Genomic DNA, 55,997 nt, shown 5'->3' on the forward strand with positions numbered 1-55,997 from the left:
CCCCGATGCGGTACATAGAGGGTTCTGAGTAGAAAAATGCTAGTTGAAAATGTGTAAACCTATTTCAGGACTAGACAAACACAACAGGCCACCACCCAGGCTGAATGGCCTGAATGCCACAAAATCTGCCCCGTCCAAAAACCAAGAGGCGAAGGATCACCCTTCGCCTCTGACGTAACAGCTGGCTACTCGCTCTGGGGCAGGAACTGCAGCTCCGGCACCGAGGAGGTCAGCACATCGGCGCAATAATCCCAGGTCGAGATGCGATAGTGCTGCAGATCTTCATCCAGATGCAGGCCGTCCGACTCCTGATGGAACCAGCTGGCAAAACGGGATGGAGTGATGAGCTGGATCTGCTCTTCGATGGCGTGGCTATCCTTCCCCTCGGCCAGATCGCAATCCTCGATGACCCGCAGGGCATAAATATGGCGAAAATAGACCCGGCAGAGGATTTGCGGGGGTAGATCGATGCTGCGCGCCCGCCCCAGCATGATGGTCAGGGAGTCGCTCCAGAGATCCTGATGCAACTCGGCCACAACCAGACCGGGCGGTAGCTGGCGGGACGGAGCCCAAGGGACGGCAACCTGCCGAATGGCATTTTTCTGTTCCATATTCACCTCACGACAACTCGCTCCCTGTCTTGAGTCTATCTGAACCACATAGTCCCGGCGAAGGCAATCGATGGACAATAAAAACGGCAATAAAAAAGCCGACGTATCAAACGTCGGCGAATAAAAAGTGCTTACAACAGAGGATTCACATATTCAGACCCTCGGGTCGAAAGATTGGTTCCCTCTTTTTGTAATTAATTTTCGGCGCGTTTAAACATCAGGGTATTGGCGTCCGACTCTTCCGGCACGAAGTAGTAGCCCTCGGCGTTGAAGCCGGTCAGCTGCTCCACCTCGGTCAGACGGTGCTTGATGATGTGGCGGGCCATCATGCCGCGAGCCTTCTTGGCGTAGAAGCTGATGATCTTGAACTGACCGTTCTTCTCATCCTTGAACACCGGCGTGACGATCCGCCCTTTCAGGCTCTTGGGTCGTACCGACTTGAAATACTCGTCGGAGGCCAGATTGATCAGCACCTCATCCCTCTGGGCTGCCAGCGCGTCGTTGAGGTGATGAGTGATCACCTCCCCCCAGAACTGGTAGAGATCCTTGCCGCGACTATTGTCGAGCCTGGTCCTCATCTCCAGTCGATAGGGCATCATCAGGTCGAGGGGACGCAACACGCCATAGAGGCCGGAGAGCATCCGCAGGTGTGCCTGAGCGAAGTCAAAATCGGCCTCGCTGAAATCCTCTACCGCCAAACCGGTGTAGACATCCCCCTTGAAGGCCAGCAGCGCCTGACGGGCATTGGCGGGGGTGAAATCTGGCTGCCACTCGGCAAACCGGGCGGCATTGAGACCGGCCAGCTTGTCGCTGATCTTCATCAGAGTGGCGATCTGGTCAGGGCTCAGTTGGCGGGCTCGGCTAATCAGTTCGGCGGAGTGATCCAGCAGCTCGGGTTGGGTGAAACGGGGGGTCACCAGCGGTGACTCGTAATCCAGCGTCTTGGCCGGGGAGACCACAATCAGCATAACGTTCCTTTCTGGCTAGGGGCCGAACAGCGGATCGGCCCCATGTTTCATTCATCCAGCGTCACATTTTCCAGTGTGCCGGACCCCAGCTGCTCGCGACCGGAGAGCTTGATCAGCAGCCGCAGGTCGTTGGCCGAGTCGGCATGGGCGAGGGCCTCACTGTAGCCAATCTGGCCGGCGCAGAACAGGCTGAAAAGCGCCTGATCGAAGGTCTGCATGCCCAGTTCGGCAGATTTGGTCATCACCTCCTTGAGACGGTGCATCTCTCCCTTGCGGATTATGTCGGTGATGAGCGGGGTATTGAGCAGGATCTCGAATGCCGCACTGCGCCGCAAACCATCGACACTCGGCACCAGTTGCTGGGCGACAATAGCTCTGAGGTTGAAGGAGAGATCGAACAGAAACTGGCGATGTTTCTCCTGCGGCACCAGATGGAGGATGCGATCCAGCGCCTGGTTGGCGTTGTTGGCATGCAAAGTGGCGAGACAGAGATGGCCGGTCTCGGCGAACTGCAGGGCAAACTCCATGGTCTCCTGACTTCGGATCTCGCCGATCAGGATCACGTCCGGTGCCTGACGCAGCGAGCTTTTCAGTGCTACATCGAACGACTCGGTGTCGATCCCCACCTCCCGCTGGGTCACCAGGCTACGGCCATGCTGATGGACGAACTCCACCGGGTCTTCCACCGTCAGGATATGACCATCGGCATGCTGGTTGCGATAGCCGATCATCGCCGCCTGAGTGGTCGATTTACCCGCCCCGGTGGCACCGACAAACAGCACCAGCCCGCGCTTGGCCATCGCCACCTCCTGCAGGATCCTGGGGAGCTGCAGATCTTCAAAGGTGGGAATGCGGGTCTCGATACGACGAATCACCATACCGGGCAGCTCCTGCTGCCAGAAGGCGCTGACCCGAAAACGACCCAGCGCCTCGCGGTAAATCGCGTAGTTGGCCTCCTTGGTGCGGACATAGCGCTCGAAGTGATCGCTGCTGAGGGTATCCCTGACCAGCGTCAGCGCCCCTTTCTTGTCGAGCGCGTCTCCCCCCAGCGACACCAGATGGCCATTTACCTTGAGAATGGGCGGCGATCCCACCGTCACAAACAGATCCGATCCCTTTCGCTCGACCAGCTGGCTCAGCAGATCATCCAGATTCATCATCTATCCCTCCCTGGGTACAAGTCGCTTAAATGCTGTTGGGATCAACGGCCTTGGCCTTGGCATCGAGGGATGCCACCACGCCGCGACTCACCAGCTGCTTGAGGCTCTGATCCATGGTCTGCATGCCGTGGGTCATCCCGGTCTGGATCACCGAGTAGAGCTGGGCAATTTTGTCCTCCCGAATGAGGTTACGCACCGCCGGAATGCCCATCATGATCTCGTGAGCTGCCACCCGACCGCCACCAATGCGCTTGAGCAGGGTCTGGGAGATAACCGCCCGCAGGGATTCGGAGAGCATGGAGCGCACCATGTCCTTCTCCGCGCCGGGGAAGACGTCGATGATACGGTCGATGGTTTTGGCCGCCGACGAGGTGTGCAGGGTGCCAAACACCAGGTGGCCGGTTTCGGCGGCAGTCATGGCCAGACGAATGGTCTCAAGGTCGCGCATCTCGCCAACCAGAATGATGTCCGGGTCTTCCCGCAGGGCCGAGCGCAGGGCGTTGCTGAAGCTCTTGGTATCACGGTGTACTTCCCGCTGGTTCACCAGGCAGCGCTTGTTCTCGTGGACGAATTCGATGGGGTCCTCGATGGTGAGGATGTGGTGATGGAAGTTCTCGTTGATGTAGTTGACCATGGCCGCCAGGGTGGTCGATTTACCCGAACCGGTCGGGCCGGTCACCAGTACCAGACCCCGCGGGAACTCGGCAATCTTGCGGAAGATCTCCGGCGCATCGAGATCCTCGAGGCTCAGCACAGTGCTGGGGATAGTACGAAATACCGCACCCGAGCCGCGCGCCTGCTGGAAGGCGTTAACCCGGAAACGGGCCAAATTGGGTACCTCGAACGAGAAGTCGACCTCGAAGTTCTCCTCCAGCTCCTTGCGCTGATGGTCGTTCATGATGTCGTAAATGAGGGCATGCACTTCCCGGTGTTCCAGGGCGGGCAAATTGATCTTGCGAACCTCACCATCAACCCTGATCATCGGGGGAACCCCGGCCGAGAGGTGTAGATCCGAGGCTTTATGCTTTACACTGAAAGCCAATAACTCTGTGATATCCATAGACTTGTCATTCTCCCATCACAAGATCACTAACGAAATATGAACCAGATTGCCCAGCACCTGTTTCAGGTAAAGGAACGTATTGCCCAGGCCGCCGAACGGGCGAGCCGCAACCTGCAGCAGATCCGCCTGCTGGCCGTGAGCAAGACCAAACCTGTCGAGGCCATCATGGCCGCCCATGCCGCAGGTCAGCGCTGCTTTGGCGAATCCTACGCTCAGGAAGCAGCGGCCAAGATCGATACCTTGCGCCAGCAGCCGGAATATAGCGACATAGAGTGGCACTTTATCGGCCCTTTGCAATCGAACAAATCCAAACTGGTCGCCGAACGGTTTGACTGGGTGCAGAGCGTGGATCGGGACAAGCTGATCGACCGCCTCAACAACCAGCGCCCAACTACAATGGCACCGCTAAATGTTTGTCTGCAAATCAATATTAGCGGAGAGAGCAGCAAATCCGGAACGTCGGAACAAGAGATTTTCCGCCTTGCCGAGCTGGTCTCTCAAAGTGAGCGACTGGTGCTGCGGGGACTGATGGCCATTCCAGAGCACACCAGCGACGAGAGCATACTGGCCGCCCAAATGACCCGTATGCAGACTCTGTTCACCGAGCTTGCGCGACAATACCCCACGGTGGATACCCTCTCGATGGGCATGACCGAGGATCTTGAACTGGCGATCGCCCACGGCAGCACCATGGTGCGGGTCGGCACCGCCATCTTCGGCGCCCGTGACTACTCATAGGCAAGGCCAGCGGATAACCCATACGTCCGCCTCTTGCCGCGACTTCATCAACAGGAGCGTTTGATGGAACACCGAATTCTGGCGTCAGGTGGTGCAGGCAGCGCCAACCCCGCCGCGACCCCATGTGCAACAGGAGCATCTGATGCAGCATAGAACGCTGGCCTTTATCGGCGCGGGCAACATGAGCCGCAGCATCATCGCCGGACTGGTCAAGGCGGGTTATCCCGCCGGGCAGATCACGGCCGCCAACCCCAGTCTGCCCAAGCTGGAGACGCTGGCGAGCGAACATGGCATTCGCATCACCCAGAGTAATGCCGAGGCGGCCCGAGGCGCCGAAGTGATCGTGCTGGCAGTCAAGCCGCAGCTGATGGCAGGCATGCTGGCCGCTCTGGTTGCCGAGCTGGGCTCCCTTGAGGGCAAGCTGCTCATCTCCATCGCGGCTGGCATCAAGGTGGCGCGCCTTGGCGAGATGGCCGGTGGCCATGACCGCATCATCCGCACCATGCCCAATACCCCTGCCCTGCTGGGTCTGGGCATGACCGGTCTCTATGCACCCGAACATATTGCCGCCGTGGATCGTGACTTTGCCGAGCAGATGATGCAGGCGGTCGGCAAGACCCTCTGGGTGGAGCAGGAGTCTGGCATCAACGGCGTCATCGCCGCGGCGGGCAGTGCTCCGGCCTACTTCTTCCTCTTTATGCAGGCGATCGCCGAAGAGGCGGAGGCGATGGGTTTCTCGCCCGAGCAGGCACGCCAACTGGTTCAACAAACCGCCCTCGGTGCAGCAGCCATGGTGGAGCAAAATCCCGAGCTGGCGCTGCAAACCCTGCGTGAGCAGGTCACCAGCAAGGGCGGCACCACAGCCGAAGCCATCAAAACATTCCAGCAGCAGGGGCTGATGCCGCTGACTGCGCAAGCCATGCAGGCGGCCGTTGCTCGCGCCACCGAAATGGAAACCCTCTTCTAACAGGAGCCCAGATGAACACTGCTTACTTTCTGATTAACACCGTTTTCGATCTCTACCTGATGGTGATCCTGCTGCGCGTCTGGCTGCAGTGGGCCCGTGCCGACTTCTACAACCCGATGAGCCAGATGGTGGTCAAGCTGACCAATCCGCTGGTGATCCCGCTGCGCCGCGTTATCCCTGGCTTTGGCGGCATCGATCTCGCTTCCGTGGTGCTGTCGCTGGCCATCGCCTTCGCCAAGCTGGCCCTGCTCAAGAGCATGAACGTGCTGCTGGCGGACTGGCTCAGCATCAGCCTGTTTGCCGCGCTGACCGTGCTGAAGAAAGCGGGCTCGATGATCTTCTGGGTACTGCTGATCCGCGCCATCCTGAGCTGGGTCAGCCAGGGCCGCAACCCCATCGAATACGTGATGCATCAGCTGACCGAGCCGTTCCTCGCCCCTATCCGCCGCGTACTGCCGGCACTGGGCGGACTGGATCTCTCGGTGCTGGTCGCCTTTATCGGCCTGCAAGCCATCAACTATCTGCTGGGTGACCTGTTCGGCCAGCTGTGGTGGATGATTTGATGCCAGCCGTCCTGCAACAAGGGGATGAACTGGTACTGCATCTGGTGATCCAGCCCAAGGCGAGTCGGGATCAGATCATCGGATTGCATGGCGAAGAGTTGAAAGTGGCCATCACGGCGCCGCCGGTTGATGGCCAGGCCAACAGCCATCTGATCAAGTTTCTGGCCAAGCAGTTCAAGGTGGCCAAGGGACAGATCACCATAGTGCGGGGCGAGCTGGGGCGACACAAAACCGTCGCCATCGACAGCCCCAAACAGTTGCCGCAAGAAGTGAGTGCACTGCTGAATGACACGCAAGGCTGAATGAATCGGCCTGCGCCAACCGTAGATATGAGAGGGATGACAGATGAAAACAGCCTGGATGAGTGGCCTGCTGGCACTGCTGATGACACTGCCGCTCAAGGCAGAACAGATGAAGGAGCTGGGGCCCTGGTTGGTGCACTATAATGCCTTCAACTCCAGCTTCCTTACACCAGAGGTCGCCAAGGTGTATGGACTGGAGCGCAGTCGCTACAACGCCATCATCAATATCGCGGTACAGGACAAGCAGAAAGTGGCGCAGGCAGTGGGGATCACCGGTGAGGCCAAGAACCTGACCGGCACCATCCGCACCCTGAACTTTCAGGAGGTAAAAGAGGGCGATGCCATCTACTATCTGGCGACCCTCCCCTACCGCAACGAAGATACCTATCAGTTCACCCTGAAGATCATGGGCGGTGGGCAGCAACAGAACCTCAGCTTCCAGCAGACCTTCTACGTCGACTGAGCAGCAACAAGAAGCCCCGACCAAGGTAGGGGCTTCATTTTATCCATATGACAAGGGCGCCATCAGGGCGCCCTTGTTACATCTATTCCGTACCGCAGCGGTTACAGGGCGAGGAACAGACCGGCCAGACAGGCGCTCATCAGGTTGGCCAGCACGCCGGAGAGAATGGCGCGCATGCCGTAACGGGCGATGAAGGATTTGCGCTCCGGCACCATGGAACCGAGACCGCCGATCAGGATCGCCATGGAGGAGATGTTGGCAAAGCCACACAGGGCGAAGGTCACGATGGCCTTGCTCGACTCACTCAGGGTCTGATCCTGCACCAGACCGATAAAGGCGACGAACTCGTTGACCACGATCTTGGTACCGATCAGAGCGCCAGCAGCTTGCGCCTGATCCCAGGGCACACCGATCAGCCAGGAGACGGGGGCAAACAGCCAGCCCAGAATGATCTGGAAGCTCAGATCCAGCCCCACCAGACCACCAGCCCAGCCGAGCAGGCCATTGAGCATGGCGATCACGCCAACGAAGGCCAACAGGGTTGCACCGACCGCCACCGCAATATTGAGGCCGGACATGGCGCCATCGGCCGCCGCCTCAATCACGTTGGTAGCGCGGGGGATCTCTACATCCTGATGGTGATCGACCTCTTCAGCTCCCGGCGGCACCAGGATCTTGGCCATCGCCAGACCGGCAGGGGCTGACATGAAGGCCGCTGCGATCAGGTATTTCAGCTCAACCCCTAGGCTGGCATAACCCACCAGGGTGCCACCGGCGACGGAGGCGAGACCACAACTCATCACAGCGAAGAACTGGGAATCGGACATCTTGGAGAGGTAGGGTTTGACCACCAGCGGAGCTTCCACCATGCCGACGAAGATGTTGGCGGTCGCGGATAGGCTCTCGGCACGGCCGGTGCCCAGCAGCTTCTGCAAGCCACCACCCAGCAGGGCGATCACCCGCGGCATGATGCCGATGTGGTAGAGGATGGCGATCACCGCGGAGAAGAAGATGATGACCGGCAACACGTTGAAGGCAAAGATGAAACCCAGCTTGAACTTGGCCAGATCGCCGAACAGGAAGGCGATCCCCTCCTGACCATAACCGATCACGCTGCTTACGCTCTCGCTGACCCCGTTCAGCACATGCTGACCGGCAGGCAACCAGAGCACCAGACCGGCAAACATGATTTGCAAGCAGAGGGCAAGGCCAACTGTTCGCAACGGGATACGACGACGATTATCAGAGCAGATGACGGCAAGCGCCAAGATACTCAGGATGCCGAGCAGGGCAATCATAGGGACTCCATCAGGTGGGGCAAAAGATGGGCGCGGATTCTGCGCCTCTCACCCCGTCACTGCAAGTCCGCTTGGTTACAAGCCTGTTAGAAAAAACGTTTGCACGATATCGGTTGCGCCAACTGGCTGATTTGGTTCAATTTTAGTATCAGGAGAAATCGAGAGTTCTTATATGGAAACAATTATTCCTCGCCACCGGACAATTTACCCCCGAGCCAGGGGGCCAGTCGCTGCTCCCAATAGGGTTCGGGGCCAAAGCGGGCCTTGAGGAAATCGATGAAGAGACGGATCTTGGGATCCAGATGTTCGCGCCTGGCATAAACGGCGTGTACCGCCATCTGCTGGTTCGGTCGCCATCCTGGCAACACCGGGATTAGCTTGCCGCTCTGTAACTCCTTGTCCAGCAAGTAGTTGGCGATATAGGCGATGCCGAGCCCGGCCAGTGCCGCATCCCGCACCGCCTCCGCCATATCCACCCGATAGTTGCCCGCCACCTGCACCGTCTGGCGCTCCTTGCCCTGGCGAAACGACCACTGGTGATAGCGCCGCTCCCGACTCTGGTAAGTGATGCAGTTGTGCTGGGCCAGATCCTTGGGATGGAGCGGCGTACCGTGGCTCAGCAGGTAATCCGGCGAAGCCGCCACCACGAAGCCAATGTCGGCCAGCCGCTGTCCCACCAGCCCTTCCGGCTTGTCCTCATAGGTGGTGAGCCAGAGATCCAGCCCCTCATCCACCAGATTGGTTCTGTGGTCGAACAGCGAGACCTCCAGCTCCAGCTCGGGATAGCGATCCTGAAACGCCTTGAGATGGGGAATGACGTGCAGACGACCAAAAGATTGGCCCACCCCGAGATGGAGCACGCCACTCACCTTGCCACGCCGCTCGGCGATCATGGAGTCAGCCTCCTGCGCCACCGCCACCAGCGCATGGCAGTGACGGGCATACTCCTGACCCAGCTCGGTCAGGACGAAGCGGCGGGTGGTGCGCTGCACCAGCTGGGCGCCAAGGGTGGTCTCCAGCAGCGCCAGCTGCTTGCTGATATGGGATTTGGAGACCCCGAGACGACGGGCGGCGGCAGAGATCCCCTGCTCGCGCACCAGCGCATCGAAGATCACCATTTGAGGAAGACGTTGCAGCACAGGATAACCGGATTGAGTGGCGGTAGCCCATTATTCCAGAGCCGCCCGCCAAGGGGTAGGGTCAGAGCCCCAGCGCCCGGGTGATCTGCAGTTTGAGGGGGTCGTCAGCCGGATTCTGGTTGGCGCCGTAGCTGGCGATCAGCTTGCCATCGCGCCCCACCAGATACTTGTGGAAGTTCCAGTTCGGCTCATCCCCATCAGCGGCCGCCGCCAACCCCTTGAACAGTGGCACAGCATCGGAGCCCCGCACCGCTACCCGATTGAACATCGGGAAGGTGACGCCATAGTCGCGGCGACACACCTCGGCGGTCTTGGTCTCGTTGCCCGCCTCCTGCCAGAAATCGTTGGAGGGGAAACCGAGAATAATCAGCCCTTTATCCTTGTAGCTCTGGTAGAGCTTCTCCAGATCGCGGAACTGGCCGCTGTAGCCGCAGTAGGAGGCGGTATTGACTACCAGTACCACCTTGCCCTCGGTCAGCTGACAGAGGTTATGGCGCTGAGAGTTGTTTAGCTCCCGCATCTCCACATTGAAATAATCGGGGCACGCCGCAGAGGCCGCGCCAGCCCCCAATAACAGCAACAGAGTGAACCATTTCATCGCCAAGACTCCTTTTGTTTTGTCCATCATACGCGGTTACCAGAGCCGCAGTTCACTCTCAATGCAATGGAATGCCGGTCAGCCAGCCGTGGCCCCAGAACACCAGCAGCGCGGTGGCAGCCAGGCCCGCCCCTACGCTGATGCCTGTGCCAGTCCAGTTGGCCGCCGGACGGGGATATCGCTGCCAGTCCCGCACCGAAATCCAGACCATGCTCACCAGCGCCCAGAGCCCGATGCCGCCAAACAACACCAGAGAGCGCGCCTCGCTGTTGACCAGCAGATGGGCCACCGCCCAGAGCAGGGTACCGAGCAGTTGGGGATGCACCAGCCAGCGCCGCAGATGGTTGGGCCCCTGGCCGGAGAAGAAAAGGATCAGCGCAAAGGGCATCATCACCGTCATGGTCATCGGCCCCCAATCCGGCAGGAAGTAGAGCGGCAGCGAGCTGGCCGAGCGCCAACCGGCGATGATGCAGGCAATGGCGACAAACACCAGCAGGGAGAAGAGCCCCTTGTAGCGATTCTCCCCCAGCCGCTCGCGCAGCCGCGCCCGATGGGCCACCGCAAAACAGGGGTAGAGATGGATCAGGGTAAACAGCGCAACCCCCAGGGTCAGCAGGAACATGAGTCTCTCCTTGTACTTGGTACGACCACTATGCCGTAAAGGGAGATGTGCGCCTATCAAAACCGCGCTGACCCATGGAGTCAAAAGTGTGGCAAGACAAAGGAGCAGAAAGAAAAGAGCCGATCACGATGGATCGGCAAATAAGTGCCAGGGCAGTCAGACATCTCGCGAGATGGGAGATGCCCCAAACGGGGATATTGAGTGGCCGATGGGGCGCATCGGCCGAACCGGATCAGCCCTTGAGCTGATAGAGCGCTGCTACGTTGCGCGCAGTGAGTTGAATGTTGGTGCTGGCGCTCTCCAGCGCCTCCGGCAGAGACATGGCGCGGTTGACTACGGCGAATACCGCGTCCAGCCCGTGATCGTGTACCACACCGCAATCGTCGGTCAGGCAACCGGAGATGCCGATCACCGGCTTGCCGAACTGCTTGGCGCAACGTGCGACACCGATTGGCGTCTTGCCGTGGATGGTCTGGCTGTCGATGCGCCCTTCGCCGGTGATGACCAGATCCGCATCGGCCACTTCCTCGGCCAGTTTCAGTGCTTCGATGACGATCTGGATGCCGGGCTTGAGCTCGGCACCAAGCAGACCGACCAGTGCGGCCCCCATGCCACCGGCAGCGCCCGCCCCCAGAATATCCTTCACCTGCTTGCCAAGGGCCTGCTCAATGCAGTCGGCATAACGGGAGAGGTTGGCATCAAGTTCGACAACCATTTCAGGCGTTGCCCCCTTCTGCGGGCCAAACACCGCAGAGGCGCCTTTCGGGCCGCAGAGCGGGTTGTTCACATCACACGCCACCTCGATAACCAGCTCGCTCAGACGCGGATCCAGACCGCTCAGGTCGATGGTCTCGAGCTCACCGAGACCCGCGCCACCCAGCTCGATGGCAGAGCCATCGGCTTTGAGCAACTTGCCGCCGAGCGCCTGGATCATACCGGCTCCGCCGTCATTGGTGGCGCTGCCGCCGATACCGAGGATCAGATGCTTCACCCCCATCTCCAGCGCGGCCAGGATCAGCTCGCCGGTACCGAAGCTGGAGGTGAGCAGTGGATTGCGCTGCTCGGGCGCCACCAGATGGATGCCGGAGGCGGCGGCCATCTCGATGACGGCGCGCTCGCCATCGCCCAGCAGGCCGACGAAGCCCTGCACCTTGTTGCCAAGAGGCGCGGTCACTTCGACCGGCAGGATGCGGCCACCGGTGGCATCGACCAGCGATTGCACCGTGCCCTCACCGCCATCGGCCATCGGCAATTTGACGTAGGTGGCATTCGGCAGTACCTGCTTGAAACCGGCCTCGATGGCATCAGCCACCGCCATGGCGCTCAGACTCTCCTTGAATGAATCGGGGGCAATAACAATTTTCATATCAATTCCTTAGGCGAGGCCAAACACGCCAAACATCAGGGTGGAGACAGTGGCAATGGTCAGACCGACTGCAGTTTCGTAAGGGATAAGTTTCAGGCGCTCACCCACGCCCATGTGGACGCTGCCACCGGTGGCATGGAAAAAAGAGCCGTGGGGCATGTGGTCAAACACAGTGGCACCGGCATGGATCATCGCCGCCCCGGCCAGACTGCTGATCCCCAGTTCAATCAGGGTGGAGCTGAATACGTTGGAGGCCACCACGGTACCGGCGGTGGTCGAGGCGGTCGCCAGCGACATCAGGGCACCGGAGATAGGCGCCAGCAGGTAAGAAGGCAGACCGGAGGCGGTCAGGCCGCTGATCAACACATCCTTCAGACCGGAGTTGGCGATGATTCCTGCCAGGGTACCGGTACCCAGCAGCATGATGGCGACTGGCGCCATACGGGCGAGGCCGGAGACCGCAAACTGGTTCACCTTGCGGAATTTACCCATCATCAGGGCACCGACCAGACCACCAAGCGGCAGCGCAATCAGCGGATCCACCACGATACCGGCGACCGGGCGTAGGGCCAGCAGCAGGATGGCGACCAGCGGTGCACTGATGGCGGCGGCAAAGCCCGGCAACTTGGCACCGGCAAAGCTCACCACCTCATCGGCGGCCACCTTGCTGCCCTTGTTGTTCAGCCGCTTGGCCAGCCAGTAGGCCATCACCAGACCGAACAGACCCGGAATGATGCCCGCCGCCATCACAGAGGTGAGTGGCAGATGGAAGGCATCAGCCGCGGCAATAGCGTTGGGGTTGGGGGACATGACGTTACCCGCCTTGCCACCGCCGATCATCGCCAGCAGGATGGCCGCCTTGGAGAGGTCAGCACGGCGGGCGATGGCCAGCGCGATGGGCGCCACCGTGATGACGGCCACATCCACGAACACGCCGACCGCAGTCAGGATCAGGGTTGCCAGCGCCAGCGCCAGCAGGGCGCGGGTTTCACCAAGTTTCTTGACGATGGTCTCGGCGATAGTGGTGGCGGCGCCCGATTCGATCAGCACGCCCGCCAGTACACCGGCCGCCAGGATCCGCATCACAGCTGTGGTGATCCCCTGGGCACCGCCGATCATCAGGGCGACGGTCTGGGTCAGATCGGCACCGCCAATCAGGCCACCGGCCAAAGCCCCCACGATCATGCCGTAAGCGGGCGGCACCTTCTTCAAAATGAGGATGATGGCGATGGAGAGCGCCGCGATGGCGCCAAGGGCTGTAACCGGGATCATGACGGACACCTTCAATGGGAGTGAATGGCCGCCATTATGGAGATCTGCAATCAGAATACTTTGGCTTAAAAACCAAAAATTGCGTCATTTAAAAGTGGTTTTTTGTCCAACTTCACAATCATAAGTCGAGATTAAGGCCGAGATAGAGCAAAAATTTGTCGTCTAACTTGTTGAAATTCAACCCGGTTATCTGCTCTATTCGCCCCAGCCGATAGCGCAGGGTATTGGGGTGAATGAACAGGGCTTCGGCACAGCGATGCAGATCACAATCCTGCAAGAAATAGTGGCGCAGGGTCTTCTGCAGCGCCCCCTTGCCATCTTCCCGGGCCAGTTTCTGTAGCGGTGTGCGCAGCTGATCCGCCTGCCAGGAGTCCGCCAGACTGCCCAGCAGCACCGGCAAACGGTAGTCCTCAAAGAAGTAGACCTGTTTGCGCGGCGCCTGCCGCATGCCACGGCGCAGGGTATCTCGCGCCGTCTGGTAAGAGCGCGCCAGCCCGTCTATCCCGGCGAAGTAATCGCCCACCGCGATATGCACCTTGAAGTGGGGAATGCGGGCCAGCAACTGCTTGATCCGGCTGCGCTCCTGCGCCGATTGCCAGACGCCCTCACTCAATTGTGCCGGTTTGAGCACCACTATCTCGTCGAGCCCGTTGATGGCGACCAGATTGTCCCGCTCCGGATTCTCCAGCTGATGGACCAGCTCGCGCAGACGAGCCGGATCGGCCTCCTCCAGCGCAAGCACGGCCACCACCCTGGGCTGGGCCAACTCCAGCCCGAGAAAACGGGCCGCCTGCTGCAGCTGATCGTCCCGCCCTTCACCACGGATGAGCTGCAGCACCAGCTCCTCCTTGTGGCGCTTGTCCCACTGCAGCTGCTCGGTGAGCGCCGCCTGCTCCAGGATCAGCTCGGCGGTCATTCGCACCAGCTCAGCGTAAGCACGCACTTCCTCCGGATCGCCGGAGATGCCGATCACCCCGATCAGCTCCCCCTGATAGGAGATGGGCAAATTGATGCCTGGTCGCACCCCTTTGAGCTGCAGGGCTGTCGCTTCGCTAATCTCCACCACCCGGTTTTCAGTGAGCGCCAGCACGGCCCCTTCGTGACGCTGATGGATCCGCTCCGGATTGCCGGACGCAATGATGAGGCCGTGTTCGTCCATCACGTTGACCGAAAAGGAGAGGATCTTCATCGCCCGCGCGACGATCTGGCGGGCAAGGTTATCGTTTAGCTGCATAACATCTCCGGACAAGGGGCTGATCTGGCTACGTCACCACGAGGCGATTCAGGGCACATGGGCGCAAAGATGCCACATCATCAAGACAAGCGAGAGGGGGATCGCTAGAATAGGCCACTTTACCCGATGTGTGCCCCGCCATGGAGCAGGAATTGCGTGCTTGCACCCGCCTGCCCGTGCTGGCCCATCCCTCCGATCTGGACTGTGCTATGGATTATGAATTTCGCCGCGACCCGTTTGGTGGCTATCGCGCCCGGTTCTCCATGGGCCATGAAGCCATCGGTCAGTGGCTGATCGACGAGGTTGGCAAGGATGAGGAGAAGCTCGACGAGCTCTTCTCCATCATTGATCAGCTCTCCAACCGCACCCGAGTCGAATACCGGCTCAACGGCGGTGACTACTCCCTGCTGCTGACCCATGAAGAGGCGGAGGTGAAAGCCAACGCCCTCAATATCGAGCTGGGTGAGGATCTTGACGATCTCGCCTACTACGATGATGAACAGCTGGCCATGTGCGGGCTGGAAGATTTTGCCCAGGTGCTTACCTCCTGGCGCGCCTTTATCCGTAACGAGGATATGGGCTGATTGACCCAATGTCGGGCAAATGTGCCCTTTTGCCTAACTCAACAGGATTGACTATGTCTATTTACGATTTTGATGACGAACTGCCGGAAGACGAAGAACAGGAATCCACCAAGAAAGCGGCTGCACCTGCCAAGAAGAAAGGCAAGCAGGTGATGAACACCCAGGTCAACCTGAGCCCGCGCGATGCCAGCCGTCTGAACGGCATGCACGTTGAAGCGATCGCCACGCTGGACGACGTCAGCCTGCCGAAGAACGTCATCTTCAAGGCTGGCCTGATCGCCCTGGGCGAACTGGAAGCCGGCAAGCGCGCCGATATCATCGCCCGCGTGATCGCAGAATCAGGCCGCTAATCGCCCCAGAAGGCATAAAGAAAGCCGGAGCCACTGCTCCGGCTTTTTAATTGGTGCCAATCTGCTCTGACTCAGGGTTGCTCACAGCGCAGCAGACGTGGCTGTCCCCAGGGAACCAGTTGGTCGTAATGGCCACTGGCACGTGCCGCAGCCAAGGCTTCGTTGAAGCGTTCTATCAGTTCGCGTCCATTTTGCATCTTGCGCGACACCAGCAAATAGAAGGTATCCCGCTGGCGAAAATAGGGGAGCGGTTGCAGATAGTTCGGGTCGCCGAACACCTGCATGCTGGCGTCCGCCGTCACCGCATCATTCATCGGCATCAGATCAACCCGGTTCCGCTCAAGCAGTTGCAGACATTGCACCAAACTCTTGGGGCGAGTGAGCCGCAATGAAAAACGGGCAATCACCTCATCTGCGTGACTGGTGCTCCAGCTGGCAGGAATACAGACTCTCAACCCCTGCCACTTGCCATCGAGTACCGCATCACTGCCACGATAGGTGAACCAGGAGAGGTGATCGATATGAATGGGGGCGCTGTAATAGAACAGCTTGGCTCGCTCACGCGTCCAGGCATAAGGGAAGGTGGCGGATGCCAGGCCGTTGCGAACCAGCTCGTAGCCCCGGTTCCATGGCAGGTAATCCACCTTCAGCTCGTCATAGCCAGCCTCGCGCAGCAGGGTCGTCACCAGCCGGGTGCTCTGCCCACCATCAGGCAGCCCGGCCCCGGAATAGGGCGAAAAATCTCCGGTTACCAGCGACAGGGGGGCGCATGACAACCATCCACACCAACAACAGAACAACCAGCCATAGTGCTTCATCGCCATCCCTCTCTTTACTCTCCAGTTCAGTATAGGAGGCTGACCCAAATAACCCGGTCTGGTTGCCTTTGCGCCAACGCCCCTGCTAAGGTGCAGCGCTTTTATTACAGAGGAGTTCCGATGTTACCCCTACCTGACATACTGATCTGGGCAGCACAGGCACTGGCCACCCTGCTCTGTATGGCACGCCAACGCCTGCCAGGTTTCCTGCTGCTTGCTGTGGCTCTGCTGCTGGCGCTCTGGCTGGATCGCATCACCACGACCGCACTGCTGGTGACGCTGGCAGCCCTGCTGCTGGCCTGGCGTCTGCCCACCTTCTCCGGCCATAGCCGCCCCCTCGCATGGTCAGCCCTGCTGGCATGGGCGGTGGCACTGACCCTGCACCTGATCCCCGGTTTCAGCAATCTCAAGGTGCTGGATCAGGTACTGGCAGGCCCCGCCAGTGTGCCATTCAACATGTATCTGAACCTCGACAAGCCACTGCTCTTCTTTGGGCTGCTGCTGGCCTGTCCGACGCTGCTTGGTAAGGGAGGCGCTATCCGCTGGCGTCCGCTGGCTCTGTTACTGCTGCCGCTGGGTGCCCTGCTGGTCATCGCCTGGCAGTTGGGGGCACTGAAACCGGAAGTGGGTCTGCCCCACTGGTGGTGGCTGTTTGCACTCAACAACCTGCTGTTCACCTGCGTGGCGGAAGAGGCGCTGTTTCGAGGCGCTATTCAGCAGGGGCTGACCGAGCGTTACCGCCCCTGGATTGGCATCATCGTGGCCGCGCTACTGTTCGGAGCCATCCACCTGCCCGGTGGCCCACTGCTGGCGCTGTTTGCGACCCTGGCAGGCTGCTGCTACGGCTTGGTATTCCAGCTCAGCGGGCGACTCTCCGTGGCCATCCTGATCCACTTCGCCTTCAACTTCGCCCATCTGGTGCTCTTCACCTACCCGCTGGCCAGAGCCTGACGGTCAACTGCGCGGCGTCTTGCCCTTGAACTGCTTGACGCTGCGTTTGGCCTGAGTACGGCGATTGGCCTGCTTGTCACGAGGGGGGCGTTTGCCCTCCCCGCTGGCAGGCTGGTCGGTGACCGGGAATCCCGCCAGATCTCCCAGCGGCAGCTCGCGGCCGGTCAGGGTGCGGATGGCTTGCAGCATGTCACTCTCGCCATGACAAACCAGCGAGATGGCCAACCCCTCGCGGCCAGCCCTGGCGGTACGCCCGATGCGGTGAACGTAGACAGGGGCACTGGCGGGCAAGTCCAGATTGATCACCAGCGGCAGCGCCTCCACATGGATGCCGCGCGCCATCAGGTCGGTGGCCACCAGCACCCGCACCCGACCCTCCTTGAAATCATTGAGCGCCTGCTCGCGCACCGCCTGCTCCTTCTCGCCATGGAGAGCAGCCACCGCAATGCCCGCCTTGGCCAGCTTTCTGGCGACCCCGTCGGCATCATCCCGCGCACTGATAAAGACCAGCACCTGCGGCCACGCCTGCTCCTTGAGCAGGCTGATGAGCGCCGGCACCTTGCTGCTCTTGTTGACCAGATAGAGTCGCTCTTCGATCTCGTTCACCACGCTGTTGAGGGGTGTGGCCTCGATACGGGTTGGCTCACGCAGCAGGCCGTTGGCCAGCGCCTCCAGCTCGGCAGGCAAGGTGGCGGAGAAGAACAGGGTCTGGCGATCCGCCGGAATAAAGCCGAGCAGCGCCTTGATGTCGGGAGCAAAGCCCATCTCCAGCAGGCGATCCGCCTCATCCAGCACCAGCAGCTGCAGACCACCCAGCCCCAGCAACTGTTGGGTCAGCAGATCCCGCAACCGCCCGGGTGTAGCCACCAGCAGCTGTGGCCCCTGCGCCAGTTCGGCCTGTTGCCGCTCCTGCGCAACGCCCCCACACAACGTCACGATGCACAATCCCAGCGCCTCGGCCCCCTCTTTAAGCGCGGCAGATACCTGAATCGCCAGCTCGCGGGTTGGCACCAGCACCAGACCCTGCACCTGGCTGGAGGCAGGATCCAGCCGTTGCAGCAGCGGCAAACCAAACGCCAGCGTCTTGCCGCTGCCGGTCTGGGCCAGTGCCAGCAGATCCTGCCCCGCCAACGCCGCCGGAATCGCCAGCTGCTGGATGCGGGTCGGCGTCTGCAAGGTGGTGGGCAAAGAGGCCAGCAGAGCGGGATGGAGGGCAAGTTCGCGAAAGGTCATGGCGCTACGTCAACAAAGAAGTGGGAGGCGAAGTCTAGTGAGCGGGGGCCAAGAAGTAAAACCCTATCAATGATGGCCAGGCCAAGGGGGGGATTGCAACGGGCTGACTACACTTGAGCTGACCCATCACAGAGAAAACTGTCATGACCAGACACATCCCCATCCTGCTGCTGACCAGTGCGCTGCTTGGCAGCATCTCGCTCGGCCTGTCCGGCAGCACGGCGAGCGACAGTGCGGCCGAACAGGCCAAACCGGTGCATACTCTTAACGCGCATCTCGGTGAGCTGCCGGGACTGATCAATGCCGACAAGACAGGACCTTTCGTTGATTTAGTGCGCGCCATCGACGATCTTCATCCCGATGTGACCATCAGGATCACCATCTATCCCATCGCCCGGGCCATGGCCGGAGTGATCGCTGGCAAGGCAGATCTCGGTCTGCCCGCCATCCGCAATCTCAGGGAGGTCGATATGCTCCCCTACCGTTTCAGTACCCGCAGCTTTGGCAAGGTGGCCCATGTGATTTACAGCAATACGGCCCATCCGGTCACCACAGATATGGCCTATGGCATAGTGCCCACCAAACGGGATCTGCTGATTGAAGCCGTTCCCGACTATATGCCCTTCTCGGTACAGCGCTCGATGAGTATCGAGCAGTCACTGCGCAAACTGTCTCGGGGTCGCATAGACGCCTTTGTCTGGGCACAAGAAGAGGCGGACCTGATGCTGAAAAATCTGAAGCTGACCAATATTCGCCGTGAATTCTTTGGTGATTTCGAGGATGTCTTCATCATCCAGAAAGGGGGGGGCGGGGATGAAATAGACGAATTTTTAAGTCGTTCCATTGAGCAACTCGCCGCCACCGGCAAACTGGCCGAGATCTACGAGAAGATCCACCGCCCCTATGTGGAGTGGCAACCCTCCCCACCCGCCAAGGCTGAACCGGCGACCACCCCGCCCGCAACACCCTGAACAGACAATTCCCGCATAAAAAATCCCGCCGAAGCGGGATTTTTTATGGCTTGCAGCCTTACAGCACGGCCAGCGCAGCGGCGTAGTTCGGCTCGTCGGCCACTTCTGCGACCAGCTCACTGTGCAGCACCTTGTTGTCACCATCCAGTACCACGATGGCGCGAGCGGTCAGACCTACCAGCGGGCCGGAAGAGAAGGCAACGCCGTAATCTTCCATGAAGGCCGCACCGCGCAGGGTGGAGAGGGTCACTACCTTGTCCAGACCTTCGGCGCCGCAGAAGCGGGACTGGGCGAACGGCAGATCGGCGGAGATGCACAGCACGACAGTGTTATCCAGCGCGCTGGCCTGCTCGTTGAACTTGCGCACAGAGGTCGCGCAGGTGGGAGTATCGACGCTCGGGAAAATATTCAGGATTTTGCGCTGACCGGCAAAGCTTGCCAGGGTCACGTCGGAAAGATCCTTGGCCACCAGGGAGAAGGGCTTGGCTTGCTCACCGGCGACCGGGAAGTGACCAGCGACGGAAACCGGGTTGCCTTGCAGAGTGACTGAGTTGCTCATGTGTTATGTCCTTTATTGGTGTAGTAAAAATCCGAGTGATCAGTATAGGGGCGGCGGGACCAGACAAACACCCGCGAAGACAAGGGATATAAAGGGGTTGACCTTGGACTTAACACCAAGGTTTAGACTCCTTCTCGGTAATCAGGGATCTCGCAGGGGCGGGATCCATCAAGAGGGACTCATCATGAGCAAATCCTGCTGCAATCATCAGCACGCCGCCCCCATCAAGGCCGTCAGCAAGGCGGCCTCCGGCCAGAGTGAACATCACCACGATAGCCACTGCTGCGACAACACCACGCCCGTCAGTTGCTGTTCAACCCAGACGCCTCATGAGCACGCATCCCGTGACGGCAATGAATCCCCCGGGGATGAAGAGCCTCCCCGAGGAGGCTGTCACGATCAAGCGTGCTGCAGCGCCTCCTTATCACCAGCTCACGAGCATGAGCATGATATGCCCCCTGCCGACCCGCTGGTTGCGCCGGTGCAAGGCAACAGCCGCCACAGCTGGCAGGTATTGGGGATGGATTGCCCCAGCTGCGCCCGCAAGATCGAGACAGCCGTCTGCCGGGTGAGCGGCGTGCAGCAGGCACGCGTGCTGTTTGCCACCGAGAAGCTGGTAGTGGATCTGGCCCCAGGCCTCTCCCCGGATCCCGTCACCGCCGCTGTGCTGGCTGCCGGTTTCCAGCTCAAGGGGGAAAGTGCTGACAAGCAGGCAGCTGGCCGTAAGCAAGCTTCACAACAGCCCCTGCAAGGCAATCTATTCGGTAACTTTTTGGGCAAATATTGGCAGCCCCTGTCACTGGCCAGTCTGATGCTGGTCGCTGCCCTGCTGCCGAAAGAGCTCGGTCAGCCACTCTTTACCCTGGCGACCCTCTGGGGGCTGTGGCCCATCTCCCGCAAGGCGTGGGCGCTGACCAAAAGCGGCTCCCCCTTCGCCATCGAGACCCTGATGACGGTCGCCGCCCTGGGCGCCCTGTTTCTCGGCGAAACCGCCGAAGCGGCCATGGTGCTGCTGCTCTTTATGCTGGGTGAACATCTGGAGGCCTACGCCGCCGGACGCGCCCGGGCCGGAGTGACCGCCCTGATGGCGCTGGTACCCGACAAGGCGCTGCGCATCCGTACCACTGCCGAGGGCGAGGTGCGGGAAGAGGTAGCTGCCGATGAGCTGCGTCCCGGCGATATCATCGAAATCGCCCCAGGTGCCCGTCTACCTGCCGACGCCCGCCTGCTCGATGAACTCGGTGCGTTTGACGAAAGCGCCCTGACAGGTGAGTCTATTCCGGTGGAACGCCGTCAGGGTGACAAGGTGCCGGCCGGTAGTCTGGCGGCCGATCGGGTACTGCGCCTTGAAGTCATCTCCGAGCCCGGCAACAACGCCATCGACCGCATTCTGCACCTCATCGAGGAGGCCGAAAGCCAGCGCGCCCCCATCGAGCGCTTTATCGACCGCTTCAGCCGCTGGTATACCCCGGCCATGATGCTGGTTGCTCTGCTGGTGGTGGTGGTGCCGCCCCTTGCCTTCAGCCAGAGCTGGGACGAATGGATCTATCGCGGACTGGCGCTGCTGCTGATCGGCTGCCCCTGCGCGCTGGTCATCTCCACCCCGGCAGCGGTCACCTCGGCGCTGGCCGCCGCCACCCGTCAGGGAGCGCTGATCAAAGGGGGGGCCGCGCTGGAGCGACTGGCCCATATCGATACCGTGGCGTTTGACAAGACCGGTACCCTGACCCTGGGCAAGCCGCAGCTGACCGAGCTGGTCAGCCTCAATGGCCAGCCGGAGGCCGAGTTGCTGGCGCTGGCGGCTGCCATCGAGCAGGGCTCTCACCACCCGCTGGCCAGCGCCGTGGTCGCCAACGCGACCGAACAGGGGCTGACGCTGGCGGAGGCCCGAGACTTGCGTGCCCTGCCGGGCATGGGCGTTGAGGGACGCATCAACGGTGAACTGTGGCAACTGCTGGCACCGAACCGGGTGGCGACCCTGAATGTGGAACAGCAGACACGGATTGGTTCGCTGGAGCGGCAGGGCAAGACCGTCGTGGTGCTCTGCCAGAGCAGTGGCGACCAGGCGCTGCCGATTGCCCTGCTGGCGCTGCGGGATCAGATCCGGCCGGAGGCAGCGGCCGCGCTGCAAGAGCTCAACCGACTCGGGCTCAACAGCATCATGTTAACCGGGGATAACCCCAACGCCGCCGAGGCGATCGCCACCGAGCTGGGCATGGGCTGGCGCGCCGGTCTGCTGCCGGAGGGCAAGGTCAATGAAATTGCCAAGCTCGCCAGCTCGCAGAAAGTCGCGATGATCGGCGATGGCATCAACGATGCCCCCGCCATGAAGCGGGCCAGTATCGGCATAGCCATGGGGGGCGGCACCGATGTGGCGCTGGAGACGGCAGATGCGGCGCTGACCCACAACCAGCTCGGCGGTATTGCCGCGATGATCCGGCTGTCGCGGGCGGCACTGGCCAATATTCACCAGAATATCGCGCTGGCGCTGGGGCTGAAGGCCATCTTCCTGGTCACCAGCCTGCTCGGCATCACCGGTCTGTGGATTGCGGTGCTGGCCGATACCGGCGCCACAGCGCTGGTGACCGCCAACGCCTTGCGGCTGCTGCGCAAGCGTTAAGCCAGCCGATAGCATCCCAGCCAAAAGCCGTCCCCCAACCGGGACGGCTTTTCTTTTTCCTCTCATTTCTCTCACGGCACCCCGTAAAAGAAAAAGCGCGCCTGCCGGTCGGCAGTCGCGCTTTGCTTACTCTCTCGGAGTTATCCCACCCTTGGCAAGGTGGAATTCAACCCGGGGGCGCCGAGCCATCCCCCGGACTCAATGGCTTGCTTACTTGACGCTGCACTCCTGAATGACGGCTGTGCCCGCCTTGACGCCAGCCGGGTCAACCTTCACCAGCACACTCCACAACCCCTGCGGCAGGGTGATGCTGTTATTGGCACTGCCCCCCTTGGAGAAGGCGAACGAATAGCCGGTTTCAGCGTTCACCGCGCCGCCACCGTTGAGCAGGTACTCCTTGCTCCAGTCCTCGTTGGCGACCTTGAACTCGGTGCTGCCAGCGTAGTTGAACGCCGCCTGATAGATGGCGAGATCGCCGTCCATCCCCTTGTAGCTCAGCTGGTACTGAGGTTGGGCTCCCCAGCCGGAGAGCTCACCCTTGACGAAGAGGTTGTAGCCAAGCGGATTGCCCGCCACCGTATCCAGCACCTTGCAGCTCTGCACAGGCTCGGTGAAGCTGACGCTCAGGGTCGGTTTGTCCTTGTTCATGGCGGTAAAGACAAACTTGTAGCTGCCTGCCTTGGCCAGATCGACACCGATATTGCCGGTTTCTCCCCCCTTGCAAAGGGTCAGCGGAGTGCCAACCACCAGCTTGTCACCGGCGTTACAGCTGCCGTAGTTGACCGGCCCCCAGCTGGCGTCAGCGATCTTGACGCTGGTGGTACCCAGCTTGTCGGTGCTCACCTCGGTAGTGAACTCGTACATAAAGTTGCCGCTGAAGGTCATCTGGTTGGTGTTGCCCCACTCATCGAGGAACCCCTTCAGATAAACATCGGTGTTGCCAAACGGTGGCAGGGTGCTCAGGTCGGTCTTCTTGCTGACCGGCAGGCCCGCACCCTGTGCACCAGACTGCGGCTTGACGAACACAGCGGCAGACCAGGCCCCCAGCGTCAGCTGGCCGTTATCATAGGCGGCGCCGCTGGCGATGCTGTCGACTGCGCGATGCTTGCTGCTTAGCACCATACCGCTCAGATCGATCGGCTGATCGTTACCGTCACGGAAGTCGCCGATGCTCTGGCTCTGGTTGCTGGCGTTGATCATCACCACCAGACCGTCGATGGCCGGATCCAGATCCGCTCCGGCACTGACGCCATCATCCACCGTCATGACGATAAGGCCGGGCACCTGATCCGGGCCGGTATTGCGGAAGTCGACCCGCTTGATCACCTCGGCGCCACTGCCCAGACGCAGCAGGCGGGAGGAGTTGCGCAGCTCCGCCAGCTCCTGATAGAAGCTCACCATCTGCGCCATCTCGGCCGAGCCCGGCTTGGCATGCTTGCCGAGCACCTGCTCGATCAGCGGATAGTTGTCGCCATCCTTGTCCTTGCGCGGCAACCCCTTGTCGAAGTTGTTGTCGCCCAGGGTGTAGTCGACCTTGTTGTACCAGTCGCCCGAGTCATAGCTGTCCCGCTCCATGGATTTGGAACGCAGCAGCTCGACACCGGCGTGGGTGAAGGGAATGCCCTGACCCAGCATGGCTGTCGCCAGCGAGACCCCCTGCATCCGCACCAGATCGGCTCCGGCAGGCGCCTTGTATATCAGGTTGTCGAACAGGGTCTGGTTGTCGTGCTTGTCGACATAGTTCTGCACTTCCACCGGATCCTGGGCATAACCGGCGCTCTGGCCGTTGTAGTCGATCTCGGCGCCTTTCTTCGGCATGCCATCCTTGTCGGTCAGCACGAACTCCTTGAGGTTGCCCGCCATGCCGAGCCGCACCAGATCGGACTGGTGCAAGGCCGTCGCCAGATCCATCTTGCTCATTTCGTTAGGATCGACGAAAGCACCGTTGCCAAAGCCCTGGGTCTTGCGAATGGTATCGCCACCGTCGAACGGACTGCCGCCGCGCACCGCATCGCGCAAGCGGTCGGAGAAGGAGCCGATACCGGTACCGCCCAGATGCTTCTGGGTAGCCTGCACGAAGCGCTTGTCATCCTGCACTTCGCCGAAGTTCCACCCCTCGCCGTAGAAGTACATCTCGGGATTGACCTTCTTCACCGCGGCCAGCGCCTGAACCATCTGATCTTTCGGATGGTGGCCCATCAGGTCGAAGCGGAAGGCGTCGATCTTGTAGTCGCGCGCCCAGGTGACCAGGGAGTCATCCATCAGCTTGGCAAACATGGCGTGTTCCGGCGCCGTGTTGGAACAGCAGGTGGAGTTCTCCACCGAGCCGGTCTCCGGATTGAGGCGCTGATAGTACCAGGGCACTATCTTGTCTAGCACCGACTTGGGGCCGAGCCCGGATTCGTTGGTGTGGTTGTAGACCACGTCCATCACCACGTTCATGCCGATGTTCTGCTTGATGGCCTTGACCATCTCGCGGAACTCCAGAATACGTTTGGTGCCCTCGGCGTTGGTGGCGTAGGAGCCTTCCGGCGTGGTGTAGTGGTAGGGATCATAACCCCAGTTGAAGGAGTCGACGCCGCGCAGATAGCCGGAGAGCTCCTGCACCTGCGGATTATCCTTGCTGTCGCCCCCTTGCAGGTCGGCCAGCACATCTCCCACGGTCTGACCGCCACCGCAATAGCCACCAAATCTGGATGTTTTCACATCCGGATTGACCTGACAGAGCTTGCTGAAGTCATCGCCGAGATTGGCTACCTTGGCCGGATCCTCGTTGACGGTAGCGATATCAAACACCGGCAGCAGGTGCAGGTGGCTGACGCCGCTTTTTGCCAGCGCTTTCAGATGGTTGACCGGTACAGAGTCGGGCTGGGTCAGACCGACAAACTTGCCGCGCTTCTCTTCATCGGTGGAGGCATCGTTACCGGTCAGGTCGCGAATATGGGCCTCATAGATGGTGATGTCGGCGGGGTTCTGCTGGCTGTGGGGCGCCTTGAGGCTGTCCCATCCTTCCGGTTTCAGGGCCGGATCGTCGAGATCCACTACCTGACTGAACTCGGAGTTCATCGCCAGACTCAGGGAGTAGGGATCGGTCACCTCATAGTGCTCAACCTTGCGGCTCAGCGGATGGTAGACCTCCATGTCGTAGCGGTAGAACTGGCCGATCAGCTCGCTGCCCCCCTCATAACTCCAGCTGCCGCTGGCGCTGTCGAAGGTCATCGCCACTTCACCACTCTTCTGGTGGCTGGCGTTGTAGAGGGCCAGCTTGACCGACTTGGCGGTCGGCGCCCAGAGGCGGAAGGTCACCCGGTTACCCTCCACCACGGCGCCATAGCTCAGCTTGGTCGCCTCGGGAGCATAGAGCGCATCGAGGGCGCCGGCGCTCTGCACCAGGGTGGCTCCTTGCAGGATACCGTCGGCATCGGTGCCGATAGCCACCAGCTCACCCTTGAGCAGGGGCTTGAGATCTTTCCCGGCAGGCAGGGCAAAGGCGGCCGCATCCTTGAGGTGCGGATATTTGGCCTGCTGCTCGGCAGTCAGGCTGGTCGCGGTCAGGCTGATATAGGGGAAATCGAACACCCCATCGGCATTGGCCTTGATGGTGCCCGAGTCGGTGTAATAGAGGCGAACGTGGGGCTTGTCCTTGCCCCCTTGCCAAATCAGGGTATTGCCATCGATCAGATGAGCGCTGGCCCCCGCCACGCCAAAGGCGGCGGTAAAGGCTTCGGCACGGCTGCCAAACAGATCTTTCTTGCCCGCGACAATGGCCACGGTGCGATCCGGGTGCTCACTGAAGATCACCTTCATATCGCTGCCGGTCAGGTTGGCCAGATCGCCGTTGCGGGCGATAAAGTTGATGCACCCTTCCACCTTGTTGAGCGGTACGACCCAGGCCGGGCCAAAGCTGTCGGCAGTGGCAGGTGTCTTGCTCTTGTCATCCCACCCGGTATTCAGGCCACTATCAGCCGTTGCCTGGCAGGCGTCGTTGTTCCAAAGGTGCAAGCTGTGGCTGTCAAATGGTGCCTTGGCGCTTTTGGCTGCCGACTGGGTATCCACCAGCGCAATGACCACCTGATTCTCCCCGGCGACCAGCAACTCTTTCGGGGGATCCATCTTGGGCAGACGGGCGACAGGCCCATCGGTGACTTCAGGTGTAGGCGGTGTAGGGGGGACGGGGTTCACACCGGAGGCATCAGAGCTGTTGTCATTACAGCCAGACAAAAGCGCGAGCAGTGAGGCTGTTACCAGCGCCACTTTGGTCTTTTTCATATCCATATTTTTATAATTCCCGCTGTAGTTAGTCTCGATAGTCGAGCACCCGGTCATTGCCAGGCGGTGCCATATTAATCAGCGGCAATCGATTCAAATGTGAGCGAGAGGGCAAAAAAACCATCCAGTTTCAACAAGATAACGTTTTCAGACTGAAACTTCGATCCGGCTCACAGACCTCGCGGCCATTTGGCCTCATATCTGGAAAACGGCAGTCACGGGGTCAGAAAAGCAATGTCTGATCAAGTGGATAGACAAGGAGTAAGCAATGAAACGGATTGAAGAGCAGGCAAGACGACTCGATCAGGAGTATCAGGCGATCGGGCAGCTGTTCGACCAGTTCTGCCAGCAGGCTGGCGCCCTGGCCGAACAGTATCACTTCTTCAACTGGCCCGATTATGAAGACTCACCCCCGCTGAGCCGCGCCTTCACTCTGCTGGGGGAACCCCGCGAACTGCGGCTGCGCTGTCAGCCCGGTGAACGCTCCGCCCTCAATGGCCTGATCCAGGTGGTCTCGGAGGATGGCACCATAGATGCCAGCCTCGGATTTCGCGCCGATGGCCAGTTGCTGCTGGAGTCCGGCAAACTGCTGGACAACCCGCCCGGACTGCTGCTCAAGTTGCTGCTCGGCGCAATCTGGCAACACAAGCCGCAGGCCGATCTCTCACAACAGGAGATCTAGCTGCGGAGCCAACTGTTGAGTCGTTCTGGCTATTGTGGCCGCAGCACGCATCCACAATAGCCTGTGTCGAATGAAGGCGTGGTGGATTTACACCAGAGCATCACTCCTCGCTACGCCCAGCCCCCCGGCAGCAAATGTCCTGCTACTCCGGTTGCAGCGGTTCCGCCACCTTGCCCTCCAGCTTCCTGACCGGCTTTTGCAGGATCAGGTTGGCCGGATAGGTGACCAGATCGCCGTTGTCATCACGTACCCGCACGTAGAAGAGGCCAATCTCGGTGATGACACCGGTGACCGAATCATCCTTGTCGAGGATGCGGATCCGGTCGCCAATCTTGTAGGGGAATGCGAAGAAGATGGTGATGCTGGCGGTGATGTTGGAGAGGATCGACCACTGGGCGACCATGGCGACCCCCAATACTGCAAAGAAGGAGGACGCGAGCACCACCAGTCGGGAGAAATCGAGCCCCCACACCCCGGCCAGCACCAGCAGGGTGGCGCAGCCGAGCAGGAAGTGGAACACATGGGCCACGTAGAGCACCCGGTTCTCGCTCACCTGCCTGCTCTGGCCGAGCGCCAGCAGGCTCTTGTGAATAAGCCGACGGATCAGGGTATGACCCAGCAACAGCAGCAGGGTCAGGCCAATTGATTGCCACATGGGTTATGCCTCCTTACCACCAGCGTCGATGTTTGAGCCAGATAGCCAGCCCGCTTGCCAGCGCCACCAAGGATCCGCAGAAGACCCAGAAAGCGGTCGGATTCTCGGCCCCGGGGATACCGCCGAGGTTGATGCCAAACAGGCCGGTCAGGAAGCTGGCAGGCAAAAAGAGCAGTGCCATCACCGACATCTGGTAGGCGCGGCGGTTGGTCGCCTCCGCCATCAGATTGTTGATCTCGTCTGCCAGCACGGCGGTGCGCGCCACCCCGGCATCGAGGTCATCGAGCCAGCGCCGCAGCCGATCGGCGATATCGAGCAGACGACGGCGATCATCCTCATCCAGCCAGCTGATCTTCTCGTTGGCCAGCCGCGCCACCAGATCCCGCTGGGGGGAGAGGTAACGACGGATCATGATGAGCTGCTTGCGGATCAGCGCCAGCCGGCCATTGGCGGGCATGTCGCGCATCAGCACCATCTCCTCCAAATCGAGGATCTTGTCGTGCAGCTCCTCGACAAACTCCCCCGCCCGGTCGGTCAGGGCATCGCAGATCTCCACCAGCCAGTCGGCCGGGGTATCGGCGCCGCCCCCCAGCTTGAGCTGGTTGAAGACATCCTGCTCGGAGAGCAGCGGACGACGACGGCTGCTGATGATGAGATCCGGGGTGATGAAGATGCGCAGCGCCACCATCTCTTCGGGCCTGTGATCCTTGTTGTGGTTGATGCCGCGCAGGATCAGCAGCACCGTCTCCCCCATCCGCACCAGCTTGGGACGATTGCTCTGGCCGAGCAGCGACTCCCTGGCCGCCTCGCTGAGCAAGGGGGTCTGCAACAGCCAGCGCGCCGAATCGGGATTGCCGTAATCCAGATGCAGCCAGCCGGGATGTCCCGCCGGGACTTCGCTTCCCGCCGTCAGCGGCGCCATGCCACCCTTGCCATCCAGGGTCAGGGCATAAATCACTTCACCGGGCACCCGATCCATCTCGTCTCCTTCTCGTTTCATGTGCTGGCCCCAGCTTACACCAAAGGCGGGGCCGACTCAGCCCCGCGCCTGGAAGGGGAGGCCTGTGTTAACATGGCCGCTCTCGTTTTCCATCCGCTTTCACTACAGGAAACCATGCCATGCCCATCTGGGTTGATGCCGATGCCTGCCCCATTCCGGTCAAGGAGATCCTCTACCGCGCCGCCCACCGCGCCCAGGTCGTCACCACCCTGGTGGCCAATCAGGGATTGCGGGTGCCCCCCTCGCCCTTCATCAAAACCCAGCAGGTGGAGAAGGGATTCGATGTGGCTGATCATGTCATCGCCCAGCAGGTTCAACTCGGCGATCTGGTGATCACCGGCGACATCCCCCTCGCCTCCTGGGTGATCGATGCCGGTGGCGAGGCGCTCAATCCCCGTGGCGAGATCTACACCCGCGAGACCATCAAGGCGCGGCTCGGCATGCGCAACTTTATGGAAGAGCTGCGCTCGGCCGGGGTGCAGACCGGCGGCCCGGCCCCCTTCAATGCCGCCGACAAGCAGCGTTTTGCCAATGCCCTCGACAAGTGGCTGGTCAAAGGCAAGTTATAAATAGGCTATAAAGGCGCCCAATTTGGGCGCTTTTTCGCCGTAACATCCTGATTTTTAAAATAAGAGCTGACCACAACCGTCAGGCTGGTAAGATGCGCCGCCATCTTGTCCACGCCGTAATCATCATGACCGCCCAAGGGCACCTGCTCTTCTCCGTTACCTGCACCCTGATCGCCCACAAACTGCAGCTCACTCCGGCGCTGGCCGATGCCAGCCTGTGGCAGACAATCCCTGCCGCGCTGGCCAGCGCCCTGTTGCCCGACCTCGACCACCCCAAATCGGTGCTGGGGCAGCGCCTGCCGTGGATCTCGAAACCTCTGTCGCGGCTGTTCGGCCATCGCGGCTTCACCCACAGTCTGCTGGCGGTCGTCGCCGCCGTCTGGGGGCTGAACCAGAGCCTGCCGCCGGACACCCTGCCCATGGGGGTCAAGGATGCGCTGATCGTCGGCTACCTCAGCCATCTGCTGGGGGACTGGCTCACCCCGGCGGGCATTCCGCTCTTCTGGCCCATCAAGCGCCGTTACCGCCTGCCGGGCTGGCCGCTGCGCAGCGGCGGTGCCATCGAAACCGGCTTTTGCACCCTCACCTTGCTGGTCGCCGGCTGGTGGTGCGGCTGGCGGCTGTGAGCCAGAAACAAAAAAGCCCCTGACGAGGTCAGGGGCCCAAGCAGTGGTGCGAACCACTAAAGGATCAGATCATGATGCCTGCGATAACGGCAGAGAGCAGGCTGACCAGGGTAGAACCGTAGACCAGCTTCAGGCCGAAGCGGGAAACCATGTTGCCCTTCTCTTCGTTCAGCGCTTTTACCGCACCGGCGATGATGCCGATGGAGCTGAAGTTGGCGAAAGAGACCATGAAGATGGAGAGGATGCCGACGGTACGCGGGGAGAGCTCGGCAGCAATCTTGCCCAGATCCATCATGGCCACGAACTCGTTGGTCACCAGCTTGGTCGCCATGATGGAACCCGCTTGCAGCGCTTCACCACTCGGAATACCCAGGATCCAGGCGATTGGATAGAAGAGGTAGCCCATGACGTACTGGAAGTTGACACCAAACGCCAGCTCGAACAGGTAGTTGACCAGGGCAATCAAGGCGATAAAGCCCACCAGCATGGCCGCCACGATAACGGCCACGGAAAAACCGGCCATGATGTACTCGCCCAGCATCTCGAAGAAGTTCTCTCTCTTCGGCGTATGGTGCTCGTCGCCCTCGGCCAGCGCCTTGGCATCGGTCACGGTATTGTCCGGCTCGTAGGGGTTGATCAGCGACAGCACGACAAAGGTGCTGAACATGTTGAGCACCAGCGCAGCCACCACGTAACGCGGCTCGATCAGCTGCATGTAGGCACCGACGATGGACATGGAGACGGTGGACATCGCCGTCGCCGCCAGGGTGTACATCTGCTTCTCGTTCAGGTGCGGCAGGATGTTCTTGAGCGCGATGAAGTTCTCGGATTGACCGACGATCATGGAGCTGATGGCGTTGAAGGACTCCAGCTTGCCCATGCCGTTGATCTTGGCCAACACGGTACCGATACCGCGGATCACCAGCGGCAACAGGCGGATGTACTGCAGAATACCGATCAACACGGAGATGAAGACGATGGGCATCAACACCATCAGGAAGAAGGTAAATGAACCTTCATTCATCATGCCGCCAAATACAAAGTCGGTTCCCTGCTTGGCAAACTCCATCAGCTTGGTGAAGCCGGCCGCGAAGCCACCCACCACAGCCAGACCCACTTCCGAGTTCAACATGAACCAGGCCAGCGCCAGCTCGACCACCAGCAGTTGGCCGATATAACGCAGCTTGATCTGTCTCCAGTTGTGGCGGTTAGCCAGCAGAGAAAGAGCGAGGACCATCACCAGTCCGAGCACAAAGTGAACGTATTCCATACCTGTAGCACCTGAGTAAATTGTAATTTTTGACCGGCGCCATCATAGACATTTGCACATTTAAAAATCAGATAGCCATCACAATCCCGCGCAATATTATGGAGGCAGGATAATACAAACGTTTTTAAATTAATTGTGCAATGAGCTGATATTAATCGCGCAACATAGAAATATAAATTCCTTTAAAAAACATCGTACTGAGTAAGGCTGGTGCCGTTTTCATGTTCTTTGAAAATATTTCATCAGCATTTTCGCAACATTCCCTGTGGCGCAGTAACCGTTCGTGAAATATTTCCCAATCATTATATTAAAATACTGAAAATAGAAAACGTTTATCCACGATAAATAATTAGATGAGTGTTTGAAAAATAGTCCTTATCGCATTGTCGGTGATCGTCCGCGGTCGGTTTGGCAACAAATGAACCTTTCATTGCCCCTCGTGGCCAGCCGTTCAAAAATCCGCCACATCCGGCGCCACATTCTGGTATGATGCGCGGCCTTAGCGCTCGCGCATCCCCGTTTTCTCCGAAATAGAGTCCTTTTGTGAACAACAGCGAATTTAGCAGCCTCAATCTCTCCCCCGCCCTGCAAGAGAACCTCACCAGCCTGGGTTACCTGCAGATGACCCCGATCCAGGCCCAGAGCCTGCCCCTGGTGCTCGATGGCAAAGACCTGATCGCCAAGGCAAAAACCGGCAGCGGCAAGACCGCCGCCTTCGGCCTCGGCCTGCTGGCCAAGCTCAACGTCAACCGCCTCGAAGTGCAGGCGCTGGTGCTCTGCCCGACCCGCGAACTGGCGGATCAGGTGGCTCAGGAGATCCGTCGTCTGGCGCGCGCCCTGCCCAACGTCAAGCTGGTGACCCTGTGCGGCGGCACCCCGACCGCACCGCAGTCCGCCACCCTGAGCTTTGGTGCCCACATCGCCGTCGGTACCCCGGGTCGTATTCTCAAGCATCTGGAGCAAGGCACGCTGGAGCTATCCGGCCTCAAGACGCTGGTGCTGGATGAAGCGGATCGCATGCTGGACATGGGCTTTGGCGAAGATATCAACCGGGTCATCAGCTATGCCCCCCAGCAGCGCCAGACCCTGCTCTTCTCCGCCACCTATCCGGAAGGGATCGCCCAGATGAGCCGCGGCGTGCAGCGCAATCCGGTCGAGGTGAGCGTCGAGTCCCTGCACGAGGGGAGCGCCATCGAACAGAAGCTCTACGAAGTGCCTGCCGGTCAGCGCCTCGACGCCCTCACCTGGCTGCTGAGTCACTACCAGCCCAGCTCCTGCGTGGTGTTCTGCAACACCAAGCGCGCCTGTAACGACGTGGCCGACCATCTGGCCGCCAAGGGCTTCTCGGCGCTGGCGCTGAATGGCGATCTGGAACAGCGCGAGCGGGATCAGGTGCTGGTGCGCTTTGCCAACGGCAGCGCCACCATTCTGGTGGCCACCGATGTGGCGGCCCGCGGCCTCGACATCAAGGAGCTGGGCGCCGTCATCAACTACGAGCTGACCTATGATCCGGAAGTGCACGTGCACCGCATCGGTCGTACCGGTCGTGCTGGCCAGCAGGGTCTGGCCCTGAGCCTCTATCAGCCGAACGAAGCCCAGCGCGTCAACTTTATCGAAGAGTACCAGCAGGCTCCGATGCCGCTGGGTGATCTCGACAGCATCGGCCGCGACATCAAGCCGATCGCCCCGCAGATGGTGACCCTCTCCATCGATGCAGGCCGCAAGACCAAGGTGCGGGCCGGTGACATTCTGGGCGCGCTGACCGGCGAAGGCGGCATTACCGGCGCCGATGTGGGCAAGATCCAGATCTCCGAACAGTACTCCTACGTCGCGGTGAAGCGCAGCGTGGCGAGCGCCGCCCTCAAGCGGTTGCAGGAAGGCAAGATCAAGGGTCGCAGCTACCGCGCCCGCAAACTGGGCTAAGGTTCTTTGCAAGCCGTTAGCCAGACCACAGGCGCCTGACAGGCGCCTGTTTCATATCTCCGATGCCGCCATGCGGCAAGACAGGCACCATGACCCAAGCAATCCAAACCGATGTGAGCTGCCAGAACTGCGAAGCCTGCTGCTGCCGCCTCGAAGTGATGCTCTTTACCGATACCGGCGTGCCGGACCGTTATGTACTGGAACGGGATGGCGAGATACCGGTCATGCGCCGGCTGGACGATGGCTGGTGCGCCGCCCTCGACCGCAACACCATGATGTGCCGTATCTACGAGGTGCGACCGCTGATCTGCCGGGAATTCGAAATGGGTGAACCCGACTGCGTTGACGAACGGGACAAGTGGTTTATCAAGCTGGATTGAGCCAAGGCCAGTCAGGATAAGGGTGGTCAAACGCTCGCAGGTTCACAGGGAGCGGTGTTGAGCTGCTCCCCCAGCCACTGGATGGCCGCTGCCTCCTGCTCGAAGTAACGTACCGCCCGAAAGGGCAATCCCTTGAAGATGTTATCCGCCAGATAGCGCTTGAAGCCCCCTACGAAAACCACCGCCAGAAACTGACAGCCACTCTCGGCACACCAGCCAAACTGGCGACGAAAACGGGCCAGCACCTCGGGCCCGGCCGCTTCAAACTCGGTCGCGACCTCGACAATCCCCCAGGGGCCATCCATCAGACCGACCAGTTCGTGACGAAAGCGCGCCTCATAGGCCATGGCGCCTGCCAGATTGAAGGGACCACTCGGGCGGCAGATCAGCATCTGACCCCTGCGCTCCATGTCAAATTGCCCATGTGGCTGCATGACTGCTCCCATTCCGTTACCACCACCATCACCTGCAAATTGTTACCACAAGGTAATAATTTATAAGGAAAAGTCCAGCAGCAAACTGGCTTTCCCCAAAGTGTGCTCATCCTATCCAGCAAACCGTCGGCACCTCATGTTACCGACATCCCGCACCGAACCGAACTCATGATGTGTGATTGCAGTTAACGAAACGTTACTGCTATTATCCGCGCCGCCACAAACATTCCACCTGCCGAAAGGTTTGGCACCCCAACAAGGATGTGCAATGAAAAACAGGGACTCGAGTCATTACCAACGGATCTGGCGCTGGCACTTCTACGCCGGTCTCTTTGTCGCCCCTTTCCTGATCCTGCTGTCACTGACCGGGATCGTCTATCTGTTCAAACCCCAGCTCGACAACCTGATGTACCCCGAGCTGATGAAGGTCGCCCCCGCCAGCCAGACCCTGAGTGCCGACCAGCTGCTGGCCAAGGCGATGATGACCATGCCCGATGCCAGCCTGCGTAAATACCTGCCGCCTGTCGCACCCGATCAGAGCGCCCAGTTCATCGTCAATCAGGGGGATCGCGAGCTGACCCTGTTCCTCGATCCCGCCAGCGGCGCCCTGCTCGGCACCATGGACAACAAGTGGAATCTGCAAGCGGTGGCTCGCTCCCTGCACGCCGACCTGCTGCTCGGCACCACGGGGGACAGGCTGATCGAACTGGCGGCAGGCTGGGGGCTGGTACTGCTGCTGAGCGGCCTCTACCTCTGGTGGCCACGCAAGGGGCCCGGGGTGGGCGGCATCCTCTGGCCCAGAGTGAACCAGCGCGGACGCCTTTGGTGGCGGGATCTGCACGCAGTGGTCGGCTTCTGGGGAGCCGGTTTCCTGCTGCTATTGCTGCTGAGCGGCATGACCTGGACCGGTTTCTGGGGCGATCAGTTTGCTGCGGTCTGGAACCGCTTCCCCGCCGCCATGTGGAACGAGGCGCCCAAATCGGCACCGCTGGCCCGCAGCCTGAATCAAGCCCATGAGCAGACCGTTCCCTGGGCGGTGGAGAACACCCCCATGCCCAGCTCGCAGCCGGTCGATGAGGGGCACGATCACGGTGCCATGAACCACGGCGAGCATGAGGGAGTGGTGATGGCCAGCCAGCGGATCCCGCTGCAACAGGTGGTGGATATCGCCACTGCCCGGAAGGTGAGTCCGGGGTACAGCATCACCCCGCCGGTCGGCACCACCGGCGTCTACACCATCGCCCTGTTTGCCGACGATCCACGCAACGACGCCACCCTGCATATCGATCAATACAGCGGCAAGGTGCTGGCCGATGTGCGCTGGCAGGATTACGGCACGGTTGCCAAGACGGTGGAGAGCGGCGTCATGCTGCACATGGGCAAGCTCTACGGCTGGCCCCATCAGCTGGCCATGCTGACCATCTGCCTGATGGTGCTGGCCAGCGCCGTGAGTGGTCTGTGGATCTGGTGGTGCCGCCGTCCGCAGGGCCGTCTCGCCGCGTCGCCACTGCCTGCCAAACTCCCGCCGATGCGCGGTGCCATCGCCCTGCTCATTTTGCTGGGGATCGCCTTCCCGCTGGTCGGCGCCTCCATGGTCGCCATCTGGCTGCTGGATACCCTGCTCTTCTCCCGCCGCACGCTCAAGGTGGCGCGCGCCAGCTAAACCGGCCAAAACCAAAAAGGGCTCCCATCTCGGGAGCCCTTTTCATTGTTCGCCTTGGCGTTTGCGCCCCCCGTCAGGATAGCGCCAACCCGATGGAGAGCAGCAGGCTGAACAGAAAGGCGCTGATGGCGGTCTTCTTGAGGGAACCGGTCAGCACCTCGCCATCGTAGCTTTCGCGAAGAGTCTTGGCCGCATCGCTGAGAGGCTTCATGGCGGGCAGGAAGATCCACGGCCAGAAACTGGCGGGCTGGATCAGGATAAAGGCGATGGTGGCCAGCAGCGCCGCCCCCAGCAACACCCACTGATAGGCGATGGCGCGGTTGCGGCCAAGGCGCACCGCCAGGGTGATCTTGCCGCTGGCGGCGTCGGTCTCGATGTCGCGCACATTGTTGATATTGAGCACGGCGGTGGCCAGCAGGCCACAAGCGGTGGCGGGCAGCAGCAGATCCCACTCCAGCGTCTTGGTGAAGAGGTAGTAGGAGCCGAGCACCCCGAGCAGGCCGAAGAATAAGAACACCGAGATATCGCCAAACCCGCGATAGCCGTAGGGAGTCTTGCCGACCGTGTAGGTCACCGCCGCAACAATGGCCGCACCACCCAGCACTACAAATGCCAAAATCTGCAGCCACTGGCCGCCGAAGGCGCAGCCGAGCAGCAGCAGGCCACTGGCCACCGCCGCCAGCGCGGTCATCCCCATCGCCACGCACATCTGCTTTTTGGTGATAAGGCCGGAGACCACCGCCCGCTGCGGGCCGATCCGCTCGCCGTTGTCGGCGCCGGAGACCGCATCGCCGTAATCGTTGGCCAGATTGGAGAGGATCTGCAGCAGGATGGCGGTCAGCAGAGAGAGCGCCATGATGGTGCCATCGAAGGCACCACGACTGGCAGCCAGCCCCGAGCCCAGCAGGATGGAAGAGCAGGCGAGCGGCAATGTTCGCAAACGCGCCGCCAGCAACCAAACAGAGAAGGTATTTGTCATTTTGTGATGGCCAAACAATCGGATATTGATCGTGTTAAGGGTTATCGAACCGGATTTGGGTATACTTGGCCCCGGAGAGTGAAGCTCCCGCGGGCGATTTACATGGACGAATGGGCAGATAATATATAGGAAATCATCGCCCTTTGGCATAAACCTACGGCATCCAGCTACCGGATCGCTCGTTACTACCCGGCTCAGACAAGAATCCATGTTGGCTCAGACCCATATCAAGCAACAACTGGACGCCCTGCGTCACAGCAACGTCAGCGGCTTCGTACGGTTGAGAGTGGCGATCGAAATCCGCTCCTTTCTGGGCTGGCTCGCGGCGCAAACCCTCTATCCCCGCATCTACTGGCAGGCCCGTGGAGAGGCTCGTCCCGAGTATGTCGCGCTGGGCGCCATCCATGAACTGACCGAGCCGCACGCCATCAAGCAGGTGTGTACTAACACAGCCAACCAGCATCATGACGACAGCCCCCGCTACTATGGCGGACTGGCGTTCGATCCGGCCCAATCCGGCTGGCAAGGGTTTGGCCCCTGCCGTTTCGTGCTGCCTCGCATCGAGCTGGTGCGCCGTGGTGAGTGCGTCAGTCTCTGCCTCAACCTCTGGCTGGAAGAAAACAATCTCGAGGCCGAACTGCAGGCGGCCGAAGTCGCCCTCGATACCCTGCGCCCGGAAGCCCCGCTGCCCGCCCTGCAAAAGCAGCCCTGGCAGCGACAGGATTGCCCCGGCCCCGCCCAGTGGCAGACGCTGGTGGAGCGCGTCACCGCCTCCGATTTTCAGGCCCACACTCCCAAGGTGGTGCTGTCGCGGGAGAGCCTGCTGACCAGTCCGAACCATGATGCAGACATCAATCCCTGGGCCATGCTCGACCAGTGGGCCCGCCACGCCCAAGACTGCTTCCACTTCGGTTTTCAATTCTCTCCCGAGCAGGCTTTTATCGCCTGTTCTCCCGAGCGGCTCTACCGCCGGGAAGATCGCCACCTCTTTACCGAGGCGCTGGCGGGCACCATCCGCCGCTCCGGCGATGAAGAGGTCGATGCCCAACTTGCCGCCGAGCTGCTGGCCGACAGCAAGAACCGGCTGGAGAACCGGCTGGTACATGCCGACATCCTCAGCCGTCTGGCGCCACTGACCCACGATGCCACCCTGACAGAGCCGCGCATTCTCAAACTGCGGCTGCTGCAGCATCTCAAGTGCGATATCGAAGCCGAGCTCAAGCCCGGGGTCTGCGACTGGCAGTTGCTCGACGCCCTCCACCCGACGCCGGCGGTGGGCGGCGCTCCGCGCGAGGCAGCGCTCACCTTTATTCGCGAGTTCGAACCCTACGATCGGGGCTGGTACGCCGGTGCCTGCGGCATGCTGAGTCGGGAGACTTCCGAGTTCTCGGTCGCCATTCGCAGCGCCCGCATTCAGCCGGGCAGCGTCACCCTGTTTGCCGGTGCCGGCATTGTCGCCGGTTCCGAGCCTGTCGCCGAGTGGGCCGAACTCGACAACAAGATCGCCAATGTGCTCTCCCTGCTGGGATAGTCATTCACCCTTTTCACGCTACGAGAGCCCCTATGCCCACCCGTAAAGAGCCTGCCAGCGAAGAGTTTGCCTGCACACCGTTTTCGAGCCAGCACGCCACCTTCAACCACGTCTGGTCCTCCCTCTTGCTGGAGGAGCTCTTTCGCCTCGGGGTGCGCGACATCGCGCTGGCCCCCGGCTCCCGCTCCGCGCCGCTGACCATGGCGGCCGCGGCCCATCAGGGCTTTCGTCGTCACCTGCACTTTGACGAGCGCGGTCTCGGCTTTATGGCGCTCGGGCTGGCCAAGGGGAGCAACCGGCCGGTGGCGGTGATCATGACCTCGGGTACTGCGGTGGCCAACCTCTGGCCCGCCGTGGCAGAGGCCCAGCTCACCGGCGTGCCGCTCATCATCCTCTCGGCCGACCGGCCGCCCGAGCTCATCGACAACGGGGCCAACCAGGCCATCGACCAGCAGGGGATCTTCGGCCGCTACCCCGTCTATCAGCAGAACCTGCCGAGCCCCACCGCCACCATCCCGGCCGCCTTCGTGCTGAGCTCGGTGGACCAAGCCTTGGCCAAGCAGGTGCTCACCCCCGGGGTGGTGCACTTCAACTGCATGTACCCCGAGCCCCTCTACCCGGGCGAGCACTATCAGGATTTCTCCGACTATCTGGCCCCCCTCGGTGACTGGCTCAACTCGCGCAAGCCATGGAGCCCGTGGCAGCAAAACGAGCCGACCTGCCCCCCTCAGGCGGAGTGGGAAACCTTTCGGCAACAGCGCGGCATTATTGTCGCCGGCAGGATCACTGACACCGAACAGGCACAAGTGGTCGCCGAACTGGCAGAGCAACTTGGCTGGCCGCTGCTGGCGGATCTGCAGAGCCAGATCCGCTTCGACAGCCGCAACCTCATCCACATGGATATGGCGCTCAACGACCCTGAATTCGTCGCCGAGCTGGGTCGCGCCGAGGTGCTGCTGCAATTTGGCGCGCGGCTTGTTTCCAAGCGGCTTGGCCAGTTCATCAAACACCATTCATGGCAGGATTACTGGCTGGTGGATCCGCAACCGGCGCGGCTCGATCCCGACTACCGGCTGCGCAACCGGCTGCTCTGCAGTGCCAGCGCCTTTGCTGCGGCCCATCCGGTCACCACACAAGCCCCTTGGCACACATTGGCCGAGCTGCAACACAACGCCAGCCAGCAGATCGCCGCTGCCTGCGAGCACTTCTCCGAGCTTGGGGTCAGCCATCGCCTCAACCGCCTGATCGAAGGCCAACTTTTTGTCGGCAACAGCATGCCCGCCCGACTGATGGATATGCTCGGCGAAACGGGCAAGGGGCCGAGCCGGGTGATGACCAACCGTGGCGCCTCCGGCATCGATGGCCTGATCGCCACCGCCTACGGGTTTGCCCAATCAATCGAGCAGGACAGTGATGAGCCTACCACCCTGCTGCTTGGGGATCTCAGCGCCCTGCACGATCTCAATAGCCTCGCCCTGCTCAGCAAGGCGAGTCGACCGCTGGTGGTGATCCTGCTCAACAACGATGGCGGCAGCATCTTTCGTATGTTGCCGGTGCCCACCGAAGGGGAGCTGCTGGAGAGCTACTACCGGCTGCCCCACGGCCTCAGCTTTGAACATGCTGCCGCCATGTTTGGCCTCGCCTATCGGGCGCCGACCACCCTGCCCGAGTTCGAACGCGATTACAGCGCCGCCCTCCAACATGGCGTTACCTTGATCGAGATCCGGGTACCGAGCGAGCAGGTGGCCGATGATCTCAAGGCGCTGGGGGCCGCCATCCGTGGTAAATAAAGATGCCAATGTGCCGCTGGTGCTGCTGCACGGCCTGCTGGGGGATGGCGGCGACTGGCAACCGGTGATCGACCGGATGCCCGCCATCCACTGCATTGCCCTCGATCTGCCGGGTCACGGCCAGCATAGCGCTCTCAACGTCAGCGACTTTGAACAGAGCCACCAGTGGCTGGTTGCCGAGCTGGCCAGCCGCAATATTGAACGCTATCTGCTGGCGGGTTACTCGCTGGGGGGGCGACTGGCCCTCTATCACGCCAGCCGTGAGCCCGCCGGGCTGCGGGGGCTGCTGCTGGAGAACTGCCACCCGGGGTTACCGGCCAGTGAACGGGCCGCCCGCATCCAGCACGATGAACAGTGGGCGCGGCGCTTCGAGCAGGAGCCCCTGGCTGACGTGCTGGCAGACTGGTACCGGCAAGGGGTGTTTGCCGATCTCGACGACGCGGCCCGGGCCCGCCAGATCGCCCGCCGCCTTGGCAACGACGGTCAGGGCATCGCCACCATGCTGCGCGCCACCTCGCTAGGCAAGCAGCCGGATCTCGCCCCCTGGCTCATGGCTAGCCAGCTGCCGGTTACTTATGTGAGTGGCAAGCGGGATCACAAATTCCATCAGCTGGCTTGCCAGCTGGCGAACCAGGATCGCAGAATCAACCACTTGGTGCTGGATGGCGGCCATAATCTGCACGCCCATCAGCCTGATAACTTTGCCCGACTCCTCGCGGAGTGGGTCAACCAACAAGAAGAGACGAGTCATGATTGAAGCAATGACGGAAGCTGAACTGTATGCACCTGTTCAACATGCCGGGATTGCTCAACTCTGTGTTCAACTCGGTGCTCAACTGCACTCTCCCAGATCAGAAGGAAAAAACCATGATTGAAGCAATGACGGAAGCGGAACTGTACGCTCCGGTTGAGTGGCAAGATTGCTCCGCCGGTTACGAGGACATCCTCTATCACAAGTCCAACGATGGCATTGCCAAGATCACCATCAACCGTCCCCAGGTGCGCAACGCCTTCCGTCCCCGTACCGTCAAAGAGATGCTGCAGGCGCTGGCCGATGCCCGTTATGACGATCAGATCGGCACCATCATCCTGACCGGTTTTGGCGAGAAAGCCTTCTGCGCTGGCGGCGACCAGAAGATCCGTGGCGACTACGGTGGATACCGGGATGACGAGGGGACTCACCACCTCAACGTGCTCGACTTCCAGCGCGACATCCGCACCTGTCCGAAACCTGTGGTTGCCATGGTGGCCGGTTACGCGGTCGGTGGCGGCCACGTGCTGCACATGATGTGTGACCTGACCATCGCCGCCGACAACGCCCAGTTTGGCCAGACCGGCCCGAAAGTAGGCTCCTTCGACGGCGGTTGGGGTGCTTCCTACATGGCTCGCATCGTCGGCCAGAAGAAAGCCCGCGAAATCTGGTTCCTCTGCCGCATGTACGATGCCCGGCAAGCCCTCGACATGGGTCTGGTCAACACTGTTGTGCCGCTGGCTGAACTGGAGCGCGAAACTGTGCGCTGGTGCCGTGAAATGCTGCAAAACAGCCCGATGGCGCTGCGTTGCCTGAAAGCGGCGCTCAACGCTGACTGTGATGGTCAGGCGGGCTTGCAGGAGCTCGCGGGCAATGCCACCATGCTCTTCTACATGACCGAAGAGGGTCAGGAAGGCCGCAACGCCTTCAACGAAAAGCGTCGCCCAGACTTCTCCAAATACAAGCGGAACCCCTGATGACACTCGCCCTGTATCGCTATCAACTGCCTTTTACCCAGCCACTGACCTTTCACGGCAAGGTGGAGGTGGCGCGAGAGGGGCTGTTGGTGCGCATCAACGACGGCTGGGGGGAAATCGCCCCCCTGCCCGGCTTCTCGAAAGAGAGCCTGCAACAGGCAGAGGCAGAAGCCCTTGCCGCGCTGGCGGCCCTGGCCGCCGGCGACACCCCGACCCCTGTGCTGCCGTCGGTGCAATTTGGCCTCGACTGCGCGCGCCGGACATGGCCCGAGCAGCGCAACCCGCTGCCGGAACCCTATCCCCTCATTCAAGGCTCCCCCCAGGAGCTGCTGCGCAACTGGAAAGAGTGGCTGCACCGCACGCCCGGCAAGGCCAAGCTGAAGGTGGCGCGCTACCCGATGCGTGACGAGCTGGCACTGATCCGCCTGCTGTGCGATCGCCTCCCCTCCCTCAAGCTGGTACTGGATGCCAACCAGGGCTGGACTCGCGAGGAGGCGTGGACCTTCTGCGGCCACCTCGACCCGAATCGCATCGAGTATCTGGAAGACCCTTGCGCCGACTTTGCCGACATCGCCTTTGTCGCCAACCGCACCGGCATGCCGGTGGCGCTGGACGAGCTGCTGGCACAAGGCAAGCCGTGGGAGCCGATCCCGCAACTGCGCGCGCTGGTGCTCAAGCCTACCCTGCTCGGTTCACTCGCCAACTGCGAAGCGCTGATCGCCCGCGCCCGCGAACTGCGGCTCAAGGTGATCATCTCCTCCTGCTTCGAATCGGATCTGGGCCTGAACCAGCTCTTTCATCTGGCGGGCGAATGGGCTCCCGAGCAGGCGCCGGGTCTGGATACCCGCCGCTGGATGGCGGGCAATCTGCTGGGGGAAGATGGCAAACCGGATCTTAGCCGACTGGAGCAACTGTATTAACGTGATTGACCCCTCCCGCTCATCCGAACAGACACCGTGCCCGGTACGCCACCGGGCAATCACAGCCCCGAACCGCATTGCCATCCACACCGCCTCGCCCCTCAATTATCGCCAGCTCGATGCCCGCCTCAACAGCCTGTGCCAACAGCTGGAACAAGCCGGAGTGCGTCGTGGTGCTCATCTGGCGGCGGTGGTGCGCGGTGCGCTGGAAGATGTGCTGCTGGCGTGGGCCTGCGTGCGCAGCGGCGTGGTGTTCTGCCCGCTCAATCCCGCCTTTCCTCTCGAAAAGCAGCGTGAGCTGGCGGTACAACTCGATGCCGATGCCTTCTGGTCGGCAGGGGAGATCCCGGCAGGCAACTGGCAGCCCTTGCAGTTCGACTTCACGCACGAACTGCTGGCAAGCGAGGAAGCGTGGCCGCTGGAATCGACCCAGCTCAACAACATGATCCTCACCTCGGGCTCCAGCGGCACGCCGAAAGCTGTGGTGCACCTGCTCTGCAACCACCTGGCCTCTGCACGCGGCTCTGCCACCCTTATTCCCCTTGATGAGGCCTGCGGCTGGCTGCTCTCCCTGCCGCTGTTCCATGTCGGCGGCTACGCCATCCTGTTTCGGGTCTTTCTGGCGGGCGCCACGTTGGTGCTGGACGATCGCAGTCAGCCGCTCAAGGCGCGGCTTGAACAGCAACCCATTACCCATCTCTCGCTGGTACCAACCCAACTCTGGCGCCTGCTGGCAGAGAGCTTTGATCCCGCCCGTACCCGCCTGCGCGAGCTGCTGCTCGGTGGCGCCGCCATCCCGCAGCCGCTGGTGAGCCGCCTCTGCGCCATGGGGCTCGAACCCAAGGTGAGTTATGGTCTCTCCGAGATGGGCAGTCAGGTCTGCACCGCTATCCCCGGCGATGCAGGCGTAGTTGGCAAACCGCTACCGGGGCGGGAAGTGTGCATCAGGGAGCAGGAGATCTGCGTGCGCGGCGCCACCCTGTTTGCCGGTTACTACCGAGATGGAGAGCTGGAACTGCCTCTCGATGACGAAGGCTGGTTTCATACCCGCGACAAGGGGAGGTTCACTGCGGCAGGGGAACTGCTGGTAGAGGGACGGCTCGATAACCTCTTTATCTCGGGTGGCGAAAACATCCAGCCCGAGACCATAGAGCAGCGACTGGTGGATCACCCCGCTGTCGCCCAGGCACTGGTGGTGCCGGTGCCGAGCGACGAGTGGGGCCAACGCCCCGCCGCCTTTATCGACTGGCACGGTGAGCCGGTTCCCGACTCCGAACTGGCAGCCTGGATCCGCAGCACCCTGCCCGGCTTTATGGTGCCCGACCACTGGCTCCCCTGGCCCGATCTTGGCGGCAATCTCAAGCCCTCTCGCCAACTGCTGGGCAAGGTAGCCCGACAACAGACCACTCGGGCACGACAAGCTGAATGAGATCGGACTCACAATTTACCGATCTTCTTTGAAAACAAAAAAGAAACATGTGAGTCCTTACTGCGGCGCCAACCCACGATAATTCGATCAGACTAAAAAAGTCACCATCTTATTGATTTATCTGATTTTTAATTGGCAATTGATATCCCTTTGGAACTGTTTAAATTGCCTTGCGATTACTCGCAAGACAATACACAAACAAGAACAAAGGGATAAAAATGAACCGTTCAGGTACCGGGTGGATGCTGCTGGCAGGCCCCCTGCTTTTGGCGACATCCTCGGCGCAAGCCAACTACTCCCCCAATGACTGGCGACAATATCAGCTGACTGGCGAATCGAGCCGGCAACTGGCCGCACGCATCACCGAGATCACCTACGAGCTCAAGGCGCGCAGCAGCAATGCTCCTTACCAGCAGCTTAGGGTCTACCGTCGCTTCGACTGGCAGAGCAGCGATCTCGCCGCACTGGCCGAGCAGCAGTGTGGCGAGCCGCAGCTCAAGGTAGATGCGGGCTGGCAGATCCGCTTCGTGCGCTGTGAAGATCGGATTCCGGCGGGCAAGCTCATTCCCGCCAGCAGTTATGACTTTGGTTATGGCCTCAAGCAGGGTCGCTGGGAGCAGCTGGCGGGCACGCCGACCGCCCAGCGGCAGGATCGTCTGCCGCTGCCACAAGCCATCATCCTGGGTCAGAGCGAAAGGGAGCTGGATCGCTGCGAACTCAACGCACAAGGCCGCTGCGCAGAGTCGGAGTGGCACTATCAGCCGCAGGATTGGCAGCAGTTGCAGGTACTTGAAGAGACCCCGAGTGAGCGGGATGGCCGGTTGGAGCAGATCTTTTTCCGTTTGCAACCGGTGGCAGGTAGTCAGGCTGCCGCTCAGGTCAGCGAGATCCACGTCTGGCGCCGCTATCAGTGGCAGCTGGATCAGCTCACACCTCAGCAGGAGTGTGATGAGCCGCAGGAGCGCAAGGAGGGGAGCAACACCATCCGCTATCGCATCTGTCGTCAGGTGATCCCCGCTGGCAGCGAGGTTCAGGTAACGTTGCAAGATAGCGGCTACCAATACCCGGTCGCTGGCGGTGAGTGGCAACCCCTGCCAGAGAGCAAAGCGTGGCAGGAGAGCCGGGTGCTCAATCGCCCCATCGTGCTGGCCAGCAAGGAGGAGCAGCTGGAGTGCCGCCGCGCCAACGGTCGTCTCTGCTCCGAGCCAGAGCAACCCGATGTGGATCTGCTCGACAGCGATGCCGCCAAACTGGTGGCCGACGTGAGCGGCCAGAACAGCCCTGCCTGGCAGGCGGATTACGGCCACGATGACGCCAAGCTGATGGCGGTGGTTCGCGGCATGCGTGCCCTGCTGGCGGCCAACCAGCCGACCCACCCGGCAATGGACAAGCTGCTCTACTATGTGCGCGCCCATAACTACCACGGCGGCGTTGGCAAAGAGAGTGATCAGGCCGCCCGGGCTCTGGCCGGGGTGATGATTGATCTGCTTAACCATCCCCTGCTGCTGGGAGCTGAACCGCAAGATCAGGCTGGCACAGTGCTGGAAGCCTGGAGCGTAGCGGCGCAGGGACAACTTGGCCAAGCCGCCTTCCGCCAGAGTGCCGCCCCCATGCTGGCCCAGCTCAACCAGGCGCTCGGCTATGCGGTGCAACATGCGGCGCAGCTCAATGGCCACAAACCCTGGGCCGATGGCCTGTTCGAGCTGCTCAATCTGGTCGATCAGAGCGCCTCTTACGGTCAGCAGGCTGACTTCAGCGCAGCTGTGCTGCAACAGGAGGCGGCATTGCGCCAGAGCCTGCTGCAACTGGGCCTGAGCGAGCTGGCCCTCTGGAAACAGCGCGATGGCTCACGGGATCTGTTTATCTTCAACAACATCCTCGATGCCCACAGCCGTCTCTACCAGATGATGCGCTACCTCCATCACACCAGCCCGGATAAGGCGATCGCCTATCGCCAACAGCTGGATCGCGATGTCATCGCCATCATGCGCCAGCAGGGGCTGATCCCGGGTGGCCAACATCCTGCCGCCATGCTGGAAGAGGTCTCCCTGACCCTCTCCAGCTACTACCTCACCTACACGGATCGCACCAGCGAAGCCTGTGTCAGCGGCGAGTTTGTCGGGCTTTGTACCCCGATCCGCATGGAAGATATTCTGCCGTTCGAGCACACCTGCTCGCCCACCCTGCGTCTGCGCGCCCAGGATCTGACCTTGGCTCAGGCCGAAGGGATCTGCCGCGAGCTGGGTGATGAAGAGCAGCGCTTCCACCAGCAGATGGAGACAGGCTGGCAACCGGTGGCCGATGATCACAACGAGGCGCTGGAGCTGGTGATCTTCAACTCCTCCGCCGACTGGGGCCGCTACGGCAGCGCGCTGTTTGGCGTCTCTACCGACAATGGCGGCATCTATATCGAGGGGGATCCGGCTCGCCCCGGCAATCAGGCCCGCTTCTTCGCCTATGAGGCAGAGTGGAAACGCCCCGCCTTCCAGGTGTGGAACCTGCGCCACGAGTACGTTCACTATCTGGATGGCCGCTTCAACCAGTACGGCAGCTTCGGCCACTATCCGCTCAACCGCACCACCTGGTGGGCCGAGGGGATTGCAGAGTACATCGCCCACGGCCAGTGCTTTGCCCGGGGTCTGGATAACGTGGCAAACCGCCCCGCCAACCAGCGCCCGACACTGGCGGCGATCCTCCACCTTGACTACGACCAGGGTGGCGAGATGGTCTACTCCTGGTCCTATACCGTGCACCGCTTCCTTAACGACACCGGTCGCGGCGCCAGCTGGCTGGCGCTGGCACAGGCGCTGCGCAATCCGGATCGGCAGCAGGCGATGAGCGACTTCGAAGGGGAGCTGGACCGCCTGATCGCCAACGACAGCGACGCCTATCAGGCGTGGCTCGCCCGGGATCTGCTGCCCTGGTGGCAAGCCAACAAGGAGTCAGACGCCTGCAAGGGTAACGACTCCGCCCACTGATAAACCTTCACCCAACAGAGGGGCTGCCACCGCAGCCCCTCGCTTTATCCTCCCGCTCTCCCGGCCTCTGCTGCGACAACCTCTGCCCGAATGAGGCGCCCACCCGTTATCAAGCCTGACGCCAGCGGCCGAGTTGTAATAGAATGCCGATAGCCACTCCCAACTTCAGACCCTGACCGCACCGCGCATGAAGAAGTTTGCCAAGATCCTCCTCGCCTGCCTCGTTTTGCTGCTGGCCCTGATTGCCATGCTGCTGGGCTACAGCGAGTGGATCGTCTCGGATGCCCGTCACTACACCTACGATCGGGTGGACAAGGTGCCCTACAACCGGGTTGCGGTGGTGCTGGGCACCTCCAAATATCTCTCCGGTGGCGGCCCCAACCACTACTTCAAATACCGCATCAAGGCGGCGGCCGAGCTCTACAACAATGCCAAGGTGGACTTCATCATCGTATCCGGTGACAACGCCACCGTGCAGTACAACGAGCCGCGCCAGATGCGCCGCGCCCTGATCAAGGCGGGCATCCCCGCCTCCGCCATTTATATGGATTTTGCCGGATTCCGCACCCTCGACTCAGTGGTTAGAGCCAAAGAGGTGTTCGGCCAGGAGCGCTTTACCGTGGTCTCCCAGGGCTTTCACAACGAGCGGGCCATTTTCATCGCCCGCCATTTCGGTATCGACGCGGTTGGCTTCAATGCCGAGGATCCCAGCGCCTATCAGGGGATCCGCACCCGGGTGCGGGAAGTCTTTGCCCGCCTGATGGGGCTGCTCGACCTCTATGTGCTGGACAAGGGACCCAAGTTCCTCGGGGCACCGGTCCCCATCGGTCTGCCTGTGCCTTGCCAGTCACTGAGCACCATCGGCAGCCTGCAACCCTGCCTCAAACAGCCCAAACCGGCGGTGGATGAGGCCAAGCCAGCGGCAGTTTCTGCCTCGGTTGCCACCGAGTCGGCTACTCCATCTGCCGCGACTGAACAAGTCACTCCTGCGTTATCCGCAGCGGCAGCCACTGAGCCGGTCACTCCCGCCAAACCCGCGGCACAAACCACCGCCGAGATGCCCAGCGCGGCCTTGCCCACATTGCCGATGATCCCTTCAGCCGCCAGCGTCAGCACTGCCACACCATAAACAGACGACCCGCCAACTGGCGGGTCTTGTTATTACTGCGCGGGTTGTGGCGGCTGTACTGCAAACCCATTCCCAGCGACCAGGTCAGCCTCGCGCTGCCTGATAGCGGCGGGCCACTTCGGCCCAATCCACCACCTGATAGAAGGCTGCGATATAGTCAGGACGCTTGTTCTGGTACTTGAGATAGTAGGCGTGCTCCCACACATCCAGCCCCAGGATCGGGGTATGGCCATGCATCAGGGGACTATCCTGATTGGCACTGCTCTCCACCTGCAATCTGCCCGCCTTGTCCACCACCAGCCAGGCCCAGCCGCTACCAAAGCGGCTCAGGGCCGCCTGAGTGAAGGCCTGCTTGAAGGCATCGAATCCCCCCAATTCCCGCTCGATGGCCAGGGCCAGCTCACCACCCGGCTCACCGCCCCCCTGCGGGCTCATCACCAGCCAGAACAGGGAGTGATTGGCATGGCCGCCGCCATGGTTTCGGACCGCCCCCTGCAAGGTGGCAGGCAGGGTATCGAAGCGGCGCAGCAGCTCCTCTACCGGCAGTGCGGCCAGCTCGGGCGCCGTTTTCAGTGCGGCGTTGAGGTTATTGATATAGGTCTGGTGATGACGGCTATGGTGGATCTCCATGGTCAGTGCATCGATATGGGGTTCCAGTGCGTCGTAGGCATAGTTCAGGGCTGGCAGGGTATGGCTCATGATGACCTCTGTTCGGATTAATGGAGCCGGGATGAGGGCTCGCTCTGACACAGGCAGTGACCGAGCGAACGCATGATCCCGGCGTGGCTGCCGTGGCGCTGTACGAACGTCAGCAACTCGGCACGGGTTGTGCGGGTATGGCGCAACGCGGCCTCTCGCAAGCGGGGGAGTGACAGGTCGCCAGTAGGCAGTCGTGCACATAGCAGAGCAGGTCGGCGGCGCGATCGGGCAGAGTCATGGCCACCAGCAGATCCGCCAGATTGTGGTGAGCCACAACCAGCGCAGCCACCGCCTCATCGGCGTCATGCCACTGCACCAATTGCTGACGAGCCAGCCAGAGCGCCTGCTGATAATGGGCCAACGCCTGATGATACTCGCCGCAGTCAAACAGCCGGTTGCCCTCTCGGGTCTGCTGTTTCCAGTGACTCATGCTGCTGCCACCTTCGGTCGACTCGACCCACCCCTTCACCCAGGTTGCTGTCATATGCTTCACACCAACAAATGATAATAATTATCATTACATGAATCGTATCCGGGAGACAAGGGGTGTCGGGATCGCAGCAAACAGCCAAAACAGCGCGGCCACCCCTTGGCAAGGAGTGGCCGCTTGAGGCAACCGGTCAGTGAATTCGACCGGCCAATTGGAAGTTAATGGCAGGTCAGATGTTGTTGGCAGGCGAGGGCGGGGCAATTCCAAGCAGCATGTGATCCATCATCCCCACCATGCGCCCTATCTCGGGCTTGGTAATGGTATCGTTGGCCCCCAGTTGCAGTGCTTTCTGGCGGTTGTCATCGCTCATCAGGGAGGAGAACATCACGATGGGCATCTCCTTGTAGGAGGGGGTATCCCGCAGCCGCTTGAGCAGGTGCATACCATCCATGCGCGGCATCTCCACATCGGTGATCACCGCATTGACGAAGCCGGTCACCGGCATTCTCTCCTCCTGGGCCAGACGATCGAAATCCGTCATCATCTCCAGTCCCTCTCCCCCGTCCTTGGCCGTAATCACGTTGTAGCCAGCGGTGCGCAGGGTGGTTTCGATCATCTTGCGGATAAAGGCCGAGTCGTCCACCACCAGAATGGTTTTACCCTGACGCAGCGCCATCATGCGATCGTCAATAAGCACCTTGCGATCCTGGGTGACGTCGTACTTCTCCATGCTGAGCTCGGGGTTGATATCGGCGATGATCTTCTCGAAGTCGAGGATCATGATGAGGTTGCCATCACGCCTGACCACGGCCACCACGCAGTCGTTCTCCCCCGCTTCCAGAAACTGGCTGGGGGACTCCACATCCTCCCAGGAGACCCTGTGGATCCTGCTGACGCTATCGATCAGAAAACCGTTGGCCATCTTGTTGAAGTCGGTGACGATCACCACCTTGTGGCTGGGGTCAGGGTTGGTCTTGATGCCAAGCCAGCCCGCCAGATCCACCAGCGGGATCAACCGATCCCGCAGGGAGAAGACCCCTACCATATGACGCTGGGCGTTGGGGTAATCTGTGGTCTCCGGCACCCGGATCACCTCGCGCACCTTGGCGACGTTTATCCCGTAATAAGCGGTTTTTTCACGGCCGTCCGGTAGCTGCTTCTTGAGGTGAAACTCGATGATCTCAAGCTCGTTGGTGCCACTTTCGGTCAGGATAGATTTACGCTCTTCCCCATCTTTGGACATCATGGTGACTCTCATTCTGGTTGCGCGGGCAGCAGACCGCTGCGGTTTTCCCTCAGTATAGGAATGGAATTCACCCAGCGGCTCGGATCTCGGCAAGATTGCAGCGTTAACCGCTTGATCCCGCAGGCTGGCACGATCGTATCTGCCAATCAGGACAAATCCATGCGCTGATAAGGAGCCTGAGATGAGTGAAGGTATCGTCGTGATTGGCGCTTCTGGCGGTATCGGGGCGGCGCTGGTCGCACACTGGTTGGCGGCTGGTGTCGGGCCAGTGATTGCCATCAGTCGTCAGCCCGCACCAGCAGGAGCCTCTTCGCCGGCCCTGCACTGGCTATGTTGTGACTACAGCGATGAGCAGATGGCAAAAGTGGTGGCCCGCATCGCGGAGTTGGCGCCGAAACCGCACAGGGTAGTGATCTGCAACGGCATCCTGCATAAGGGGGAGATCCAGCCAGAGAAGCGGCTCGAAGCAATCAATCTCGATGCCATGACCCGTCTCTACCAGACCAACGCCCTGCTGCCGCTGCGCTGGATCAGCCAGCTGTTACCGCTGTTTGGCCGCGAGCCTTGCACTCTGGCCGTTCTCAGCGCTCGGGTCGGCAGCATTGGCGACAACCGAGCGGGCGGCTGGTATGGCTATCGCGCATCCAAGGCCGCCCTCAACATGCTGCTCAAGTGTGCCGCCATCGAGCTGGCCCGGCGGGCCCCCGGCATCAAATTGCTGGCTTTCCATCCCGGCACAGTGGATACCCAACTCTCTCGCCCATTTCACGCCAATGTACCGGCGGGAAATGTGCAGAGTCCCGAGCTGGTAGCCGACCATCTGATTAAGCTGATGAACCGGCTGCAACCGGATGGCGAGCTGAGCTTTCTCGACTGGCAGGGCAAACCTATCGAGTGGTAGGGGAGATCAGAAGACGCGCCAGCAGCGCCCGCAACCTCTTGATCACGGCGGGCTTGCCCGCCAGTTGCAACCTCGCAGCCAGTCTTCCCCAGTCGGCATATTGCCAGATGGTGGCGATCAGCAGATAACGCTCATCCGGGGTGAGCTCGGCCAACCGGACCAGATTGCCCGCCAACCACAACTGCAGGCTGGATTGGCTCAGTTCGAACGGCTTGTGATGCAGGGCAAAGCATTCAATCTCGTCACGCTCGAACTCGCCAAGCTCCGGCGCGGTGACGGTGCTGCCTTGCAGACATTGCCATACCAACTCGGGATCCAACGCGCTCAACTCACCCGCCAGCAGGGTCGGCAACTGGCAAACAAAACGCTGCTGCCACTGATCCAGCTCGGGCTCATGCTCGGGTTTCAGCACTTTGAGCAGCAGGGCTGCGTGGCAGCCGCTGGCGGCATCCCGTTGCAGACCGATGCGCAGCACCGTCAGTCCGGCCTTGCGCCAGAAGGGGAGCAGGTCGGCGCTGGCCGAAAAGGCCGAGCCGAGGTAGTCGGTGCCAATCTGGCGATAGTGCTCCTCAAGCTTGCCAAGCAGCAGCGACCCCAACCCGTGGCGATGCAGCTCGGGATGGATGGCGATACGCATCACCCGAGCGTAGCTGCGCGCCCCCGCCGTTTTAAAACCGGCGTGGGCCAGCAGCGACTGGGGCAGCAGATGGCCGCGCGGACGGCGACGCCCGGCCCAAATCGCCTCGGCCAGCTCGTGCTCTATCTCCCCTTCCCGCGCCACCAGCGCCACTCCCAGCAGGCTCGCATCCTGCTCCAGCAGATGGATGTCGAGATCTGGACTCTCCAGCAGCGATCTGAGATCGCTCGGCGTAGTCTGGTAGTGAGCCAGCACCAGCAAGCCGAACAGCTGGTTGAGCAACGCCTCGTCGCTCGCCAGCGCCTCCTGACAGATAAGACGCCAGCTCGGGCTGGTCGGCGGCAAGGGAGTTGCCACTTCGGCATTGAGGCCGAGCAGGCGGAAAATCAGCGGCTCCAGCGGATCGCGCTCACTCCAGCGGATGGGCTCAGAGAGGTGGATCTCCTGCCACTCCGGGGTCTGGCTATCGAGCACCCGTTTGAAGCGCAGGTGAAAACCGCGCCCCGTCCCCTCGTAACCGTGCTCGGTGGTGGCAAACACGATGCGACTGTGGCGGGCCAGCATGGTCTCGAGCAGCGGGGTCGGAATGGCGGCCGCTTCATCCACCAGCAGCAGATCGGGATTAATCGCCTCGTGCACCAGCCGATCCGGCGAGCAGTAGCTCAGCCCGGCCAGCTGCTCCGGTGTAGTATCTAGCACGCGAGCGGCGTGGGCAAACAGGGTCGCCACCGTTGCCTGCGAGGGGGCCGTCACCACTATGTTCAGCGCGGGCTGCTGACGCAGTAGCTCGGCGGCAGCAAGCCCCAGCAGCGCACTCTTGCCACGACCGCGGTCAGCGCTCAGCACCAGCGGCCGACGGCGATGACCGTGCAACACCTTGTGGATGGCGGGCAGCGCCCGTGTCTGATCGCAGCTCAGCCTGCGCTCCGGCCCAATCGGTTGCCACGGCTGCGAGCAAACCGGCGGCTCCAGAGAGAGGGCGGGATCACCTTCCAACAACCGCACCAGCCGGGCGATAAAGCCGTGGCCCGCCCGGCTCGCCTCCTCCTGCTGGGCCACCAGCCGGATCCGGTCGGGATCCGGCCATGCGGGCCACTGCGCTCTGGGTGGGGTCAGCAGCAACAGCAAGCCTCCGGCGCGAAGAGTGCCCGCCAGCGCCCCGAAGGCGTCGGGATGAAAGCCGCTGAAGGCGTTTAACACCAGCGTGTCACACTCCTGACCGAGCCGCTGCAGCGCCTTGGCGGCGGGTTGCGGGGCATAACACTCGGGCCCGGCGCCAAGCCAGAAGACGGTCTCGCTGAGCAGGGATTGGGCGCGAGCAATGCAGTCGGCCTCCTCCCCCTCCAGCCTGATCAGGCGCCGCTCGCCGGCGCGGGCCAGCGCATTGCGCAGGCTGTTGAGCTCAGGCGGCGTCATGAAGCCTGGCTGTCAGCCGGTTTGCGGGGCTCGAACATGCGATCTCCCATCTGATCGATAAAGGTGTGGGCCTTCTGCACCATGAAACGCTCAGCATCGGCCGGATTGGCAAACAGATCGGAGCGGATGAAACGGTGGGTTTGCAGCACGCCGTCCAGCTCCTTGGTGATGCGCCCTGCCAACCGATACTGGCCACCTTCGGCCATGGGCTCCGGATAGATGAGATAGCCGGCATATTCGGTGGGAGTGACTTCCGGCGCCTTGGTCGGCTCGCCCCCGAACAGGGCGCTGAACAGTTTCTTGAGCATGGTGATCTCCTCTGGTTGCCAGCATTGTCCCCAAGGGGTTGCACAGTGGCAAGCAGGGGATCTTATTACCAATGGTTATTTGCACTACGAACCATTCTCATTTAGATTTCATCTCATTCCACAAGAGGTGATCATCATGTACGTCTGTTTGTGCCGCGGCATCACAGATACCCAGATCCGCAAAGCGGTGCAGTCAGGTAAAAGCGAATTCCGCCAGCTCAAGCAGTCGCTCGAGGTGGGCGCCCAATGTGGCAAATGCGTGCGCATGACCATGGAGATCATTGCAGCCGAGCTCGACAAGCTGGAGCAGGAGCAACCCGTGCTCTACTACGAAGTGGCCTGATCCGGACACCTCTTTTCTGATGCGACCCGCCAACAGGGTCCCCCCTTCTCTCAGGCGAGCTGGCTCGCCAGACCTCTTATTGTCACTTTTCTGGACTAAGCTCTAACGATCGAAGCCTCAGGCACGAACCAAGGAGCACTGTCGATGAAAGGAGATCCCAAGATCATTGCCCACCTCAACAAGGTGCTGGCCAATGAGCTGATTGCCATCAACCAATACTTCCTGCACGCCCGCATCTACGATGACTGGGGCCTCAAGGCGCTCGGGCACAAGGAGTATCACGAGTCTATCGATGAGATGAAACACGCCGACGAGCTGGTCAAGCGGGTGCTGTTTCTCGAAGGGCTGCCCAATTTGCAGGATCTGGGCAAGCTGCGTATCGGCGAGACCGTCGAAGAGATGCTGCGCTGCGACCTGTCGCTGGAGATGGATGCCATCCCCGACCTCAAGGTAGCCATCGCCTATGCCGAGTCGGTGCAGGACTACATCAGCCGCGACCTGTTCCAGGAGATCCTGGAGGATGAGGAGGAGCACGTGGACTGGCTGGAGACCCAGCTCGATCTTATCGATCGCATCGGGCTGGAAAACTACCAGCAGTCGCAACTGCATCACGGCTCCTGAGCCAGCAGGCCAGCAAGCAAAGAGACCCGCCAGCGCGGGTCTCTTCATTTGAGCAGCCATGACCCGAAAACTTTTCGACAGGATCACAGTTAATACGCCCGACACAGCATCTGTCATGGCTTTCGATTAGGATACGGCTCTCTGCCAATAACAATGCTACGGACGATTTCCATGGAACAGATTGCACGCGAGATGGCGCCCCACAAACGGGTGGCACTGGTGGCTCACGACAACATGAAGACCCCTCTGCTGAACTGGGTGATGCGCCGCAAGGAGGAACTCAAGCTCCACCACCTCTATGCAACCGGCACCACCGGCACCATGCTCGGCAAGCAGGCACAACTGCCCATCACCTGTCTCTTCTCCGGCCCCATGGGGGGCGACCAGCAGCTCGGCGCCCTTATTGCCGAAGGGAAGATCGACGTGCTGATCTTCTTCTGGGATCCCCTCAATGCGGTACCCCACGATCCGGACGTGAAGGCGCTGCTGCGCCTCGCGGCGGTCTGGAACATCCCGGTCGCCACCAACGAGGCGACCGCCGACTTCATCATGGACAGCCCCCATATGCGGCAAGCGTTCAGCGTGCAGATCCCGGATTACGCCGGTTATCTGAAGGCACGCACCGAGTGATCGGCTAACCCATCATGCAAGAGGGCCGCAACAAGCGGCCCTCTTTAATTGGGAAAATGAATCAGCCAGGGACACAAACCGGCGCCGGCTTATAGCGCGCGGGCGAGAATGCGCGCCACCCGATCCGGGTCGATATCCTGCTGTTCACCGAGCGCGGTGCGCCCCACCCGCTTGAGATTGGAGCAGACCGCCGGAATGCAACTTTCGCTGAGGCCATAGTCGGCCAGCCGGGTACCCAGTCCCATTTTCTGGAAGAACTGCTCGGTACGGATGATCGCCTCCTCGATGCGCAGGGCCTTGTCCTCGCGGGTCGAATGCCACACCCGCTCGGCAAACTGGGCCAGTTTGTCCTGCTTCTGGC

54 protein-coding genes and 1 pseudogene (1 of these 55 running past the window's edge) are annotated in these 55,997 nt (G+C 61.1%); 29 read left to right on the top strand and 26 right to left on the bottom strand.

Translation table 11 applies throughout. The annotated features are described in order from the left end of the window. Positions 1-185: 185 nt before the first annotated feature. The 4 genes from G5306_RS18745 to tapT form a co-directional block, all read right to left on the bottom strand. The gene (locus tag G5306_RS18745) at positions 186-611 is read right to left on the bottom strand and encodes a hypothetical protein (protein WP_236376010.1); all 426 of its coding nucleotides are present in this window, start codon (positions 609-611) and stop codon (positions 186-188) included. A gap of 194 nt (positions 612-805) precedes the next feature. Beyond that, complete coding sequence (gene yaaA / locus G5306_RS18750) at positions 806-1,579, bottom strand: peroxide stress protein YaaA (RefSeq protein ID WP_421313436.1); 774 nt, start codon at positions 1,577-1,579, stop codon at positions 806-808. Between the two features lie 47 nt (positions 1,580-1,626). After that, a complete protein-coding gene (gene tapU, locus G5306_RS18755; RefSeq protein WP_216954525.1) occupies positions 1,627-2,736 on the bottom strand; it encodes a type IVa pilus ATPase TapU in 1,110 nt (369 codons plus the stop codon). Positions 2,737-2,764: 28 nt separating this feature from the next. Next, positions 2,765-3,799, bottom strand: coding sequence for a type IVa pilus ATPase TapT (gene tapT, locus G5306_RS18760; RefSeq protein WP_005340354.1), 1,035 nt, complete (start codon positions 3,797-3,799; stop codon positions 2,765-2,767). A 39-nt stretch (positions 3,800-3,838) separates the two neighbouring features. Here tapT and G5306_RS18765 point away from each other — a divergent pair, with 39 nt between their 5' ends. The 5 genes from G5306_RS18765 to G5306_RS18785 all read left to right on the top strand — a co-directional run bounded on the left by G5306_RS18765 (position 3,839) and on the right by G5306_RS18785 (position 6,835). After that, entirely contained in the window at positions 3,839-4,540 is a 702-nt protein-coding gene (locus tag G5306_RS18765) for a YggS family pyridoxal phosphate-dependent enzyme (RefSeq protein WP_204480235.1), read from the top strand. 142 nt (positions 4,541-4,682) lie between these two features. Next, complete coding sequence (gene proC, locus G5306_RS18770; RefSeq protein ID WP_421313438.1) at positions 4,683-5,507, top strand: pyrroline-5-carboxylate reductase; 825 nt, start codon at positions 4,683-4,685, stop codon at positions 5,505-5,507. 11 nt (positions 5,508-5,518) lie between these two features. Further along, positions 5,519-6,070 (top strand): YggT family protein, encoded by a 552-nt coding sequence (locus tag G5306_RS18775; protein WP_421278072.1) that lies wholly within the window; start codon positions 5,519-5,521, stop codon positions 6,068-6,070. After that, positions 6,070-6,372 (top strand): DUF167 family protein YggU, encoded by a 303-nt coding sequence (gene yggU, locus G5306_RS18780; RefSeq protein ID WP_005340341.1) that lies wholly within the window; start codon positions 6,070-6,072, stop codon positions 6,370-6,372. Before G5306_RS18775 ends, yggU begins: the two co-directional genes overlap by 1 nt. Before the next feature lie 43 nt (positions 6,373-6,415). Beyond that, entirely contained in the window at positions 6,416-6,835 is a 420-nt protein-coding gene (locus tag G5306_RS18785; RefSeq protein ID WP_128815093.1) for a DUF4426 domain-containing protein, read from the top strand. A 101-nt stretch (positions 6,836-6,936) separates the two neighbouring features. Here the strand turns inward: G5306_RS18785 and G5306_RS18790 are convergent, their stop codons facing one another. The 7 genes from G5306_RS18790 to G5306_RS18820 all read right to left on the bottom strand — a co-directional run bounded on the left by G5306_RS18790 (position 6,937) and on the right by G5306_RS18820 (position 14,364). Beyond that, positions 6,937-8,133 (bottom strand): NupC/NupG family nucleoside CNT transporter, encoded by a 1,197-nt coding sequence (locus tag G5306_RS18790; protein ID WP_005348874.1) that lies wholly within the window; start codon positions 8,131-8,133, stop codon positions 6,937-6,939. A gap of 182 nt (positions 8,134-8,315) precedes the next feature. After that, a complete protein-coding gene (locus G5306_RS18795; RefSeq protein ID WP_005340335.1) occupies positions 8,316-9,251 on the bottom strand; it encodes a LysR family transcriptional regulator in 936 nt (311 codons plus the stop codon). Positions 9,252-9,333: 82 nt separating this feature from the next. Beyond that, positions 9,334-9,870, bottom strand: coding sequence for a glutathione peroxidase (locus G5306_RS18800; protein ID WP_005340333.1), 537 nt, complete (start codon positions 9,868-9,870; stop codon positions 9,334-9,336). A gap of 58 nt (positions 9,871-9,928) precedes the next feature. Beyond that, positions 9,929-10,492 carry an NnrU family protein gene (locus tag G5306_RS18805; RefSeq protein ID WP_042053314.1) on the bottom strand — a complete coding sequence of 188 codons (564 nt, stop codon included), beginning with the start codon at positions 10,490-10,492 and terminating at the stop codon, positions 9,929-9,931. Between the two features lie 232 nt (positions 10,493-10,724). Continuing rightward, positions 10,725-11,858 (bottom strand): glycerate kinase, encoded by a 1,134-nt coding sequence (locus G5306_RS18810; protein ID WP_421313440.1) that lies wholly within the window; start codon positions 11,856-11,858, stop codon positions 10,725-10,727. 9 nt (positions 11,859-11,867) lie between these two features. Then, on the bottom strand, positions 11,868-13,130 hold the full coding sequence (locus G5306_RS18815; RefSeq protein ID WP_108613298.1) for a GntP family permease: 1,263 nt from the start codon (positions 13,128-13,130) through the stop codon (positions 11,868-11,870). A gap of 118 nt (positions 13,131-13,248) precedes the next feature. Continuing rightward, positions 13,249-14,364: a sugar diacid recognition domain-containing protein gene (locus G5306_RS18820; RefSeq protein ID WP_421313443.1), complete on the bottom strand. Its 1,116-nt coding sequence runs from the start codon at positions 14,362-14,364 to the stop codon at positions 13,249-13,251. A 209-nt stretch (positions 14,365-14,573) separates the two neighbouring features. On the opposite strand from G5306_RS18820, the gene G5306_RS18825 reads away from it, so the two are divergent. Both G5306_RS18825 and G5306_RS18830 read left to right on the top strand, forming a co-directional pair. After that, the gene (locus G5306_RS18825; RefSeq protein WP_026034971.1) at positions 14,574-14,948 is read left to right on the top strand and encodes a YacL family protein; all 375 of its coding nucleotides are present in this window, start codon (positions 14,574-14,576) and stop codon (positions 14,946-14,948) included. Between the two features lie 53 nt (positions 14,949-15,001). Beyond that, on the top strand, positions 15,002-15,298 hold the full coding sequence (locus tag G5306_RS18830) for a hypothetical protein (protein WP_005348860.1): 297 nt from the start codon (positions 15,002-15,004) through the stop codon (positions 15,296-15,298). 71 nt (positions 15,299-15,369) lie between these two features. Here the strand turns inward: G5306_RS18830 and G5306_RS18835 are convergent, their stop codons facing one another. Continuing rightward, a complete protein-coding gene (locus G5306_RS18835) occupies positions 15,370-16,074 on the bottom strand; it encodes a substrate-binding periplasmic protein (protein ID WP_421276682.1) in 705 nt (234 codons plus the stop codon). Positions 16,075-16,236: 162 nt separating this feature from the next. Between G5306_RS18835 and G5306_RS18840 the strand changes: the two genes are divergently transcribed. Beyond that, complete coding sequence (locus G5306_RS18840) at positions 16,237-17,067, top strand: CPBP family intramembrane glutamic endopeptidase (protein ID WP_421313444.1); 831 nt, start codon at positions 16,237-16,239, stop codon at positions 17,065-17,067. A gap of 3 nt (positions 17,068-17,070) precedes the next feature. On the opposite strand, the gene G5306_RS18845 is transcribed toward G5306_RS18840, so the two are convergent. Beyond that, positions 17,071-18,300, bottom strand: coding sequence for a DEAD/DEAH box helicase (locus G5306_RS18845; RefSeq protein WP_421313446.1), 1,230 nt, complete (start codon positions 18,298-18,300; stop codon positions 17,071-17,073). A gap of 143 nt (positions 18,301-18,443) precedes the next feature. Here G5306_RS18845 and G5306_RS18850 point away from each other — a divergent pair, with 143 nt between their 5' ends. Further along, positions 18,444-19,271 carry an ABC transporter substrate-binding protein gene (locus tag G5306_RS18850; RefSeq protein ID WP_421313448.1) on the top strand — a complete coding sequence of 276 codons (828 nt, stop codon included), beginning with the start codon at positions 18,444-18,446 and terminating at the stop codon, positions 19,269-19,271. 58 nt (positions 19,272-19,329) lie between these two features. Here the strand turns inward: G5306_RS18850 and tpx are convergent, their stop codons facing one another. Further along, complete coding sequence (gene tpx / locus G5306_RS18855) at positions 19,330-19,830, bottom strand: thiol peroxidase (protein ID WP_021230929.1); 501 nt, start codon at positions 19,828-19,830, stop codon at positions 19,330-19,332. A gap of 184 nt (positions 19,831-20,014) precedes the next feature. Here tpx and G5306_RS18860 point away from each other — a divergent pair, with 184 nt between their 5' ends. Next, a complete protein-coding gene (locus tag G5306_RS18860; RefSeq protein ID WP_421313449.1) occupies positions 20,015-22,450 on the top strand; it encodes a zinc/cadmium/mercury/lead-transporting ATPase in 2,436 nt (811 codons plus the stop codon). 210 nt (positions 22,451-22,660) lie between these two features. Here the strand turns inward: G5306_RS18860 and pulA are convergent, their stop codons facing one another. Further along, positions 22,661-26,725, bottom strand: a complete 4,065-nt coding sequence (pulA, locus tag G5306_RS18865) for a pullulanase-type alpha-1,6-glucosidase (protein ID WP_421313451.1) — start codon at positions 26,723-26,725, stop codon at positions 22,661-22,663. 262 nt (positions 26,726-26,987) lie between these two features. On the opposite strand from pulA, the gene G5306_RS18870 reads away from it, so the two are divergent. After that, positions 26,988-27,401: a hypothetical protein gene (locus tag G5306_RS18870; RefSeq protein WP_216952830.1), complete on the top strand. Its 414-nt coding sequence runs from the start codon at positions 26,988-26,990 to the stop codon at positions 27,399-27,401. A gap of 142 nt (positions 27,402-27,543) precedes the next feature. Here G5306_RS18870 and G5306_RS18875 read toward each other — a convergent pair whose 3' ends face one another. Then, a complete protein-coding gene (locus G5306_RS18875) occupies positions 27,544-28,056 on the bottom strand; it encodes a mechanosensitive ion channel domain-containing protein (protein ID WP_005354921.1) in 513 nt (170 codons plus the stop codon). Positions 28,057-28,069: 13 nt separating this feature from the next. Further along, complete coding sequence (gene zntB, locus G5306_RS18880; RefSeq protein WP_162506411.1) at positions 28,070-29,035, bottom strand: zinc transporter ZntB; 966 nt, start codon at positions 29,033-29,035, stop codon at positions 28,070-28,072. Between the two features lie 140 nt (positions 29,036-29,175). On the opposite strand from zntB, the gene G5306_RS18885 reads away from it, so the two are divergent. Together G5306_RS18885 and G5306_RS18890 are read left to right on the top strand one after the other, a co-directional pair. Then, positions 29,176-29,625, top strand: coding sequence for a YaiI/YqxD family protein (locus tag G5306_RS18885; RefSeq protein WP_421313453.1), 450 nt, complete (start codon positions 29,176-29,178; stop codon positions 29,623-29,625). Positions 29,626-29,750: 125 nt separating this feature from the next. Further along, a complete protein-coding gene (locus tag G5306_RS18890) occupies positions 29,751-30,251 on the top strand; it encodes a metal-dependent hydrolase (protein WP_139408794.1) in 501 nt (166 codons plus the stop codon). 64 nt (positions 30,252-30,315) lie between these two features. Here the strand turns inward: G5306_RS18890 and G5306_RS18895 are convergent, their stop codons facing one another. Next, positions 30,316-31,521 (bottom strand): NupC/NupG family nucleoside CNT transporter, encoded by a 1,206-nt coding sequence (locus G5306_RS18895; protein ID WP_216952829.1) that lies wholly within the window; start codon positions 31,519-31,521, stop codon positions 30,316-30,318. Between the two features lie 543 nt (positions 31,522-32,064). On the opposite strand from G5306_RS18895, the gene dbpA reads away from it, so the two are divergent. Continuing rightward, a complete protein-coding gene (dbpA, locus tag G5306_RS18900; protein ID WP_421313455.1) occupies positions 32,065-33,444 on the top strand; it encodes an ATP-dependent RNA helicase DbpA in 1,380 nt (459 codons plus the stop codon). Between the two features lie 89 nt (positions 33,445-33,533). Beyond that, positions 33,534-33,824 carry a YkgJ family cysteine cluster protein gene (locus tag G5306_RS18905; RefSeq protein ID WP_005341481.1) on the top strand — a complete coding sequence of 97 codons (291 nt, stop codon included), beginning with the start codon at positions 33,534-33,536 and terminating at the stop codon, positions 33,822-33,824. Between the two features lie 26 nt (positions 33,825-33,850). Here the strand turns inward: G5306_RS18905 and G5306_RS18910 are convergent, their stop codons facing one another. After that, on the bottom strand, positions 33,851-34,258 hold the full coding sequence (locus G5306_RS18910; RefSeq protein WP_216960697.1) for a hypothetical protein: 408 nt from the start codon (positions 34,256-34,258) through the stop codon (positions 33,851-33,853). Between the two features lie 268 nt (positions 34,259-34,526). On the opposite strand from G5306_RS18910, the gene G5306_RS18915 reads away from it, so the two are divergent. Then, positions 34,527-35,921 carry a PepSY-associated TM helix domain-containing protein gene (locus tag G5306_RS18915; RefSeq protein WP_421313457.1) on the top strand — a complete coding sequence of 465 codons (1,395 nt, stop codon included), beginning with the start codon at positions 34,527-34,529 and terminating at the stop codon, positions 35,919-35,921. Positions 35,922-35,994: 73 nt separating this feature from the next. Here the strand turns inward: G5306_RS18915 and G5306_RS18920 are convergent, their stop codons facing one another. After that, positions 35,995-36,900 (bottom strand): 1,4-dihydroxy-2-naphthoate polyprenyltransferase, encoded by a 906-nt coding sequence (locus G5306_RS18920; protein WP_421313459.1) that lies wholly within the window; start codon positions 36,898-36,900, stop codon positions 35,995-35,997. A gap of 208 nt (positions 36,901-37,108) precedes the next feature. On the opposite strand from G5306_RS18920, the gene G5306_RS18925 reads away from it, so the two are divergent. The 9 genes from G5306_RS18925 to G5306_RS18965 all read left to right on the top strand — a co-directional run bounded on the left by G5306_RS18925 (position 37,109) and on the right by G5306_RS18965 (position 48,405). Then, positions 37,109-38,431, top strand: a complete 1,323-nt coding sequence (locus G5306_RS18925; protein WP_421313461.1) for an isochorismate synthase — start codon at positions 37,109-37,111, stop codon at positions 38,429-38,431. Positions 38,432-38,463: 32 nt separating this feature from the next. Then, positions 38,464-40,221, top strand: a complete 1,758-nt coding sequence (menD, locus tag G5306_RS18930) for a 2-succinyl-5-enolpyruvyl-6-hydroxy-3-cyclohexene-1-carboxylic-acid synthase (RefSeq protein WP_421313463.1) — start codon at positions 38,464-38,466, stop codon at positions 40,219-40,221. Beyond that, positions 40,181-40,978: a 2-succinyl-6-hydroxy-2,4-cyclohexadiene-1-carboxylate synthase gene (gene menH / locus G5306_RS18935; RefSeq protein ID WP_421223864.1), complete on the top strand. Its 798-nt coding sequence runs from the start codon at positions 40,181-40,183 to the stop codon at positions 40,976-40,978. The genes menD and menH overlap by 41 nt, the downstream gene beginning before the upstream one ends. Continuing rightward, the gene (locus G5306_RS18940; protein ID WP_265177226.1) at positions 40,971-41,096 is read left to right on the top strand and encodes a hypothetical protein; all 126 of its coding nucleotides are present in this window, start codon (positions 40,971-40,973) and stop codon (positions 41,094-41,096) included. Before menH ends, G5306_RS18940 begins: the two co-directional genes overlap by 8 nt. After that, on the top strand, positions 41,089-41,949 hold the full coding sequence (gene menB / locus G5306_RS18945; protein WP_005363149.1) for a 1,4-dihydroxy-2-naphthoyl-CoA synthase: 861 nt from the start codon (positions 41,089-41,091) through the stop codon (positions 41,947-41,949). Before G5306_RS18940 ends, menB begins: the two co-directional genes overlap by 8 nt. Next, positions 41,949-42,869, top strand: a complete 921-nt coding sequence (menC, locus tag G5306_RS18950; protein ID WP_421223866.1) for an o-succinylbenzoate synthase — start codon at positions 41,949-41,951, stop codon at positions 42,867-42,869. Before menB ends, menC begins: the two co-directional genes overlap by 1 nt. Before the next feature lies 1 nt (position 42,870). Beyond that, positions 42,871-44,298, top strand: coding sequence for an o-succinylbenzoate--CoA ligase (gene menE, locus G5306_RS18955; protein ID WP_421313477.1), 1,428 nt, complete (start codon positions 42,871-42,873; stop codon positions 44,296-44,298). A gap of 218 nt (positions 44,299-44,516) precedes the next feature. Beyond that, positions 44,517-47,276, top strand: a complete 2,760-nt coding sequence (locus G5306_RS18960) for a collagenase (RefSeq protein WP_421313466.1) — start codon at positions 44,517-44,519, stop codon at positions 47,274-47,276. Positions 47,277-47,463: 187 nt separating this feature from the next. Next, a complete protein-coding gene (locus G5306_RS18965; protein ID WP_421313468.1) occupies positions 47,464-48,405 on the top strand; it encodes an ElyC/SanA/YdcF family protein in 942 nt (313 codons plus the stop codon). A gap of 84 nt (positions 48,406-48,489) precedes the next feature. Here the strand turns inward: G5306_RS18965 and G5306_RS18970 are convergent, their stop codons facing one another. From G5306_RS18970 to G5306_RS18980, 3 genes and pseudogenes are all read right to left on the bottom strand, one after another. After that, positions 48,490-49,104 carry a superoxide dismutase gene (locus G5306_RS18970; RefSeq protein WP_421313469.1) on the bottom strand — a complete coding sequence of 205 codons (615 nt, stop codon included), beginning with the start codon at positions 49,102-49,104 and terminating at the stop codon, positions 48,490-48,492. A gap of 17 nt (positions 49,105-49,121) precedes the next feature. Beyond that, positions 49,122-49,588, bottom strand: a pseudogene (locus G5306_RS18975) (hypothetical protein). A gap of 175 nt (positions 49,589-49,763) precedes the next feature. Then, complete coding sequence (locus tag G5306_RS18980) at positions 49,764-50,780, bottom strand: chemotaxis protein (protein WP_005335957.1); 1,017 nt, start codon at positions 50,778-50,780, stop codon at positions 49,764-49,766. Positions 50,781-50,961: 181 nt separating this feature from the next. Here G5306_RS18980 and G5306_RS18985 point away from each other — a divergent pair, with 181 nt between their 5' ends. Next, the gene (locus G5306_RS18985; protein ID WP_255910860.1) at positions 50,962-51,681 is read left to right on the top strand and encodes an SDR family NAD(P)-dependent oxidoreductase; all 720 of its coding nucleotides are present in this window, start codon (positions 50,962-50,964) and stop codon (positions 51,679-51,681) included. Here the strand turns inward: G5306_RS18985 and G5306_RS18990 are convergent. Both G5306_RS18990 and G5306_RS18995 read right to left on the bottom strand, forming a co-directional pair. Next, complete coding sequence (locus G5306_RS18990) at positions 51,668-53,734, bottom strand: tRNA(Met) cytidine acetyltransferase TmcA (RefSeq protein WP_255910857.1); 2,067 nt, start codon at positions 53,732-53,734, stop codon at positions 51,668-51,670. The two genes, G5306_RS18985 and G5306_RS18990, sit on opposite strands and share 14 nt — an antisense overlap. Next, positions 53,731-54,042, bottom strand: coding sequence for an HlyU family transcriptional regulator (locus G5306_RS18995; RefSeq protein WP_005354958.1), 312 nt, complete (start codon positions 54,040-54,042; stop codon positions 53,731-53,733). Before G5306_RS18995 ends, G5306_RS18990 begins: the two co-directional genes overlap by 4 nt. Before the next feature lie 136 nt (positions 54,043-54,178). Between G5306_RS18995 and G5306_RS19000 the strand changes: the two genes are divergently transcribed. From G5306_RS19000 to G5306_RS19010, 3 genes are all read left to right on the top strand, one after another. Beyond that, the gene (locus G5306_RS19000) at positions 54,179-54,385 is read left to right on the top strand and encodes a bacterioferritin-associated ferredoxin (RefSeq protein WP_111901511.1); all 207 of its coding nucleotides are present in this window, start codon (positions 54,179-54,181) and stop codon (positions 54,383-54,385) included. Positions 54,386-54,529: 144 nt separating this feature from the next. Continuing rightward, a complete protein-coding gene (gene bfr / locus G5306_RS19005; protein WP_005354959.1) occupies positions 54,530-55,006 on the top strand; it encodes a bacterioferritin in 477 nt (158 codons plus the stop codon). 171 nt (positions 55,007-55,177) lie between these two features. Next, positions 55,178-55,636 (top strand): methylglyoxal synthase, encoded by a 459-nt coding sequence (locus tag G5306_RS19010; RefSeq protein WP_005354960.1) that lies wholly within the window; start codon positions 55,178-55,180, stop codon positions 55,634-55,636. Between the two features lie 89 nt (positions 55,637-55,725). Here G5306_RS19010 and G5306_RS19015 read toward each other — a convergent pair whose 3' ends face one another. After that, positions 55,726-55,997, bottom strand: partial view of an iron-containing alcohol dehydrogenase gene (locus G5306_RS19015; protein WP_162519565.1) — the final stretch only. 880 nt of this gene lie beyond the right edge of the window; only the last 272 of its 1,152 coding nucleotides appear in the window; its start codon lies beyond the right edge, outside the window; the stop codon is at positions 55,726-55,728.

Source organism: Aeromonas sp. 603404 (genome assembly GCF_049171775.1).
Classification (GTDB): Bacteria; Pseudomonadota; Gammaproteobacteria; order Enterobacterales; family Aeromonadaceae; genus Aeromonas; species Aeromonas veronii_A.

What these genes read in the sequence shown, in the direction of transcription:
- G5306_RS18745 (WP_236376010.1), bottom strand. Translation starts at nt 611, where the DNA reads ATGGAACAGAAAAATGCCATTCGGCAGGTTGCCGTCCCTTGGGCTCCG.
- yaaA (WP_421313436.1), bottom strand. Translation starts at nt 1,579, where the DNA reads ATGCTGATTGTGGTCTCCCCGGCCAAGACGCTGGATTACGAGTCACCG.
- tapU (WP_216954525.1), bottom strand. Translation starts at nt 2,736, where the DNA reads ATGAATCTGGATGATCTGCTGAGCCAGCTGGTCGAGCGAAAGGGATCG.
- tapT (WP_005340354.1), bottom strand. Translation starts at nt 3,799, where the DNA reads ATGGATATCACAGAGTTATTGGCTTTCAGTGTAAAGCATAAAGCCTCG.
- G5306_RS18765 (WP_204480235.1), top strand. Translation starts at nt 3,839, where the DNA reads ATGAACCAGATTGCCCAGCACCTGTTTCAGGTAAAGGAACGTATTGCC.
- proC (WP_421313438.1), top strand. Translation starts at nt 4,683, where the DNA reads ATGCAGCATAGAACGCTGGCCTTTATCGGCGCGGGCAACATGAGCCGC.
- G5306_RS18775 (WP_421278072.1), top strand. Translation starts at nt 5,519, where the DNA reads ATGAACACTGCTTACTTTCTGATTAACACCGTTTTCGATCTCTACCTG.
- yggU (WP_005340341.1), top strand. Translation starts at nt 6,070, where the DNA reads ATGCCAGCCGTCCTGCAACAAGGGGATGAACTGGTACTGCATCTGGTG.
- G5306_RS18785 (WP_128815093.1), top strand. Translation starts at nt 6,416, where the DNA reads ATGAAAACAGCCTGGATGAGTGGCCTGCTGGCACTGCTGATGACACTG.
- G5306_RS18790 (WP_005348874.1), bottom strand. Translation starts at nt 8,133, where the DNA reads ATGATTGCCCTGCTCGGCATCCTGAGTATCTTGGCGCTTGCCGTCATC.
- G5306_RS18795 (WP_005340335.1), bottom strand. Translation starts at nt 9,251, where the DNA reads ATGGTGATCTTCGATGCGCTGGTGCGCGAGCAGGGGATCTCTGCCGCC.
- G5306_RS18800 (WP_005340333.1), bottom strand. Translation starts at nt 9,870, where the DNA reads ATGAAATGGTTCACTCTGTTGCTGTTATTGGGGGCTGGCGCGGCCTCT.
- G5306_RS18805 (WP_042053314.1), bottom strand. Translation starts at nt 10,492, where the DNA reads ATGTTCCTGCTGACCCTGGGGGTTGCGCTGTTTACCCTGATCCATCTC.
- G5306_RS18810 (WP_421313440.1), bottom strand. Translation starts at nt 11,858, where the DNA reads ATGAAAATTGTTATTGCCCCCGATTCATTCAAGGAGAGTCTGAGCGCC.
- G5306_RS18815 (WP_108613298.1), bottom strand. Translation starts at nt 13,130, where the DNA reads ATGATCCCGGTTACAGCCCTTGGCGCCATCGCGGCGCTCTCCATCGCC.
- G5306_RS18820 (WP_421313443.1), bottom strand. Translation starts at nt 14,364, where the DNA reads ATGCAGCTAAACGATAACCTTGCCCGCCAGATCGTCGCGCGGGCGATG.
- G5306_RS18825 (WP_026034971.1), top strand. Translation starts at nt 14,574, where the DNA reads ATGGATTATGAATTTCGCCGCGACCCGTTTGGTGGCTATCGCGCCCGG.
- G5306_RS18830 (WP_005348860.1), top strand. Translation starts at nt 15,002, where the DNA reads ATGTCTATTTACGATTTTGATGACGAACTGCCGGAAGACGAAGAACAG.
- G5306_RS18840 (WP_421313444.1), top strand. Translation starts at nt 16,237, where the DNA reads ATGTTACCCCTACCTGACATACTGATCTGGGCAGCACAGGCACTGGCC.
- G5306_RS18845 (WP_421313446.1), bottom strand. Translation starts at nt 18,300, where the DNA reads ATGACCTTTCGCGAACTTGCCCTCCATCCCGCTCTGCTGGCCTCTTTG.
- G5306_RS18850 (WP_421313448.1), top strand. Translation starts at nt 18,444, where the DNA reads ATGACCAGACACATCCCCATCCTGCTGCTGACCAGTGCGCTGCTTGGC.
- tpx (WP_021230929.1), bottom strand. Translation starts at nt 19,830, where the DNA reads ATGAGCAACTCAGTCACTCTGCAAGGCAACCCGGTTTCCGTCGCTGGT.
- G5306_RS18860 (WP_421313449.1), top strand. Translation starts at nt 20,015, where the DNA reads ATGAGCAAATCCTGCTGCAATCATCAGCACGCCGCCCCCATCAAGGCC.
- pulA (WP_421313451.1), bottom strand. Translation starts at nt 26,725, where the DNA reads ATGGATATGAAAAAGACCAAAGTGGCGCTGGTAACAGCCTCACTGCTC.
- G5306_RS18870 (WP_216952830.1), top strand. Translation starts at nt 26,988, where the DNA reads ATGAAACGGATTGAAGAGCAGGCAAGACGACTCGATCAGGAGTATCAG.
- G5306_RS18875 (WP_005354921.1), bottom strand. Translation starts at nt 28,056, where the DNA reads ATGTGGCAATCAATTGGCCTGACCCTGCTGCTGTTGCTGGGTCATACC.
- zntB (WP_162506411.1), bottom strand. Translation starts at nt 29,035, where the DNA reads ATGGATCGGGTGCCCGGTGAAGTGATTTATGCCCTGACCCTGGATGGC.
- G5306_RS18885 (WP_421313453.1), top strand. Translation starts at nt 29,176, where the DNA reads ATGCCCATCTGGGTTGATGCCGATGCCTGCCCCATTCCGGTCAAGGAG.
- G5306_RS18890 (WP_139408794.1), top strand. Translation starts at nt 29,751, where the DNA reads ATGACCGCCCAAGGGCACCTGCTCTTCTCCGTTACCTGCACCCTGATC.
- G5306_RS18895 (WP_216952829.1), bottom strand. Translation starts at nt 31,521, where the DNA reads ATGGAATACGTTCACTTTGTGCTCGGACTGGTGATGGTCCTCGCTCTT.
- G5306_RS18905 (WP_005341481.1), top strand. Translation starts at nt 33,534, where the DNA reads ATGACCCAAGCAATCCAAACCGATGTGAGCTGCCAGAACTGCGAAGCC.
- G5306_RS18910 (WP_216960697.1), bottom strand. Translation starts at nt 34,258, where the DNA reads ATGCAGCCACATGGGCAATTTGACATGGAGCGCAGGGGTCAGATGCTG.
- G5306_RS18915 (WP_421313457.1), top strand. Translation starts at nt 34,527, where the DNA reads ATGAAAAACAGGGACTCGAGTCATTACCAACGGATCTGGCGCTGGCAC.
- G5306_RS18920 (WP_421313459.1), bottom strand. Translation starts at nt 36,900, where the DNA reads ATGACAAATACCTTCTCTGTTTGGTTGCTGGCGGCGCGTTTGCGAACA.
- G5306_RS18925 (WP_421313461.1), top strand. Translation starts at nt 37,109, where the DNA reads ATGTTGGCTCAGACCCATATCAAGCAACAACTGGACGCCCTGCGTCAC.
- menD (WP_421313463.1), top strand. Translation starts at nt 38,464, where the DNA reads ATGCCCACCCGTAAAGAGCCTGCCAGCGAAGAGTTTGCCTGCACACCG.
- menH (WP_421223864.1), top strand. Translation starts at nt 40,181, where the DNA reads ATGATCTCAAGGCGCTGGGGGCCGCCATCCGTGGTAAATAAAGATGCC.
- G5306_RS18940 (WP_265177226.1), top strand. Translation starts at nt 40,971, where the DNA reads ATGATTGAAGCAATGACGGAAGCTGAACTGTATGCACCTGTTCAACAT.
- menB (WP_005363149.1), top strand. Translation starts at nt 41,089, where the DNA reads ATGATTGAAGCAATGACGGAAGCGGAACTGTACGCTCCGGTTGAGTGG.
- menC (WP_421223866.1), top strand. Translation starts at nt 41,949, where the DNA reads ATGACACTCGCCCTGTATCGCTATCAACTGCCTTTTACCCAGCCACTG.
- G5306_RS18960 (WP_421313466.1), top strand. Translation starts at nt 44,517, where the DNA reads ATGAACCGTTCAGGTACCGGGTGGATGCTGCTGGCAGGCCCCCTGCTT.
- G5306_RS18965 (WP_421313468.1), top strand. Translation starts at nt 47,464, where the DNA reads ATGAAGAAGTTTGCCAAGATCCTCCTCGCCTGCCTCGTTTTGCTGCTG.
- G5306_RS18970 (WP_421313469.1), bottom strand. Translation starts at nt 49,104, where the DNA reads ATGAGCCATACCCTGCCAGCCCTGAACTATGCCTACGACGCACTGGAA.
- G5306_RS18980 (WP_005335957.1), bottom strand. Translation starts at nt 50,780, where the DNA reads ATGATGTCCAAAGATGGGGAAGAGCGTAAATCTATCCTGACCGAAAGT.
- G5306_RS18985 (WP_255910860.1), top strand. Translation starts at nt 50,962, where the DNA reads ATGAGTGAAGGTATCGTCGTGATTGGCGCTTCTGGCGGTATCGGGGCG.
- G5306_RS18990 (WP_255910857.1), bottom strand. Translation starts at nt 53,734, where the DNA reads ATGACGCCGCCTGAGCTCAACAGCCTGCGCAATGCGCTGGCCCGCGCC.
- G5306_RS18995 (WP_005354958.1), bottom strand. Translation starts at nt 54,042, where the DNA reads ATGCTCAAGAAACTGTTCAGCGCCCTGTTCGGGGGCGAGCCGACCAAG.
- G5306_RS19000 (WP_111901511.1), top strand. Translation starts at nt 54,179, where the DNA reads ATGTACGTCTGTTTGTGCCGCGGCATCACAGATACCCAGATCCGCAAA.
- bfr (WP_005354959.1), top strand. Translation starts at nt 54,530, where the DNA reads ATGAAAGGAGATCCCAAGATCATTGCCCACCTCAACAAGGTGCTGGCC.
- G5306_RS19010 (WP_005354960.1), top strand. Translation starts at nt 55,178, where the DNA reads ATGGAACAGATTGCACGCGAGATGGCGCCCCACAAACGGGTGGCACTG.